The sequence below is a fragment of the Pleomorphomonas diazotrophica genome, assembly GCF_002844595.1.
Lineage (GTDB): Bacteria > Pseudomonadota > Alphaproteobacteria > Rhizobiales > Pleomorphomonadaceae > Pleomorphomonas > Pleomorphomonas diazotrophica.
In genome coordinates this window covers 1-57,671 of sequence record NZ_PJNW01000011.1, presented here as the reverse complement: position 1 = coordinate 57,671, position 57,671 = coordinate 1, and the positions used below count along the sequence as shown (strand labels likewise).

Genomic DNA, 57,671 nt, shown 5'->3' with positions numbered 1-57,671 from the left:
CCGATTACTCGGCTGCGCTCGCGGCGCCCTTCAGCGTCTCGATTTCGGCCACGGCCTCGTCGTAGCGGCTCTGCAGGGCATCGAGCTCGGCCTGATGGGCCTCGTCGAGCTTGGCAGCGTCGATACCGGCGAGGTTCTGCAGCGTACGCCAGAAGCGGCGGCGCTCCTCGACCAGGCGAACGATCTGGGCCGGCACCGGGAAGCGGATCAGCTTGCCCTTCTTGACTTCCCAGATGAACGGGATCTTGCCGACCCGCTCTTCTTCGCTGAGGTCGATGAACTCATCGATCGACACGGCATTGTTGACGTCATCGGCAAGCGGCTTGCCGGTGAACTGCTTCTTGAAGCGGCCTTCCTGGTGGGCGAAGTGGGCCGGGGTGAGCGGCACTTCCTTCGTCTGCTCGTTGCCGTCGGCGTCCTTGTAGGTCAGGACGAGGGTCGTCCAATCCTGCTCGACGTCGGGGTTGCCGTCCAGCGAGAAGCGCTCCTTCAGCACCGAGCCACCGTCCGGATTGTGGACGTAGACCGGGCTGACACGGCTCTCGACGGCGAGGCGGGCATGCTCGCTCGACACGTCGTCACCGATGCCCTGCTCGCCCTGGCAGGGCGTGTAGACGTCGATGATGGCCGGCGACGTCGTCCGCGACAGGGCGGAGAGGACGTTCTTCAGGAAGTGACCCTGGATGGACGTGGCGGTCTGCACCACCATCACCGCCGGGTGGAAGGCGGCGATCAGGCCGAGTTCCTTGCGGTTGTCGGTCTTGCCGGCATGCGCCGCGCCATAGCGGGCGAGGTCGGAGTCCTGACCCACCAGCGAGGAGGTCGAAGCCTGGCCACCGGTGTTGGAGTAGACGCCGGTGTTGACCACGATCACCTTGATCGGCGTCTTGGTCGAGAGCAACCGCGACAGCGCGCCGAAGCCGATGTCGTAGGTGGCACCGTCGCCGCCGATCGAGAACACGGTCGGCAGGCGGCCGAGCTCGGTCTCGGTGAACTGCTCCCAGCCGAAGGTGCGGAACATCTTGTCGTGGATGGCCGGGTCATACTTGTCGTCGAGCTCCAGCTCGGCAACGCGCATGGCCTTGAAGTTCACCAGAACGTCGGCGGCGATACCCTCGTAGATGCCCTTGGCGAGCGCGGGGGCATCCTGGAACAGGCTGTTGACCCACGGATCGCGGTAGGGGTTGTAGGGGAAGGTCGAGGAGTACACGCTGGAACAGCCGGTCGAGTTGGCAATCACCGCGGCGGCCGGACCTTCGCCCGTCGGACCGCTCTCCAGAAGGAATAGGTGGTGATTGATGGCCTCGAGCGACGACGTCAGACGGGCGACGCGAGCCTCGTCGGTGAGCGTCGACAGCTTGGCTTCGACCTTGGCGACCAGCGCTTCCACTTCGGCGATATGCTCCTTGCGGGCACGGCCCTGGAGAGCGTTGTTCGCCGCCATGATCAGGCGCAGCGCCGTCACTTCGCCACAGCCGCGGCAACCGCCGTGACCACCGGTCATGGCATAGTAGTTGTCACGGTCGAGGACGAGGCGCTTGGCGTTGGCACCGGTCAGCTGATCGGTGAAGCGCGACGGCGTGTTGGCCGTCTTGGTCAGGAACTCGAAGCGAGCCTGCAGCGTCTCGAGGAGCGCGTCGTCCTGCTCGGTCTGAACCAGGGCGTCGGAACCGCAGACGGTGGTGCATTCGAGACAGCCCGAGCACTTCCACGGGTCGAGGCCGACCGAGTAGAGGGCGCCCGAACCGGGGGCCTTCTTTTCGGCCTGGTCGAAGAACAGGCGGGTACGCGCCACCGGGAAGTTGGCGAGAACCGTCGTCATCTTGCCGAAGTCGAGGGCGAGCGACGCATCGCCGGCGGCGATGCCCGGGGCCACCTGAGCGAAGATCTCATGGAAGGCGCGAGCCTTCGGCTGAGCCTTGTAGACTTCGCGGATGGCGCTGGCGATGACCGGCGCCTTGGCGACGATCTCGGCGCGGCGGGCTTCCGACACGTCGATCTGGCGGGCGGCGGTGGCGACGAGATCGTCGATCTCGTGCACCGTCGACGGCATGGCGGCGTCGGGGCAGACCAGCGTGCATTCGAGACAGGCCGTGCACTTCTCGGCGTCGAACACCGGCACCTGCCGGCGGAACAGGCCCTTGTCCTTCATGGCGGCGGAACCGGCCGGCATGAACATGCCGGTGCCCGGCAGAACCGGCGACTCGCCGATGGTGCCGTCCCTGAACGGACCGGCCAGCACGTCCTCGTAATACTCGTTGTCGAAGATGCCAGCCGGCGAGTTGGTGTCGAGGCTGCAGATCGACGCCGAGATCGCCACCGAACGAGCCTGGGTCACCGGGGCATTGGCCTCGGCAGCCTTGAAGGTTTCGTCGTTGTAGGGGACTTCATGGGTCGCTTCGGCACCCTCGGCGATCACCGCCATGTTGCCGGCGACGACGGCGTCGCCCTTGGCGCCGAACTTCTTGGAGATCTGCTGACGCACCTTCTCCAGGATGGCGGCGCGGTCGGCACCGGCCGTGATGCGCTTCTCGTGGCCACACAGGGCACCGATGAAGGCGATGCCCATCATGCGGGTGGCGAGTTCCGGCGAGGGCGCGTTCTTGCTGGCGACGGCGAAGGCATCGACCACCAGGAACTTGATCTCGCGGTCGCGGATCGTCTTGCGGGCCGAGGCCGGCATGTCGAGCCACGCCTCAAGCGGCGACTTCGAAGTCTGCAGGATGAACGTGCCACCCTTGGCCAAACCGCGCAGCGGGTTGGAATGCGCGAAGACCTTGTGGTCCGGCGAGATGACGATCTCGACGTCCTCGATCTCGGCATTGGTGATCTTCACCGGCTCCGGCGACAGGGTGATGTAGTAGTTGGTGGGCGCGCCGGACTTCTCCGAGCCGTACTTGGGAGCGGCCTTGGAGTAGAGGCCAAGGGCGCCGGCCAGGATATCGGTCAGGAGCTTGCCGGTGGCGATGGTGCCGTAGCCGCCCACCGAGTGGAAGCGCACGCGGAAGGCATCTTCCGGGAGGAGGCGCGGATTCTCGCCCGTCTCCAGAGCCATGAACTCGGTCTGCGGATAGGCAGCCTTGAGCTTGGCCTGGACCTCGCTCATGCGAGCATTCGGGTTCTTGGAGAAGAACTGCGAACCGAGATAGACGAACGGGTTGTTGCGGGCCGCTTCCATGTTGTCGAAGGCCGCAACAATGTGGCGCGACTGCAGGTCATGACCACCGAGGCCGAAGATGGCCGTGGTGACCTTGGGCAGCTTGTCGATGGCAGGAATGCCCTCGTGGCGACCGCCGTCGGCATTCTCGCGGGCCTTGAACAGGGCCTGGGTGACGAAACCGGTCAGCGCGGTGTCGTCCGAGCGCTCGAGCACCGTGACAGCCTTCTTGCCGGCGATGGCGGCGATCAGCTCGGCGGCCGGGAAGGGCTGCAGCAGCTTGATGGCGATGGAGCCGACCTTGCGGCCCTTCGAGCGGAGATAGTCGACCACGGCTTCGACGTCGTCGGTGACCGAGCCGAGGCCGATCATCACGTAGTCAGCGTCGTCGGTCTTGTAGCACTGCACCGGCGAGTACTGACGGCCGGTAAGAGCGGCGTACTCGTCCATCGCCTGCTTGACGAACTTCGGCACGTCCACGACGAAGTGGGTGCGATGGTCGGCAGCGCCGGACTGGAAGTCGGGCTGGTTCTGCACGCCGCCGGTCAGGCCGGGGTTGTGGATGTCGACCAGCGCCGGAACGAGCTGACGGGTGCCCTTCTCCCAGGCGTTCAGCCACTGGCGCTTGAACTGGGCCTTGAACTCGGCCGGGACCCACTTGGCAGCGGCCTCGATCAGCTTGCCCTCGTTGTCCGCTTCGATGGCGGCCTCATTGGCGTCGAGATAGGCCTTGAGCGCGGTGGCGTCGGCGGCGACGAAGGCGTCCTTCTTGCGGACAAGCCACTGGCGCAGCTGATAGGCGCGGCCCTTGGCGCCGAACAGGATTTCCTGGGCGACGGTCGGGCACTTGATGCGGCCGGTGGGATCGCCGAGGAATTCCTTCAGCAGCGCCGGCTCCGGCATCTTGGCTTCCGACAGCATGTGCGACGTCGCGAAGCCGTCCATGGCATTGGCGACCGGCACCAGCGACAGCGCCGACACCTTGTAGGAAATGGCGGCGAGGTCGGCCGCTTCCTGCGGGTTGGCACCGAACAGGATGGTGTAGCCGGTGGGCAGCAGCGAATAGACGTCGTCATGGCCGGCCATGACGTTGAGCGAGTGCTTGGACACCACGCGGGCGGCCACCTGCAGCACGAAGCCGCCGGCCTTCTTGCCGACGGTCACATAATGCGACTCGAGGCCGTAGAGGATGCCCTGCGAGGACGAGGCATTGGAGATGAACTTGCCGCCGGTCAGTGCGGCGCCGAGGGCGCCCGACTGGGCCGAATGCTCGCCTTCCGGCTCGTAGAAGAAGGGGTGGCGGCCCCAGACGTTGCAGCCGCCGCCGGCGCGGAAGCTCTCATAGATTTCGGAAATTTCGGTCGAGGGCGTGATCGGGTAGCCGATGACGCCACCGCATACGTGGCCCATGACATGGGCAACGGCGCCGTTGCCGTTGATGACCGTGGGAAGACCTGGATATTTCGCGCTCATTTGCTGCATCCGTCCTGCTGCATCTGGTGATCCTGTCCGCCCCCGTCCGATCAGTCACTGGTCGAGGTTCGGGCAACGATACGCCGATGTTCAGCTGCCGATGGAGTTCTGACCTTGATTTCAGTCAAAACTATACGAAACTTACTTGGGCTTCGGTGTTGTTACCGATGGACCCTTCTGCCGTTATAAAGGCGCTGCAGCGCTTTGTCGTAAGTACTCAACCGGGGACTACGTGGAACTGCGAAGGTTTTACTGCTATGCGTTTTTTGCAGGGCACCTTCCACGCGACAAACCCGCCCATCACCGAGCGATCCAGCCAACCCATTGCCGGTAAAACGGAAAGTTCGCGAGAGCCGACGGTATGTTCGCTCATCGATGACTATGAACGTGCTTTTCCCTCCTTCCCGACCCTTGAGATGAGGACAGTATTCGACAAGAGATTAATCGGTTTATCTATGTGCTATTGTCTGGTAAGAAGCGCCGTCGCCGTGTTGCGGCCAAAAAGTACACTCGATTAGCCAAGTTTGAGCCGAGGAAAATTCGCCTCTAGGGGCGAATTCGAGCTGGCGTTTTTCTGTTCCATAAATCTTCGTTGGTTCTACTCACAGTCTCGATGACTGTACTGCTGGATTTGTCTACTCGATTTGGCAGGATTTGCGTAAATTATCCGGCGTCTCCGTAGCATTGGTTAAGCCTAAGGTCGAATACGAATTGAGGCTTATCTGCACGGGGACATATACAGTTGAGACTGAGTTGCAGTGTCGAAGCTGCCGGTAGGCTCGTCTGGCCGGGCGGGGCGCTTGCTTGGAGTAGGCGAGAATGGGTCTTTCGATCGAGACAATGAAGCCGGGCGACAGCGCTCGCGTCACCGGCCTGGTCGCCGGAGACCGCGGTTACCGGCAACGCCTCCTCGCCATGGGACTGACGCCCGGTGCAGTGTTTGAGGTCCGCCGCAAGGCGCCGCTTGGCGATCCGATCGAGATTTCCGTTCGCAACTTCACCCTGACCCTGCGCAAGTCGGAAGCGGCCATTCTCGAGCTGGAGGCCGTTTGATGGCCGCGGACACCCCCCTCGTCGTCGCCGTCGTCGGCAATCCCAACTGTGGCAAGTCCACCCTGTTCAACGCGCTGACCGGTTCCACCCAAAAGGTCGGCAACTGGCCCGGCGTCACCGTCGAAAAGCGCGTCGGCCGCTTCGTCCTTGATGGTCAGCCGGTGGATGTTGTCGACCTGCCGGGCGTCTATCTGATCGGCAGCGCCGACGCCGGCTCGCAGGATGAGCGCGTGGCGCGCGACTTCGTCATGTCCGGCGAGGCCGACCTCGTCCTCAATATCGTCGACGCCTCCAACCTCGAACGCAACCTCTACCTGACCACCCAGCTCATTGAGCTCGGCGTGCCCATGTTGGTCGTCCTGAACATGATGGACATGGCAAAGGCCGATGGTGTGGAGATCGATATCGATGCGCTGTCGAAGCGACTTGGCTGCCCGGTCGTTCCGACGATCGCAACGCGTGGGCTCGGCCGGCGCGAGCATGCGCACCATTCCGGCCATCATCATGGCCATCATGGTCGTCGCAGCGCCCTCAAGGCGGAGATCGTTGCCGCCGCCCGTGCCGGATTACGGCCGATCGCCCGGCCTGAGCAGGATCCGGCTGTAACCGCCGCCGTCACCGTTTTGGCACCGCTCGTTGCCGATGCTGCCCGCGCCGCGAAGGCCGATCCGGATTGGGTGGCCCTGAAGCTGATCGAAGGCGATACGCTCGCCGAAACAATAGCCGGGCCGAGCCTGGTTGCCGACATTGATCGAGCCCGGGCGGCCATCGAGGCGGCGACCGGCGAGGATGCCGATATCGTCATCGCCGACGGCCGCTATCGCTTCATCGGCGAACTGATGGCTGGCGTCTTCCGGCGCACCCAGCGGCTGTCCGCCTCCCTGTCGCAGATGATCGACCGCGTGGTGCTCAACCGCGTGCTGGGCGTGCCGATCTTCCTGTTCGCCATGTATCTGATGTTCCTGTTCACCATCTCGGTGGGCGGGGCCTTCATAGATTTCTTCGATCAGGCTTTTGGCGCCGTCTTCGTCGACGGTCTCGGCGAGCTGCTCGCCGCCCTCGGTACGCCGCCGATCATCGAAGCGGCTCTGGTCGGCTTCGGCTCGGGCATACAGACGGTGTCGACCTTCGTGCCGATCATCGCCTGTCTGTTCCTGTTCCTGTCCTTCCTCGAGGACTCCGGCTACATGGCCCGGGCCGCCTTCGTCATGGACCGGGCCATGCGGGCCATCGGCCTGCCGGGTAAGTCCTTCGTGCCGCTGATCGTCGGCTTCGGCTGCAACGTGCCGGCCATCATGGCGACCCGCACCCTCGAAAGCCGTCGCGACCGCATCATGACGTCGCTGATGGCGCCCTTCATGTCCTGCGGCGCCCGTCTGCCGGTCTTCGCGCTGTTTGCCGCCGCCTTCTTCCCGGTCAGCGGCCAGAACATCGTCTTCGGCCTCTACATCGTCGGCCTCGCCTTCGCCGTGCTGACCGGTCTCGTCCTGAAGTCGACGCTGCTCGACGGCGAGCCGACCCGCTTCGTCATGGAACTGCCGCCCTACCACATCCCGACCATCCGCTCGGTGGCGGTGCAGGCCTGGCAGCGCCTGCGCGAGTTCATCCTTCGCGCCGGCCAGGTGATCGTGCCGATCGTCATGGTGCTTTCCTTCCTGTCGGCGATCGGCACCGATGGCAGCGTCGACAGGGACAACACCCGTGGCAGCGTGCTGGCGGTGGTGAGCCAGGAACTGGTGCCGGTGTTCGAGCCCATGGGCGTCACCCGCGACAACTGGCCGGCCGCCGTCGGCCTGTTCACGGGCATCTTCGCCAAGGAAGCGGTAATCGGCACGTTGAACGCCCTTTACGAGCAGGTAGGGGTTGAGGGAGCCGCACCTGCCGCCGCACCGGCCGAGGAGGAACTGAGTCTCGGAGACAAGCTTCTCGGCGCGCTCGAGACCATCCCTGAGAACCTCGGCGCGCTGGGCGGCAGCCTCGTCGATCCGCTCGGGCTCGACGTCGGATATGTCGATGATAGCGCCGCCGCCGCCGAACAGTTGGAAGTCAGCGGCTCCGTCTTCGGTGCCATGCAGTCGCATTTCGGCGGCACCGCCGCCGCCTTCGCCTACATGCTGCTGATCCTGCTCTACACGCCCTGCGTCGCCGCGCTCGGCGCCATGCGCCACGAGATCGGTGGCAAGTGGACGGCCTTCGCCACGGTTTGGACGACGGTCGTCGGCTATCTCGCTGCCGTTTCCTTCTATCAGGCGGCAACCTTCGCCGCCCATCCGGCAAGCTCCACCCGCTGGCTGCTGATAACGGCGACCATCTTTGTTGCCGGTATCGCCGTCATGTGGATGGCCGGTCGGGCGCGCGGCCGCTCGTTCGCCGCGCAGCCGGCGGAGTAACGACGATGATGACCCCGTCCACCGTCCGCGACTACATGAGGGAGCGGGGCAATGCCTCGCTTGCCGACGTCGCACTGCATTTCGATGCCGCCGAGGACGCCGTTCGCGCGGTTCTCGACCTCTGGGTCGCCAAGGGCAAGATACGGCCATTGGCAGCCGGCGCCGCCTGCTCCAGGGTCGGCTCCTGCGGCTGCTCCTGCAAGGCCGAGGAGATCTTCGAGTGGGTGGGAGACCTGCGGCTCGCAGGCTGATCAACCCGCCAGATGACAAAAAACCCCGGCTCCGCATCGCAGAGCCGGGGTTTTGTTTTGATCAACGACAGAGCCGTCAGATGGCGGCCTTGATCCAGGCAGCGAGATCGCTCTTCGGGGCGGCGCCGACCTTCATGGCCGCCGGCTCGCCGTCCTTGAAGATGATCAGCGTCGGGATCGAGCGGACGCCATACTTCATGGCCGTATTGCCGTTTTCGTCGACATTGAGCTTGGCAATGGTGATTTTGCCGTCGAGCTCGCCGGCGATCTCATCGAGCGCGGGGGCAATCATGCGGCAGGGGCCGCACCACTCGGCCCAGAAGTCGACGAGGACGGGGGTCGACGAGCCAAGCACGTCGGTGGAGAACGACTGATCGGTGACTTTCTTGGTCGACATGGCGGACCTCGCGAGATGGACGACGCGGCACCGACTCATGGCCGGGCCGCGCCTGTTGCCCGAAAGCTAAGGAGCCTGCCCCGCAGCGTCAAGCGCGGCGGAAGCATGGGGCCGCGACACCGTCGGCCCGGTGGGATCCCGCCGCCTGGTAAAACAAAGGGTTAGGCGAGAGGGCCCTACGGACTTTTGCTCTAGAACGCGTCGTCGGTTTCGTTTTCGTGATCGAGAGGCAGGGCACCGGCGTCCATGTTTCGAAGATAGCCGGCAAGTACCGCGTCCAGCGTGGCCGATGCGACTTCGTCAAACCGGGCGGCCGCCGTCCACAGGATCGCTGCCCGCACCGGCCGGTCCGGCCAAAGGCGGCCAAGCACCGCGCGGTAGAGCGCGAGCTGCAGGATATAGGTCTGCGGCACTGTCTGTGGTGGCCGCGCCGCCGTCTTGTAGTCGACGATCATCACCGCGTTCGGCTCGACCAGCAGCCGATCGACGCTGCCGCTGACGGCGATGGGCCGACCTTTTGGGGTCGTGACGCTGCCGGCAATCGCCGCTTCGGCGCGGGCGGCGGGTGAGAACAGAAGCGTGAGATCCGGGCGGGCCATCAGGGCAACGATGCTATCCGCCAGCGCTGTTCGCTCGCTGTCCGGAAGATCAGGAAGAAGGCGGGCGAGATAGTTGTCGGCTGCCGTGGCGCGGGCGGCTGGCTCGATGTCCGGCAGCAGCTCGAACAGGCGGTGCAGCACGGTACCTCGCGCCGCTGCAACCGGGTCGAAGGCGCGTGCCGACGCTCCGGCTTCACCCGTCGCACCGGCGCGTGAGGGCGCAACGCTGGCAGGCTCGGAAGCGACGTCAGTCACTTTGCGGGTCAGCCAGTCGGGCAACGGCGCCGGTTCGCCGACGGCCTGACGGGTCGATCGAGGTGGGGCAGGCGGATCTTCGTCGCTTGCGCGCCAGCGCCATGCGACGACGGTGCCCTCGGCATCCTTCACCGTTTCGGCGTCGCTGCCGAGCGCCGCCTCGACGAGGCCGTGCCAGCGGCGGTCGACACCCTCGTCGGCCCCCTTGATGCCGGCGACGATCAATCGGTCGCGAGCCCGCGTCAGCCCGACGTAGAGCAGGCGCCGGTACTCCTCCTCCTGCGCGGCGATGAAGGCCGCCGCCGCCGCCTCGACGGGGGCCGGGCGGAAGGCGCCGCTCTGCCGCCAGACGATCGGCGGATTGGGGCCGTCGCTGACGGCCAGCACGTCCGGCAGGTTCTTCTCGCTCGCCGGCTTGTCGCCGGGGTCGATCAGGAACACCACCGGTGCCTCCAGTCCTTTCGAGCCGTGCACCGTCATGACGCGCACCTCGTCGCGCTCGGCATCGAGTTCGCGGCGGATCCGTTCGCCGCCTCGGGCGAGACGATCGACAAAGCCGTTGAGCCCGGCCGTCTCCTCGCCCTCATAGGCCAGCGCCAGGGTCAGCAACTCCTCTATGACTTCGTCGGCCTCGCGGCCGAAGCGGGCGCGATAAGCGGCTCGCCCGCCGTCAGGTCCGACGAGCTTCGACAGGAAAGCGAAAGGCTCGCCCCGATCGGCGCGGCTCATCCAGAGCGCGACGGCGGCGCGCAGCGTCTCGGCGTCGACATCCCCTTGAGCCGCCTGCTGCCGGACGGCGTCCCAGAGAAGGCCCTGACGGCCATGGGCAAGGCGGAACAGCGCCTCCTCCGAGAGGCCGACGAGCGGTGACTTCGCGACGGTGGCGAGCATCAGGTCGTCCTCGGGCAGCAGCGCCACTCGGGCGGCCGCCAGCAGGTCCTGGGTGACGATATGCCCGACGACGTCGAGCCGGTCGGCGCCGGCCACGGCCACGCCGCGTTGCTTCAGGGCCCGGTTGACCGCTTCCACGAAGGCGCCGCGCTTGCGGACGAGCACCAGGATGTCACCGGGCCGGATCGCTTCGCCGGTGGCGTCGAGGCGGGCGCCGGAGCGCAGCCAGCCCGACACCTCGTCGGCTATGCGGCCGGCAAGGCGCACGGCCGGACTGGCGGTGGCGGCGGTGTCGACCGGGTCCTCCCAGTTGCCGGGCGGCGGCGCCGGCAGCTTTTCGACGGCCGGCCACAGCTCGACGAGGCCGGGCTCGCGGCCGCGCATCGTCTCATGAACGGTGGGGCCGGCATCCGTGGAAAGGCCGGCGTGGGCCTCGGGGTTGCGAAACACGGCGTCGACGGCGCCGACCACCGCCGCCGTCGAGCGGAAGGACAGGGTGAGGCGAAGATCATGGACTGGCAGCCCGGCCTCGGCGAGACGGCGCCCGAGCGTCTGGCGCGTCAGGCCGAACAGGTGTGGCGCCGCTCCCTGGAAGGAATAGATCGACTGCTTCTCGTCGCCGACCGCGAACACGGTGCGTGGGCGGCCGTTGCGCGCTCCTTCGCCGGCAGAGAATTCGCCGGTCAGGGCCTCGACGATCTGCCACTGACGCGGCGATGTGTCCTGCGCCTCGTCGACCAGCACATGGTCGAGGCCTTCGTCGAGCTTGTATTGGACCCATTCGGTGGCGTCCGAACGCGACAGGAGAGCGGCGGCCCGCTCGATCAGGTCGTCGAAGTCCAGGAGGCCGAGCCGTGCCTTCTTGGCTTCGATGAGCCCGATCAGCCGGTCGGCAAGACGAAGCAGGGCCGCGCTGCGCGTGCCCCAGAGCGTTGCCGACAGCGCGCGTTCCAAGCCGACAAGCCGCTGCGCCTCCCGCTCGAAACGTTCGCCCGCTTCCGGCAGCGCGTCGAGAATATCCTTGGTGAAGGGCCGTTTGCGCGCCTCGCCTTTCGCCGTCAGGAACAGGCCGCGCCAGAGCGGGCGTCGCGCCTCGGGGTCGATTGTGGCCAGTGCGGTGCGGAAGCCGTCGGCGAGCGTCGCCATGGATTTGGATTTCGAGCCGTCCATGGCATCGATAAGCCGGCTTAGGAACGGGCCGGAAAAGTCGGGCGATGCCGACATGTCCCGGACAAGGCTTTCTCGGCTGGCACCCGCCGGCGCGCCCAGCGCCTGCGGCAAGGCGACAAGCGCCTCATCGACTGAAGCGTTGCCGGCGAAGAAGGCCGCGAGGTCGTCGCGCGCGGCGACGACGGCGGAGAGCGCCCGATCGAGCGCTTCGTCGCCGGCAATGGCCACCAGTTCGGAGAGGGCCCGTCCTTCCGGACTGTCGGGATGGGCGGCGCAGGCCGACAACAGTTCGGCCCTGGCTTCGGCATAGAGGTCGGCGGCACGGGCGTCATCGAGCACGCGGAAGCGGCCGTCGAGACCGGCTTCGAGCGGAAAGCGCTGCAACAAGGCTTCGGCAAAGGCATGGATCGTCTGGATCTTCAAGCCGCCCGGCGTTTCGATGGCGCGGGCGAACAGCCGCCGAGCCGGCGCCAGCCGGTCGGGCCGCACCGGCTTCCCTTCGAGGTCGGACAGAACATGGGTCAGTTCGTCGTCGGTGAGGCCGGCCCAGCGGCCGAGTTCGTCGAAGATGCGGCCCGACATTTCGGCCGCCGCCGCCTTGGTGAAGGTGAGGCAGAGAATGCGACCGGGATCGACGCCGTCGAGCAGCAGGCGGATCACCCGTCGCGTCAGCACCCAGGTCTTGCCGGACCCAGCATTGGCCGACACGAAGGCGGAGGCCGCAGGGTCGGTGGCGAGAAGCTGCGTCTGACGGGTGGCGGCCGGAATCTTCATTCCTCGCCTCCGTCGTCCGCGACGCTCCACTCGCTCACCCGTGCGAGATGGTCGTAGTCGCCACGGTCGGTGGTGCGGAACGGCCGGGCGCGCGACAGGTAGCCGCGCTTGGGATCGGCATAGGCACGCGCCAGGCCGCGCAGGCGCATTTCCGCCTCGGCGATCGTTTCCTCCAGCGTCACCGGATCGCCGCCGCGCGGCGCATGACCCGTGTAGCTCTCGATCTCGTCGCGCCCCTCAAGGCCGCGCAACACCACATGCACCAGTTCGGCCGCCTCGCGCGGGCCCGACAGGCGCGTGAAGCCTCCATGGCGGGCGATCACCGCCTCAAGCGGCAACTGCGGCGTCAGCTGGGCGGCAATCTGTGCCGCGGTCGGCGCCCGGCCGGTCTTGAAGTCGATGATGGTGACGCGGCCGTCCTCTTTCACGTCGACCCGGTCGGCGCGGCCTGTCAGCGTGAAGCTGTCGGTCACCGGGAGGCTACCCTCGATTTCCGGATAGCGAGCCAGCGGCGCGCGCTTGGCCTCGAACTCCAGCACGATGAAGCGGGCGAGGGCCTGAAATCGCGGCCACCAGAGCGCATGCACCTCCGGATGGGCGGCAAGCGTCTCGGAAAAGCGCTGACGGCCGAACTCGATCAGCGCCGCAACGGCTACCTCATCCCAGGGCCCCGTCCAGTGCTCCGCGAAGTCGGCGAGGATGCCGTGGACAAGCGTGCCGCGCGTGCCGAAGTCCGGCGTCTCGCCGAAGCCGTCGAGCGGCCTGAGCTTCAGGATGCGCTTGGCGTAGATGGCGTAGGGGTCGCGGATCAGCGTTTCGATGTCGGTGACCGGCAGCATATGCGGCCGTGCCGCCAAGGGCGGCTCCGGGTTGGGCCTAGCGGCGCGCGGCAGCGGCTGCCGGTCATCGAGCCGGCGCGCCCAGTCGAGAAAGCGGCCGCCGCGCGCCTCCATCGCCTCGGTTCGCGCCGGGCCGATCAGGCTGGTCAGGCGTTGGAGAAAACGGGTCGGCACGGTCGGTGCGCCGCCGCGCCGGGCCGAGCGGATCAGCACGGTGTCCGGCGCGCCGAGGGCGGCGGCGAAATCGTGCGCCGACAGGCCGATGCGGGTCTCCGGCGGGCTGAGGCCGAGGCCGGCGCGCATCGGTCGCGACAGCCAGGCGCCAGTGTCGGTGACCGGTGGAAAGACGCCCTCATCGAGACCGACCAGTACCAGCCGGTCGGTGGGCAGCAGGCGCGCCTCGATCGGGCCGGTGGCCATGACGCGGGCCTGGCGGCTCGGCGTCAGCACCAGGACGTTGCCGATCAGCGCCCGCAGAACCGGAGCGAAGTCGGCGCCGGTGAGTGCCAGACCGGCGTCGGGCGTCTGGAGGTGCTCATCGACGATCGACAGAAGCTGCCGCTCCGCCCGGGTCGGATCGTCATGGTCGTCCGCGGCGCGGCGGGTGACGTGGTCCAAGGTCTCACGCAGCGCGCCGAGAAAGTCGGTCAACGTCGGCGTCGGCTTAGCTGCCGCCGCAACGAGCGGCGCCATGGCCTCGCCGAAGGCGGCGGCAAGAGCGAGGGCATCCGCGACGAGTGCGGTGTCATCCCTCGCCTCGGTTTTTTCCGCCAGTGTCTGCAGCGCCTTGGTGATCGCCGCGACACCGCCGGCAAGGCGTGGGCCGCGCAGCACCTTGCGGGAGATCAGCCGGCCGGCCGGCCGGACCCGCGATGGGGGCCAGCCGAAACGCGCCTCCGGATGGCCGAGGATGGCGGCTACCTTCACCGGCGGGAAGTCTTCGGCCGCCGCTTCGACGAGAAGCAGGGCGAGCTGGCCATAGGGCGTTTGCGGCAGCGGCTGGCCGGCCGTGTCCTCCACATCGATGCCGAAACGGTCGAGCTCGGCCACGACGCGGCGGATGATGGTGCGATCGGGCGTGACGAGGATCGACCGCGCCTCGGGGTTCTCAAGGCATTGGCGGAGCGCGATGGCGGCGGCGAGCGCCTCTTCGGCTTCGTTGGCGGCCACCGTCAGGCAAACGTGGGCAAGCGCCGCCTCCGTTACCGCGGCATCGGCATCCAGGGTGGCAGCATGTTCGGGCCAGCGGTCGGTGACGGCCGCCGGCACCAGGGCTCGCCGCACAATGTCGACACGGGCTGCCAGAGCCGGCTTCGGCGCACCCAGTTCCCCGATATCCTGACGTTCGATGCCAAGCCGCTCGACGAGCCGGTTCATGGTGTGCTCGGGATGGGCGCAATCGAACACGCTGGCGGCTACCGTGTCGGCCGGCGCGCCGACATCGAGACCCGGCAGCACCAGCGCACCCTCGGGAAGCGCCAGCACGGCGGCCATCAGGTCGGCCGTGCTCGGTACCGAACCGGTCGAACCGGCGATGATCACCGGACCGGGCGGCGGCCGGGTCTGCCAGCGGGCTATGGTCGCCTCCACCATGGCGCGGTGAAAGGCGCCAGCGCCGATCTGCCCGCGTTCGGCGATGGCGGCGGGCAGGGTCTCGGTGGCGATCCGGAGAAAGTTTAGCGACAGCTGCCACCAGGCCGCATAGTCGTCCGGCACCAGCGTGTCGAGTTTGTCCCAGTCGACACCCTCCAGTTCGGCCTGATCGAGGAGCGCCAGAAGGTCGGCCGAGAGATTGAGTGCCTCGGCCGGTGAGCCCGGCACGGCCACCGGCTGACCTGAAGGAGTCAGCAACTGATCGCTCGCCACGCGTTCGCGCCAGCGGGCGACGAGGCGCGCCAGCATCAGCCGCCGTTCGGCGGCGGCGATGACCGGCGGCAGATGCAGCGCCTCCGGCGCCAGGAGATCGTCCTCGGCCTCCAGCACGTCGGATATGGAAAGCACGCGCGGCAGCATTGTCGAACCGCCGCCGACGGCCTCGCGAAACGCCTGCCTGAGCGCCACCCCGGCGCGGCGGGTCGGCAGGTAGATGCTGACATCGGCAAGGTCGAGGGGGTGATGGCGATAACTGCGCCCGGCAATCAGATGGCCGTCGAGCAGAGCTTCGGCCAGCGTGGCGAGGAAGGGCGCACCGGGATGGATGGTGAAGACGCGCCCGGCCATGGCCTACTCCGCCGATGTCAGGATCGTCCGTTCCGCCTGCCGGATCGCCTCGGGCGTGCCGACGTGAAGCCAGGTGCCCTCGAGCCGCAGGCCATGCAGGCGGCCTTCGCCGATCAACTCGTCGAAGATGCGGTTGAGCGAGAAGGGACCGAGCGGTCGGCCGGCAAAAAGATCGGGCTTGAGAATGGCGGCACCGGCGTAGACGAAGGGAGCGACGGTGCGTTCGCGCCGCCGGGTCAGGCGGCCGTCGCCGGCCATGTCGAAATCGCCAACGCCCGAATAGCCGACCGAGCCGACGATGGGGGCGAGCAGCAGCAGGCCGTCCATGCGGTCGCCGTCCCAGGCGTGCGCCAGCGCCGGCAGGTTGGCGGACACGCCTTCGATCCAGATGGAATCGGAGTTGAGATGATAGAAGGGCTCGCTGCCGAGATGCGGTAGCGCCTTGACGACGCCACCGCCGGTGTCGAGCAGCAGATCGCGCTCATCGGAGACGATGACGGAAAGGTCACGCCGTTTGCCGACATGCACCTCGACGAGATCGGCGAGATAGTGAACGTTGACCACCGCCGTCTCGACGCCAGCCTCGGCCAGGCGATCGAACACCCGGTCGATCAGGCTGCGGCCGAGCACTTCCACCAGCGGCTTCGGCGTGGTCGCCGTGATCGGGCGCATGCGCTTGCCGCGTCCGGCGGCGAGCACCATGGCCCGGCGAGGGTGGAAGGCGGAGGGGGAGGCAGCATAGGTCATCTTGGAACGGTCGGGCTCTCGGCAATCGAAAAAGGCTGGGTTCAGGACTGGGCTGTGAGGCCGAGCCGTTCATACCAGAGCCTGACGCCGGCGAGAACCTTGTCGTCCAGCGCTTTCTCGAAGTTGCGGCGGACGCGCGGCAGGAAGCGAAGATGATGGGTTCGGCCGGTCAACTTCGCATAGCGCACGAAGCGCCCGAGAATCTTGGCATTGCGCTGGGCACCGAGGATGACGACGGCTTCCCGGAAGCCTGCCTCGTCGAACGGTCCCGCCACCTCGCGCCGGCGTTGGCAATAGGCCTCCATCATCGCTGTGGCGAGATCGTCGGCAATGTCGATCCGCGCATCGGTGACGAGCGAGGCAAGGTCATAGGCGGCGGGGCCGCGCAGCGCATCCTGGTAATCAATGAGGCCGATCGGGTCGCCGTCGGTCTGCCAGAGAATGTTGGGCGAGTGGTAGTCCTTCAGCACCCAGGCCGAGCGATCCCAGTCGAAGCGGGCGAGCAGCCCGTTCCAAAGGGCCAGCCAATCGGCCGCCTCGGATGTGCTGAGTGGCCGGCCGGCGACGTCAGGCGCATACCAGCTCGCAAAAAGCTCCACCTCAGTCAGCAGTGCCCGACGATCATAGGCGGGCAGCGCGAAGGTGCGGCCGTCGTCGGCCGTCGCAACATCTGGCCAGGCGATCGCCGCCATGTCGGCAAGACGGCACGCGGCGGCGAGGTAGCGCTGGGGGTCGGCGACGCCGCCAGGCGCTACGCCGAGGGAGCCAAGATCTTCGGTCAGCAACAGCCGGCGCGGCTCGTCGGCCGCGATGAGGCGCGGGGTGCGGAAGCCGTGACGGCGGAGCGTGTCGCCGATGGCAAGAAAGGCGTCGAGGTTGTCGGTGGCGTGCACCAGCGCCTCATAGGGAAGACCGTCGGCATGAACCGGCAGCGCGCCGAACGCCGGCCAGTGCATGAGGATGGCGGTACCGTCCGATCCGGTTGCCCGCTCGAAACGGCGGGTCGAAGCGTCGCCCTGCACGTGGACGCGACCAGCGTCGGCCAATCCCGCCCGCTCCAGGAGAGCGCGAATCGCAAAAGTCTCTTCGAGCCGTTCCGCCCAGCCGCCGCCACGCGCCTCCAGCGAGAACCGGCGACCGTTCAGGTCGTCACCCTCGGAAATGACGATGTCGAGTCGCTCGGCTGGCAGCTCATCGCCCGCCCGGTCGGGCCACTCGATCAGCGCAAGCCCCTCGCCGACCGCCTCGGAGAAGCCGATTTCCACGAGCTCGTCGGGGTCGGCGAGGCGGTAGAGATCGAAATGATGGACGGGAAAGCGGGCGGTCTCGTAGCTCTGCAGCAGCGTGAAGGTGGGGCTGGGTACCTCGAGCTGCGGATCGCCGGCGAGGCGCCGGACGACGGCACGCGCCAGCGCGCTTTTCCCCATGCCCAGGTCGCCGTGAAGGGCAATGACATCGCCCGGCCGGGTGATGGCGGCAATATCGTCGGCGAGACGAAGCGTGCCGGTCTCGTCGGCAACCTTGATGGTTCGGCGGAAGGACAGGCTCATTGCAGGCCTGCTCACTCGGCCGCTTCGGCCATGCGGGGATTGATCGGTAGCCGGCAAACCACCCGCGTGCCGACACCGATCTCCGATGTGATGTCGACGCTGCCCTTATGCAGCTCGATGAAGCTCTTGACGATGGAAAGACCGAGACCGGGACCACGTCGGCGAGCGCCATTGGTGCGGCTCTCGAAGCGCTCGAACACGGCCTGGAGATACTCGTCGGGAATGCCGCGCCCGTGATCCTCGACGGTGAACGAAATCTCCTCCGGGGTCCGCCGGCAGGAGAGCGACACCACGCCGCCGTCGTCGGAGAAGGCGATGGCGTTGGACAGGAGGTTGTAGAGCACCTGGCGGATGCGCTTCTCATCGGCGACGAAGGAGCCGATGTCGTCGGGCACGTCGAGCTTCAGGTCGATATGCGCCTCGGCGATGCGATCGCGAAGCCCGGTGGTCGCCGCCCCGACGGTGCGTGGAATATCTACCTCGCCGAGATCGAGTTCCATGATGCCGGCATCGACGGTGGCGAGGTCCAGGATGTCGTTGATGATGGCGAGCAGCGCCGTCGACGAATCCATGATGTAGCCGGTGTATTCCCGCTGCTTGATGTTGAGCGGGCCGGCGTTGTCGTCGGCGAGCAGTTGGGCGAAGCCGATGATGTTGGTCAGCGGCGACCGCAGCTCATAGGAGACGTGCTGGATGAAGGCGTTCTTCAGCTGGTCGGCTTCTTCGAGCGCCTCGTTCTTCTCGGTGAGCGCCCGCTCGACATTCACGGAATCGGTGACGTTGACGAAGGTGATCAAGGTCGCACCGTCCGGCAGCGGCACGGTGGTGAAATCGATGACGCCGCCGTCGCGGCGATCGAGCCGGCCGGTGAGGCGATTGCGGCTATCGGCGAGACCGGCGACGGCGAGGCGTACCTGATCCCATGCTTCGCGGTTGCCGTGGGCGGCCATGCAGTGGCCCACCACTTCGTTGATATGCGGCCGGCTGGCCAGCATCTCGTCGGAGAGTTTCCAGAGGCTTACGAAAGCCGGATTGTAAAGCCGCAGCCGCCCGTCGGATCCGAACACCGCAACGCCTTCGGAGAGGTGATCGAGCGTCTCGCCCTGCACGCGTGTCAGCGCGTTGTAGCGGCTCTTGAGCTCGATCTGCTCGGTGACATTCTCGTAGACATAGGTGACGCCGCCCTGCGGATGCGGGTTGGCGATGACACGCAACGTCTGACCCGTCGGCAGGTGCCACCAGCTCTCGCGGGCCTCCATCGCTTGATAGGCCGAAAGCTGCTCGCGCTTCCAGGTGCGGAAATCGGCCTGCTCGGGCAGCTTGCGGGAAACGCGCAACTGATCGAGCACTGCCGCATCGTCCGGCCCGGTTTCCAGGAAGGCCGTGTCGAGGTCGAACAGCGAACGGTAGGCGGCATTGTAGAACTTGAGCCGCTTGTCGGCGCCGAAGATGGCGACGGCGGTGGCGAGCTGGTCGAGCGTGCGGGCGTGGCTGTCGATGGTGCGACGCAGCTCCACCTGGGCCTGTTCCAGTTCGGATACGTCGGTGGCGATGCCGGCGCTGCCCGAGGTCGTCTCGACATCGACGACGTCGAACACCCGGCGGGCGCCGCCTACCACTAGCGACAGGCGCTTCTCGAACACCGGCGCGGCCTGCCGACTGTCGGTGATCGCCTTGCGGGCGGCGGTGTCGAGGAACTCGACGCCGACGGCCACCGCCTGGGTGGCGCTCGCCACTTCGACGGCGCGCGCATAGGCGGCGTTGACCCAGACGAGCCGGCCGGCCTTGTCGCGCGTCCAGGCCGGCATCGGCACCTTGTCGATCAGGCTCTCGAAGGTTTCCACCAGCGTCCGCTGCCGCTCGAAGCGCTCGGCGAGTTCGGCATATTGCTGCCGCTCGCGGGTGAGGTTGCGGAAGCGAATGAAGCAACGCGAGCCGTTGACCCGTCCGGCGGCCTCGATATGGACGCCGCTCGTGGTGGTCAGCACATCCAGGAAGGCCTCACCCTCGGCGCGCAGGGCGCGAGTGCGTGCTTCCAGAAGCTGGGCCGACGCCGGCTCCAGCCATTGGCCGAAGGCCAGGAAGCCAACCTGGCTGCGCGGCACGCCTGAGGCCTCCGGCAGCGAACCCATCACCTTCGGCGCCTCGTCGCGAGCACCCCAGATGACGGTGCGCTGATCGTCGGCATTGAGGGCGGCTTCGGTGCGGTCGGCGGCGAGCTTCAGATCGGCATTCTCGCGCAGCAGGCGTTCGCGATCCTCCTCCGCCATGCGGCGCGCCCGGATCAGGGCGGCGGCCGAGACCACGGCGATGCAGATGGCCGAGACGAAGGCGGACAAGGCGGCCACCTGGAGCGGCTCGAAGTAGATCGAGCCGTCAGAGCCGAACTTGATGGCCTGGGCCAGCGCCGGGCCGGCGGCAACCGGCGACAGGACGGTCGAGAGCAGGGCTATCTTGCCGACGTGCCCCGCAAACGGCAATCGTGTCCGGCCCAACCCCGGCATGCACTTGTCCCCTTTTTGGCCGCGTTACCGAAGGCGCCTCTCCTCAGTGGAGTGGTTCGCCCCGAACCGGCGTGTGCCCCGCCGCCGATCCGAATCACCTCAAAATACCGCCTTTCAGGGGGGGCAAAAAGAGTCGACGCGGTCTCCGTTGGGCCATGTGCGGCAAGGACGTTCAGCCGCCTATCGCGTTCATGGAACGTTCAAGGATTTGGCGACTCCGATCATCGCGGACAAGGAGTCGACAACTGGCTGCAGGGGGTAGCCAGAGGGTTGACCGGACTCGCGTTATGCGGTTCTGCGGCCGCTCTTTTCGCGACGGCTCGCAAGTGCCGGCAATCTTCCCCGCAAAAATCCGCATATGTGGAACATCTGTGGATAAGGCTTTGCCGGCAAGAAAAACCCGCCCGCGCTTGGGTGGACGCGCGGACGGGCGAAAAGGCATTCCGATTGGTCTCCGCCGGCCACAGCGCGGCGGAAAACCTGGGGAAGGGCCGGTCAGTAGCGGTACATGGCCGACTTGAACGGACCCTGAGGCTTGACGCCGATATAGTCGGCCTGCTCGGCCGTCAGCTTGGAAAGCTTGGCACCGAGCTTGGCGAGGTGCAGCTCGGCCACCTTCTCATCGAGATGCTTGGGCAGCACGTGCACCTTCTTCTCGTACTTGTCGCCGCGGGTCCACAGCTCGATCTGCGCCAGCGTCTGGTTGGAGAAGGAGGCGCTCATCACGAAGCTCGGATGGCCGGTGGCATTGCCGAGGTTGACGAGGCGGCCTTCCGACAGGAGGACGATCTTCTTGCCGTCCGGGAACTCGACGAGGTCGACCTGCGGCTTGACGTTCTTCCACTTGAAGTTCCGGAGCGCCGACACCTGGATCTCGTTGTCGAAGTGGCCGATGTTGCAAACGATGGCCATGTTCTTCAGCTGACGCATGTGGTCGACGGTGACCACGTCCTTGTTGCCGGTGCAGGTGACGATGATGTCGGCCCGGTGGGCGTCATCTTCCAGCGTGACGACCTCGAAGCCGTCCATGGCCGCCTGCAAGGCGCAGATCGGGTCGACTTCAGTGACCAGCACGCGGGCGCCGGCGCCGGCCAGCGACTGGGCCGAGCCCTTGCCGACGTCGCCATAGCCGCAGACGATCGCCACCTTGCCGGCCATCATCACGTCGGTGCCGCGACGAATGGCGTCGACCAGGCTCTCACGGCAGCCGTACTTGTTGTCGAACTTCGACTTGGTGACGCTGTCGTTGACGTTGAAGGCCGGCCACGGCAGCTCGCCGCGCGCTTCCAGCTGATAGAGGCGCATGACGCCGGTGGTCGTCTCCTCGGAAACGCCGCGGATGCTGGCCTTGGCGCGCGAGTAGAAGGTCGGGTCCTTGGCAAGACGCGCCTTGATGGTGGCGTAGAGCTCTTCCTCTTCCTCGGACTTGGGATCCTTGAGCACGGAAGGATCCGTCTCGGCCTTGGCGCCGAGCATCACCAAGAGCGTGGCGTCGCCGCCGTCGTCGAGGATCATGTTGGCGGTCTCGCCGTTGCCCCAGTCGAGGATGCGATCGGTGTAGGTCCAGTAGTCCTTGAGGCTCTCGCCCTTCACGGCGAACACCGGGATGCCGGCGGCGGCGATGGCGGCGGCGGCGTGGTCCTGGGTCGAGAAGATGTTGCAGGAGGCCCAGCGCACGTCGGCGCCGAGCGCCTTCAGCGTCTCGATCAGCACGGCGGTCTGGATGGTCATGTGCAGCGAGCCGGCGATGCGGGCGCCCTTGAGCGGCTGGGCGGCGGCATACTCGGCACGCACCGACATCAGACCGGGCATCTCGATCTCGGCCATGTCGAGTTCGGTGCGGCCCCAGGCGGCGAGCGAGATGTCCTTGACGACGTATTCCTTGGCGACCATCGGCGGATCTCCGGGTGTGGGTGAGGATAGGCTGTTGGCCAAACGAGAGGGGCGGCATCGGGCCGCCGGTCAGCGCCTTATAGGAGATGTCGGCCTTTGGTGCAATCACGATATAAAGAGATCCTTATATCATGATGAAGCCGATCGACTCATTCGAGGGCCGAGGCGAAACCATCTGGCGGGTTGCCAAACACCAACGTGTAAAATCCTGCATAGATGTCGGTGCTGCGCGCCTTGCCACGGGAGGTTGGAAAGGCCATGGTTTCCGCCACTGTCGAAAGGCCCGCCCGGCCGGGCCGGATCTGACCACTGCGAAAGTGCAGCCGTTTCTGCCCAAGCAGGGCTCGGCGTTGCCGGTCAGGTCTGCTAAGGTCGATCGGCTGCGGACGGACCGCTATCCACCAAAGGGAGGCGAAGGTGGGTCAGACAAAGCCTGTTTTGGAGGTGATCGAGGCGCCGCTCGAGCGCACGTTTCGCGTCTACTCGCACGACTACCCCTTCGCCTACTCCGGTTGGCACCATCATCCGGAATATGAGCTGCACCTGATCCGCCGCAGCACCGGCCAGTTCTACGTCGGCACCTACGCCGGCGAGTTCGGCCCGGGCAATCTCGTCATGACCGGCCCCAACCTGCCGCACATGTGGGTGTCGGACGGCGCCGATCGCGACATCGACGGTCGTATCCGCGACCGCGATCTGGTGCTTCAGATGGGCGCCGGCTTCGCCGAACGCTGCATGGCCGAGTTTTCCGATTGCGCCGGCCTCTCAGCCCTGTTGGACGCGACGCGGTCGGGCATCGAATTCTCGCCCTCCGCCGCGACCGAGGCCGCCGGCCTGATGGAGGCGTTGCTTCGCGCGGACGGGTTCGAGCGCATTGCCCTGTTCTTTAAGCTGATGCGGGTGCTGGAACAGGATGGCGATCGTCGGTCGCTGTCGCTGAAGGGTCTTGAACATCAGTGCGCCCAGCCACGCCGGCTTGAGCGGATGCTTGCCTATATCGCCGCCAACTTCAACCGGCCGGGTCTTACCTGCCGCGAGGTGGCGGCCACGGAAGGCATGGCTCTCGCCGCCTTTTCGCGCCTGTTCGAGCGGCACCTGCGCTGCTCCTGCGCCGAGTACATCAACCATCTCAGGATCTACAAGGCCTGCCAGCTCCTGTCGGAAACCGAGGACATGGTAACCTCGATCGCCATGGACGTCGGCTACGAGACGCTGTCGACCTTCAATCGCAACTTCCTGCGGCTGATCGGCCGCACGCCCTCGGCCTTCCGCGCCGAACGGCGGGCAGGTCCGCGCGGCCGGGCTCGCGCTGCCGCCTGATATCGCTACCCGCTAAAGCCTTCGACCGTCCTCGCCGAACAGGTGAACCGCCGAGAGGTCCGGCTTGAGGCCGATGATGTCGCCGGGGTTGAGCTCGACGCGCTCGCGCAGCACGGCGACCAGCGTCTGGCCACCGCAGCGGGCCAGCACCTGCGTTTCGGCGCCGGTCGGCTCGATGACCACCACCTCGGCGCGGAAGCCGGTCTCATCGAGCGTCAGATGCTCCGGGCGGATGCCGTAGGTCGTCGCGCCGGCTGCCGCCGTAGCGGGCAGCGGCAAGACGACGCCGTCCCCGGTGACGAAACCACCCTGTCCCGCCCGTCCTGTCAGAAGATTCATGGCCGGCGAGCCGATGAAGGTGGCGACGAACAGGTTGGCGGGCCGGTCGTAGAGTTCCAGCGGCCGGCCGATCTGCTCGACCACGCCGCCCTTCATCACCACGATGCGATCGGCCATGGTCATGGCCTCGATCTGATCGTGGGTGACATAGACGGTGGTGGTACCGAGGCGCCGGTGCAGGTCCTTGATCTCGGCGCGCATCTGCACGCGCAGCTTGGCGTCGAGATTGCTGAGCGGTTCGTCGAACAGGAACACCTGCGGGCTGCGCACGATGGCTCGGCCCATCGCCACGCGCTGGCGCTGGCCGCCCGAAAGCTGCTTGGGCAACCGGTCGAGATAGGGCTCGAGCGCCAGGATGGCGGCCGCCTCCCGGACGCGGGCGTCGATGGTGGCGCGGCTTTCACCCTTCAGCTTCAGCGCAAAGCCCATATTCTGAGCCACCGTCATGTGCGGATAGAGCGCGTAATTCTGGAACACCATGGCGATGTCCCGCTCCTTCGGCGGCACGTCGTTGACGACGCGGTCGCCGATGCGGATGTCGCCGTCGGAGATTTCCTCAAGGCCGGCGATCATCCGGAGCAGCGTCGACTTGCCGCAGCCGGAAGGGCCGACCAGCGTCACGAACTCGCCGTCAGCAATGTCGATGTCGATGCCATGGATGACCTTGTGACTGCCGTAGAACTTGGCGACGTTGTCGATGGAAACGTTGGCCATGATGTTCCTCCCCTGATCCAGTCCTAGAGCCCCAGCCGCCAGACGCGGGCGCTTGTCACGCGTTCCTCTGGGGCATGAAGGCGAATGGCGGTGATGGCGGCCGGATCGGCGAGCCGCTTGGTGCCCACGTAGCGGCCGTCGTCGGCGAACACCTCGATCGACCCTCGGTCGAGGAAGATTCGGATCGAACGCACCCGAGCGCCGGTTGCGAGATAATGCGGCGATGGTGCCCCGCCATGTGCGTCTTCGTGGACAATGGCAAGGCCGCCCTCATCCGAGGTGATGGCGAGCTTCAGCGTCGGATGCGTCAGGGTAAGCTCGAAGAACGTGCTGGCATCGTCGAACTCGACGATGATCTCAGCCATGCCGTCATCCAGGCCGACTGTCTCGCCGACGGCAAGGCGGCGATCGTCGACAAGTGTCTGCCGCAGCGTGGTGGCCGCCTCGATCGGCGGCGTCTGCAATGCGCCGTCCCGGAGGAGCAGCCGGCGCGGCAACGTCATGGCGGTCGGCCAGTCGGCCGTCTTGACGATATCCGTCCAGTTGGCGAGCCAGGCGATGCCGACCGGACCGCCCCGATCGACAAAGGCCTGGAAGCCATAGGCATCGGTGCCGAAGTCGAGCTCCTGCCGGAAGTCCGGTGTGAAGGTCCGGCCGTCGAAGCGTCCGACGATGCCGAAGGTGAGGTTGCGCCGTCGCGTCGAGGGATCGCGGCTCATCAGAAGGCCGACGATCAACAGCCAGTGCGTATCCGGGTCATCCGCCGGGCCGTCGAGCGGCAGCATGGCCGGACACTCTCCGACGGTGCGGCCATATTCGCGCTCCCGATGAACGAGGCCGACGAAGCGCCAGCCGGTGGCGCCGGTCGGGTCGTCGGTCTCATGCAGCATGACGACGCCGCCCTCGGCATCGCGGCCGCCGAGCAGCATCTTGAGGCGTCCGTCGGGACCACGAAAGACATAGGGGTCGCGGTTGTCGTCACCGAGGCCAAGCCCTTCCGGCCGACCCGCAAGCACCACCTCAGGCGTATCGGCCGTGAAGCCGTCCGTGCAGCGCACCGCGCATTGCACCTCCATCTCCGGCTGCCGGCCGTCGATATGATCGGTGAAGAAGGCGCGGAAGCCGGCCTCGCCCGGCACGGCGATGGCCGAGCCGGAAAAGATGCCACCAGCACCGTTCGCCGCGAAAACCGCCTCGCCCGGTTCGAGGAAGATAGGCTGGTGGCGCCAGTGAATGAGGTCGTCGGAAACGGCGTGGCCCCAATGCATGGCGTGCCAGCGCAGACGATGGGGATAATGCTGGTAGAAGAGGTGAGCGCGCCCGTCGAACCGACCGAAGCCGTTGGGGTCGTTCATCCAGCCGCAAGGCGGCCGGAAGTGATAGCTGCCGGCAAGCTCCGGTGGGGTCGGCGCCGGACCGGCATGGAGCACGCGGATGCCTGCGTTGAGCACGGTTGCCGGGTCATAGGCATAGACGGTCGACAGCACGGTGGTCGCGGCATCGAAGCTGAGCCGGTCGACCGGCGCGGCCAGGACGACGCGATGCCGCTCGAAGGCGTCGCTGCGCCGCGCGGTTACCTCGCCGGCGCCGTGCAGGGCAACGACGGCCGGTTCTGTGCCCCTCGGCATCAGGAACAGTTCGAGGGTTTCACCGGCCGCCACAGGGGCAAAGGAGATCGTTTCCCGGCTCGGCTGGCGGGCTGGAGGAGATGCTTGAGACATGATCAACCTTTGACTGCCGAGCCGACGAAGGAGCTGATGAACCAGCGCTGGAAGGCGAGATAGAACACGAGGATCGGGATCATCATCAGAACCGAGGCGGCCATGGCGCGATCCCAGTAGATACTGTCCTGACCGAAGAAGGTGGCGATGGCGACGGAGATCGGCCGGGCATAGTCGGTCTGGGTGATCAGGATCGGCCAGAGATACTGATTCCAGGTCTCGATGCCCATCAGGATGGAGACGGTGGCGAGCGCCGGCAGGCTCAATGGCATGAAGATCGACCACCAGGTGCGGAAGATCGACGCCCCGTCGATGGACGCCGCCTCGTAGAGCTCCTTCGGCAGCTGCGCGAAGAACTGATAGAACAGGAAGGTATAGAGCGGGCTCGCCACGAAGGGCAGGATCTGTGCGGTGAAGGTGTCCGACAGGCCGGCCCGCGACACGATGATCAGCAGCGGCATGATGATGCTCTCCTGCGGGATCACGTAGAGCGCGATGATCAGCGACAGGATCACCGCCCGGCCCGGCAGGCTGCCCCAGGCCAGGATGAAGCCGGCCATCGAGTTGATGACGAGGCCGAGGCTCACGGTGGAGCCCAGGATGAACAGCGAGTTGCCGAGATAGCGGCCGAAGGCCAATTCACCGGCGAAGTTGCCGACCTCGCGGAAGTTACTGAGGGTGGGGTTGTCCACCCAGAAGGCCCGGAACGAGCCCATGTCGGCGAGGATCTGGAAGCGGTCGTCCTTCAGCGAGGCGATGAACAGCATGAATAGCGGCGAGATCACCACCAGCGCGATGACGAAGACCGATATCGACTGGACGACGCGGTAGCCGTTCACCGACATCGTCGGCTTTCGGGAAAAGAGGGCGAGATCAGACATCGAAGCGCCTCATGAGCCTGCGCTGGACGAGCGCGATGACCAGGACGATCAGGAACAGGATCACCGACACCGCCGAGGCGTAGCCAAGCTTCTGCTCCTCGAAGCCGGCGCGCACCATGTAATGGACGACGGTCTCGGTCGATGATTTCGGTCCGCCCTGCGTCAGGATGGCCACCTGCGTGTAGAGCTTGAAGGCCTGGATGGTGGTGATGACCAGCACGAAGACGTGGGTCGGCCGGAGGCCGGGCATGGTGACATGCCAGAAGCGTCCCCAAGCACCGGCGCCGTCGATGCGGGCGGCATCGTAGAGCTCGTCGGGAATGCCCTGCATGCCCGCGAGATAGATGATCATCTGGAAGCCGTAGGCCTGCCAGGCCGACAGCAGCACGATCGAGACCATCGCCCAGTTGGGATCGCCCAGCCAGTCGATCGGCTGGATATGGCCGCCCGACAGCGATACCACGATATGGTTGAGCGGGCCTGTCGGATACTGGAACAGCGTGCCCCAGATGACGCAGACCACCACCATCGAAGTGATGGCCGGCAGGAAGAACATGCCGCGGAACACGTTCCGGAACGGGATCTTCTGGTTGAGGATCAACGCCGTCACGAAGGCCAGCCCGCACTGCACCGGCAGCACCCACAGCGTGAAGCGGGTGACGTTCCAGAGCGACGTCCAGAACAAATCGTCGGAGAGGATGCGCAGGAAGTTGTTGAGCCCGACGAAGCGTACCGGCGTCGGCCGGGGCACCAGCGGCTGGTTGGTCATCGCCGTCCAAAAGGACAAGAGGAAGGGCGTGATCAGGAAGGCGGTCATCAGCACCACCGCCGGCGCCAGCATGCCGATTTCCTGAAGGAAGCGCGGCCAGCCGACGCGGGCGATGATGGAACGGCGACGCCGCTTCGGAACGGATGTGAGTGCGGTCATGGGCCCCTCGCCGGGCGATGGGTGGCAGGAGAGCGGCGCGCGCCCGGGGGAGGACGAACGCGCGCCGGCAGGCCGTGCCGGGGGGGGTGCAGATCGGCGCCCCCCGGCGGTTCCACAGCGGGCCTCCCGTCACCAATGGGGTGGAGGGCCCGCGATGCGGACATCAGTTGCCGTCGAACGGCGGATAACCGTCGTTGTCGGCGATGTCCTCGTCGATCTTTTCAGCGGCGGCCGTCAGTGCCTTCTGGGCATCCTCGCCGTTGAAGATCTGGTCGACGGCCTGCATGAAGGCCGAGGTGATCGTCGGATAGGCCGGATGCGGCGGGCGCGGCACGGCGACCTTCGACGCCTGCTCGAAGGCGACGGCCATCGGGCCGCCCTCGGCATAGAGCGGCGACTGGGCGGCGAAGCTCTTGAGGCCGGGATAGGCGCTCTGGCTCACCGCGAAGTCGCGATAGTCCTTGTCCTTCAGGAGGAAGCTCAGGAACTTGCCGGCGATGTCGGGATGCTCGGACTGGGTGGTGATCGCCCAGATCCAGGTGCCGTCCGGACTGGCGCTCTTGTCGCCGAACTTCGGCAGCGGCATGACCACCACGTCGTCCTTCAACTTGGCAGCGGCCTCGGCGTAGAACCAGTGACCGCCCCAAGCAAGCGCCGCCGGCTCGCCGTCGGCGTAGAACTGGTTGGTACCCGACGACATCGGCACCACCCAGCCGTTCTTTACCCAGGTCTGCATCATGGTCAGCGCGTCGACGCAAGGCTGGCTGTCGAGCGTGCCGGTGGCCGTCCAGGTCGTGCGGTCGATCAGATCGCAACCGAAGGAGTTGAGGATGGGCTGGTACGCGTAGGTCACCCATTCGGTCTTGATGCCATAGCCACGGAAGGTATCGATCGGCCACTTGACGCCATCCACCTTGGCCAGCTTGGCGAGATAGTCCTCGAACTCGGCACGCGTCCATGCGTCGTCCACCGACTTCGGAATGCGGGCGCCGATCTTCTCGAGATATTTCTTGTTTCCGTAGAGCACCACCGAGCTGTCGGTGAGGCCGATGGCGTAGAGGTCCTTGTCGATCGGATAGGTGCCCTGAGCGACATTGGACGCCGTCATGTCGTCCAGGAGGTCCTGGTCGATGTAGCTCTTGATCGGCTTGAGGTAGCCCGACCAGACGTAGTTGGCGAGGAAGGGCGCGTCGAGCTCGATGATGTCCGGCAGTTGCTTGGACATGACCGCCGACGAGAACTTCTCGTTATAGGCGTCGTGGGGTGCGTAGATCAGCTCGATGTCGACGTCCGGATTGGCCGCCTCGAAGCGCTCGGCGACCTTGCCGTAGAGCGCCACCCAGCCCGGATCGCCCTGATGCATCATGCGCACCACGGTCTTGGCATCGGCGGCCGTGGCGAGCGCCATCAGCGCCGTGGTGGCGACAAGAGTGCTAAGTAAACGATTACCCATTTTGAAAATCTCCTCCACTCCTCGGTTTCCTCACCAGCTCAGACGGAAGCTCGCTCCACGAGCTGGAATGGGAGCAGTTTCAGCCCCCTCTCCGGCGGCTCGGCCGCCTGAAGTATTTCCGCCGCCAGTCGGCCCATGGCCCGATGGGGCAGGGCCATGGTGGTCAGCGGCGGATCGAGTCGCGTGGCAATGTCGACCTGATTGTCGAACCCCGCCACGGCGACGTCGTCGGGAATTCCGGCTCCGACCTTGCGGAGCGCGGCATAGGCCTCCATGGCAACGCGATCGTTACCGCAGAGGATGGCATCCGGCCGGTCGGGACCGGCCATCAGATCGGTGACATGCTGCTGCACCAGACTGCGGGCGCGGTCGGCATAGGCGGCGCGCTTCACCGCCGGCAGCACGGCAACGGGGGCTAGCCCTGCCTCATCCAGTGCGGCGCGCAAGCCGCGTTCGCGCAGCTCGCCGGCCAGAAGGCCGGGCAGGTTGATGAAGGCGATTCGGCGCCGGCCGGCATCGATCAGATGGCTGGCGATGGCATGTCCGGCCGCCTCCTCGTCGGGCACTAGCGAGGTCACCCGCCCAGCGGAGTCGCGGCAATTGATCATCACCCCGATGCGGTCGGCGACCTCTGGCGGCAGGACGACTTCCTTGTGGTACATCGCCGCGTAGCCGATGGCGCGCGGCCGGAAGCGACTGACGTCGTCATAGACCTTGATGATGTCGCGATCGCCGCCGATGGTGGTGAAGAACACCGACAGGTCGGCCTTGCGGGCGGAGTTGTCGAGGCCGCGGATGATTTCGGTGGCGAAGGGCGAGGTGAGCAGCTCGTCGCCAATGATGGCGATCAGCGGCATCCAGCCCTGCCGCATGCTGCGGGCAGCGAAATTGGTGACGTAGCCGAGTTCCTCGGCGATCTTGCGGATGCGGTCGCGCGTTTCGTCGGCCATGCGGGCCGAGCCGCCATGCAGCGCACCGGAGACGGTCTTGACCGACACCCCGGCGATGCTTGCGATATCCTGCAGCGAAACGGCCACGAACAGCTCCTCCCAAGACGGTCGATATCTGCTGTCGACGGTTTCCTCCAACCGCCTACAGCTCGTCATTGAGTTATCGATTACCCAATGCCACCCGAGCCGATCCTTGTCAAGAGATTAAGCATGTCGGGCCGATCGCCCACCTTTCACTCCCTCCAGAGGAAGGCGGCACCTCTGACGCCGGAGCTGTCGCCGTGCCTGGCCTTGCGGATGGGCGTCGCCACGCTGTCGGAGAAGACGAGGCGACTGCCCTCGCCCTGCCAGAGGTTGGTGCGGGCCGAGAGGAGCTTGGGAACGTCGTCGTAGAGCTCGTCGACGTTGCTCATGCCGCCGCCGAGCACGAACACGTCGGGGTCGACGAGGTCGATGATCAGTGCCAGCGACCGGGCGAGACGATCGACATAGCGGCCGTAGACGTCCCTGGCCGTGGCGTCGCCCGCCCGCTTGAGCTCGATTACCTCCGACGCCTTGCGGGCAACGCCGGTCGTGGTCTTGTAGTCGAGCTCGAAGCCGGTGCCCGAGCAGAACATCTCAAGGCAGCCGTGCCGGCCGCACCAGCATTGGGGGCCGGGATACTCGCCTTCCCTGGGCCAGGGCAGCGAATAGTGGCCGATCTCACCGGCGAGGCCCTGAAAGCCGGCGTGGCTCCTGCCGCGGATGGCGATGCCGCCGCCATGGCCGGTGCCCAGGATGATGCCGACCACCACCTCGAGCCCGGCGCCGGCGCCATCGACCGCCTCGGAGACGGCAAGGCAGTTGCCGTCGTTGGCAAGCCGCACCGGCCGGCCCAAGGCCGCCTCGAGATCGCGGCCGAGCGGCTTCCCGTTCAGCCAGACGGTGTTGGAGTTGCGGATGAGGCCGGTCAGCGGGTTGGGACTGCCGGGCAGGCCGATGCCGACGCTGCCCTGCTGCCCGGTCACCGTCTCCACGTGTTCCACCAGATCGACCACCGCCCGGATCGAGGCGTCATAGTCCTCGCGCGGCGTCGGGATGCGATGACGGCAAAGCTCGACGCCATGGCCATCGAGCCCGATCACCTCCATCTTCGTCCCACCCCAGTCGATCCCGATGTACATTCCAGCCGTCTCCTCACGGGTGTCTTGTATCAGAGCGCCTTGCCGTCGGCACCGAAGCGATGGAGGTGGCCCTCCTGCGGTATCAGCACGACGTCGTCGCCTGCCGCCACCGGCATATCGCCGACAGTGCGCGCCGTGAGGCGGCTCGTATCGGCCATTTCGACATGGATGAAGGTATCGCTGCCCAGATGCTCGGCGGAGACCACCCGACCCCACCAGCCATCGCCATCGCGGCTGACGACGAGATGCTCGGGGCGGACGCCGATGGTGTCGGCGCCGGCCCTTTGGGCCAGATTGCCGGTGATGAAGTTCATCTGCGGCGAGCCGATGAAGCCAGCGACGAACAGGTTGGCCGGTGAACGGTAAAGGTCGAGCGGCGCTCCCACCTGCTCGAGGCTGCCGCCGTTCAGCACGGCGATCTTGTCGGCCATGGTCATGGCCTCGGTCTGGTCATGTGTCACATAAATGGTCGTCGTGCCGAGCCGTTGCTGCAACTCGCGAATCTCGACGCGCATCTGCACGCGCAGCTTGGCGTCAAGATTGGAAAGCGGCTCGTCGAACAGGAAGACCTTGGGATCGCGAACGATGGCGCGCCCCATGGCGACGCGCTGGCGCTGGCCACCCGACAGGGCCACCGGCTTGCGGCCGAGCTGGCGCGTCAGGTCGAGAATGGTCGCCGCCTTGCCGACGCGGTCTTCGATTTCCGCCTTGGGCCGGCCGGACAGTTTCAGGGCGAAGCCCATGTTGGCGGCCACGTTCATGTGCGGATAGAGCGCGTAGTTCTGGAACACCATGGCGATGTCCCGGTCCTTGGGTGCGAGGTCGTTGACCACCTTGTCGTCAATGCGGATTTCGCCGCTGCGGATGGTTTCGAGGCCGGCGATGCACCGCAACAGCGTGGATTTGCCGCAGCCAGACGGGCCGACGAGAGCCACGAACTCACCGTCGGCGATGTCGATCGTAATGTCGTGCAATACCTCGAGCGCCCCGTAGGCCTTGCGCAAATTTCTGATTTCGACGGTGGCCATGCGAACCTCCCAGACGCTGGCTTGACAACAAAGCAAAGTGATTTAATCTAATTGCCGTTGGTTTGGGAAGCCGAATTTTAGAGGAGCGGCTTCCGCGCCTTCTGGGAGGAAAACGATGAAGAAATCTTTGCTGGCGGCACTTGCCGCCGCGACGGCGCTCGGCTGTCTGCCCGCTGCCGCCGAGGATCTCATTACCAGCGACCGTGTCGGCCCGTCCGATGCCCCCAAAAAGATGGTGTTCCGCATGACGGGTGACGGCCCGTCGAGCACCGATCCGACCTGGGCGGCCGGTTACAGCAAGCTCTACACCGACTTCATCAACAACCACCCCGGCTGGCAGCTCGAGCTGCAGATGATGACCGGCGACATCAGCCAGGAACAGGCGCGCATGCTGGAGCAGGCCAAGGCCGGCCACGCGCCGGACTGCGCCGCCGTCGACAGCTTCGTGCTGCCGCTGTTCAAGCAGGCCGGCGTCTTGAAGTCGCTGTCGCCCTATTTCACCAAGGAAGAAATCGACCAGCTCTTCCCCTTCGTACGTGATGGCGTCACCGGCAAGGACGGTCAGGTCTATGCCTGGTGGTGGTCGACCGATCTGCGCGTGCTCTACCGCAACACGGAAATCGTACCGAACGAGCCGGCGACCTGGGACGACACCAAGGCGGCCGGTCTCCAGTCGGTCGAGGCCGGCATGGAAGGCATCCTGTTCAACGGCAGCCGCTACGAGGGCACGGCCTTCGACTGGCTTGGCAACTTCTGGGGCCAGGGCGGCAAGCTGGTCGACGATGCCGGCAAGCCGATCTTCGCCGACGCCGCCAACCGCGATAAGTTCATCAAGGCCGTGAACTATTACCGCGACCTCGTCGAGTCAGGCGCTGCCCCCAAGCGTGTCACCACCATCGGCAGCTATGATGACCTCAACGCCGCTGCTGTGGCCGGCACGACCGCCTTGTTCGTCGGTGGCAACTGGCAATATCGCCAGTTGCAGAACTCGATGGATCCGGACGAGTTTGCCAAGTGGAGCTTCTCGATGCTGCCCGGCATCACCGCCGACCAGCGGTCGACCGGCACCGGCGGCTGGACGGTGGCTGCCTTCTCCTCGGAACCTGAGAAGGTCGAGATGTGCGCGGCGCTGGCCCGCGAGATCTACATGGGTCCGGCCAACGCGCTCCAGGAACAGCTGCCGACCCGCGCCGACCTCTACGACAAGTACGACGTGTTCAAAAGCGAAGCCAACCAGACCTTCGCCAAGGCATTGAAGGTCGGTCAGGCCCGCCCGGGCGTGTTGATCTATCCGGAAATCTCCAACCAGATCCAGATCATGATGGGCAAGGTGCTGACCGGTGCCGCAGCCACCGACGCCGCGGTCGATGACGCCTACAAGGCGGCACTCGACGCCTATGCCCGGCTCTGAAGCCTTGCCGTCCGCCGTTCCTCCAGGCGGACGGCGTCCGGCAGGATGGTGACTCCCTAAGGCTCCGGAGTCACTCCGCCGCGGGCGGCCGCCCAGCTTGGCGGCCGCTTTCGCTTCGTCGATCACCAATGCCGAGGTGCCCATGTCCGCACGCGCCGTAAGCTCGAGATTGCCCTTCATCGGGGCTGCAGGCCGGCACAACCGCGTTCCGTCGCCCTATCCCTGGCTCATGCCCGTGATCCTGGTGATGGGGCTGTTCTACCTCTATCCAGTGATCGACGTTTTTCGTTACGCGTTTACCGACCTGACGCTCCTGGGTGGCGAAGGCCACTATACGCTTTCGACCTTTGCCAATGTTCTGACCCGTCCCGAGCTCGTCCAGATCGTCTGGGTGACCTTCATCTTCACCGCCGGTTCGGTGGTCGGCCAGCAGCTCATCGGTCTTGCCATGGCGCTGGTCGTCGTGCGCGCGGAAAAGCGGCATTTGTTCGGAACGACGATCCTCAGAACCACGGCACTGATCGCCTGGGTCGTGCCCGGCATCGCCGGTGGCATCATCTGGAAGATGTTGTTCAACGAGGCGCCCTTCGGTGGCCTCAACTCGCTGCTGCGTGTTCTTGGCATGGCGCCGGTTCAGTGGCTGTCGGATCCCGACGTGGTCATGTGGTCGGTCGTGCTCTCCAACATTTGGCGCGGCACCGCCTTCTCGATGGTGGTGATGTACGCGGCGCTGAAGGCGATCGATCCCTCGCTTTACGAGGCGGCCGAGGTGGATGGCGCCAATGGGCGGCAAAAGCTGTTCTTCGTGACGCTGCCGCAGCTCCGGCCGGCCATTCTGGTCAACATGATCCTGATCACCATCCAGACGCTCAACACCTTCGACGCCATCATCTCGCTGACCGGCGGCGGTCCCGGCCGGGCGACCGAGGTGCTGTCGCTCTACACCTTCAACGTGGTGTTCAGGAATTATGACCTCGCGGCCGGCAGCGTGCTGTCCATCCTGATGCTCGTCATCAGTCTTGGCTTGGCGCTCGTCTACGCTTCCTTCCTGCCGAAGGATGAAAAGGCATGAAACTCAGCTCTCGCGACCGTCTCGGCGACATCCTGAGCTACGCCTTCATGGCGGTGATGTTCGTCTTCTTTTCCTGGCCGCTGATCTGGCTGCTTTCCATGGCGCTGCGCACCCGCAAGGAGGTGTTCCTCGGCGTCTACAGGCTGATCCCCAAGTTCCCGACGCTCGAGAACTTCACGATGGTGCTGACGTCGAGCCAGTTTCCCGTCTACCTGATCAACGCGCTGAAGCTCTCCTGCCTGTCCGCCGTCGGCTGTCTGATCATCGCGGCGCCCGCCGCCTACGCCTTTTCCCGTTTCGATTTCAAGGGCAAGGGCGCCTGGATGCTCGGCATCCTCGCCTTTCAGATGATCTCGCCGCTGGTCATCATGGTGCCGCTCTACCGCTATATGAGCCGTCTCGGCCTGATCGACAGCCATTTCGGCACCGTCATGGTCTACATCGCCCTCGGCGTGCCCATGGTCACCTGGCTGCTCAAGGGCTACATGGACGGCATTCCAAAAAGCCTGGACGAGGCAGCCCTCATCGACGGTTGCAACCGCCTCTCGGTCTTCATTCGCATCATCCTGCCGCTGTCGACGCCGGGCGTGGCCTCGGCCTTCATCATCACGGTGATCGCCGGTTGGTCGCAGTTCCTGGTGCCCTTCCTGTTGATCACCAAGGACTCGCTGGTGCCGATCGGCGTCGGCATCTTCCAGTATGCCGGCACGCAGAATGCCAGCACCATTCAGGTGCTGGCCGCCGCCTGCCTGATCTCGGTCGTGCCGGCCATCATCGCCTTCCTCGCCCTGCAGCGGCTCATCCTCAGCGCCATGACGGCTGGTGCCGTCAAGGGATAGCCGTGCACGCCTCGTTTCCGGTTGAAATGGATGTCTCCCATGTCGCTTACCCTTGCCCAACGCCTCGACCGCCTGAAAGTCCGTGTCGCCGAACTGGAGTCCTGGAAGGTGCGCGCGACGGCGCCGCTCTCCGTCATCGTCTTCGAGGGCGCCCCGATCGAAATCGGTTCCCCCTGGCCGCTGAAGGATGGGCTCGTTCATTTCTCGCTGGAGGGCTGCGTTCCCGCCGATTGGCCGCTTTCCGAGACCTGCCTCAGCCTTGACCTCGGCGGCGAAAGCCTGATCGCCATCGCCTGCGACGGCGGCGAGCCGGTGTCCTACGGTCTCGACCCCTATCACCAGAGCTTTCCGCTCTCGGGTCGCAATTTCAAGGTGACCACGGAAACCGTCGCCCGCCTGCCTTTCGGCGAGCCGGTCCGCCGGCCGCATGTCAACCGCGCCGAGCTCAGGCTGTCGGAGCCGTCCGTCGAGGCGCTGTGGCTGCTCGTCACCCAGGTCATCGAGGCGGTGAGCGTGCTCGACGGCCACGACGTGGTGCCGCACTTGATCGCCGCCTCCGAGGATACGTTGCGCGGTCTCGACTGGCCGTCATCGACCGCCGACTACATCGCGCGCACGGCCGGCAGCGAGGGCCAGCAGAAGATCTGGCAGTTGCCGGACATGATCGAGGCACCTGCCGGCCTCAATCAGGCCGAACGGGCGACGGTTGTCGCCGCCTACGATGCCCTGATCGCCCGTCTTGAGGCGTTGCAGCAGCGCTTCCCGCCGGAAGGCGAGATCGGCCTCACCGGCCACGCCCACATCGACCTCGCCTGGCTGTGGCCCTATGGCGAGACGCGGCGCAAGACCCGCCGCACCTTCTCGACGGCGGTGTCCATGATGGAAGCGTCGAAGGATTTTCGCTTCAATCAGTCGACGGCGCATTATTACGCCCAAGTGGCCGAGGACGATCCGGCACTTTTTGAGAAGATCGCCGAACGCGTCCGCTCCGGCCAATGGGAAACGCTGGGCGGCAGCTGGGTCGAGCCGGACACCAACATGCCCACCGGTGAAAGCCTGACGCGCCAGTATCTCTATGGTCAGCGCTTCTTTCAGAAGACCTTCGGCATCCGCCACGACATCTGCTGGCAGCCGGATTGCTTCGGTTTCACCGGCGCCCTGCCGCAGCTCCTGAAACAGGCAGGCATCCGCAGCTTCTTCACCATCAAGGTCAACTGGTCCGAGACCAACCACATCCCGTCCGACCTGTTCTGGTGGGAAGGCCTCGATGGCAGCCGGGTGCTGGCCCATACGTTCGACAACCCCATGCAGGGCTACAACGGCTTCGTTCGCCCGGATTGCCACGTGCCGACCTGGCGGAATTTCCGCGAGAAGGCGCTGCATCCGGAAACGTTGCTCTGCGTCGGCTATGGCGACGGCGGCGGCGGTCCGACGCCGGAGATGGTGACACGCGAAAAGCAGCTCCGCGTCTTCCCGACGCTGCCCAAGGCGCGCTGGACCTGCGTCAAGGACTTCTTCGATCGTGCCCATGGCACGGCAAAGGATAAGAAGCTGTCGGTCTGGCAGGGCGAGATCTACCTCGAACTGCATCGCGGCACGCTGACCAGCCAGAGCATCGTCAAGCGCCTGCACCGCAAGGCCGAGCGCGCGCTGATCACCGCGGAGACTGCGGCATCGCTCGCCCATCTCCTGGGCGCGCCAAAGCCCGAGAGCCTCGAACCGGCCTGGCGCACCGTGCTGAAGAACGAGTTCCACGACATTCTTCCGGGGTCATCGATCCACGAGGTCTACGAGGACGCCGCTGAGGAACTGGGCGGTGTGATCGACACCGGCCTCAAGACACAGGCGGCGGCGCTCGACGCCATCGCCGAAGCCTTGCCCAAGGCAGCCGGTGAGCGGCTGCTCGTCGTCAACCCGTCGCTCGACGTCCGGCCAATCCGCCTGACGCTGGAGAACGGCGCGATCGTCTCCTCTGCCGAGACGCTGCCTCCGCTCGCGGTTGCCGTTGTCGAGGCAGAAGCCCTCAAGCCGGCGGGATCGCTCTCGGTCAGCCGCACGCATCTTGAAAACGACATCCTGCGGGTGACGATCGCCGCCGATGGCTCCATCGCTTCGATCCTGCACAAGCCCACCGGTCGCGAGGCGCTCGACGGCTACGGCAACCGCCTGATGGCCTATCCGGTCGACAAGCCGCGCAACTGGGACGCCTGGGACATCGAGGGCGACTATGCCGAGCGGGGCGAGGAGATCACGGATCTCCAAAGTCTTGAGGTGGTTGAAGAGGGGCCGAACCGCGTTGCCATCCGCCTGGTCCGCCGCTTCCGTTCGTCGGCCATCACCCAGGTGCTGAGCCTTGCCGCCGGTGCCCGCCGCGTCGACATCAAGACGACGCTCGATTGGCACGATCGCCGCGTGTTCCTGAGGACGCTCACCGCCGTGAATGCCAGGAGCCGCAACGCCACGGCCGAATGTGCCTATGGCGTCGTCACCCGTCCGACCCACACCAACACGTCCTGGGATGCCGCGATGTTCGAGGCGGCCGCCCATCGCTTCCTCGATCTCTCCGAACCGGACTTCGGCCTAGCCCTCCTCAACGACGCCAAATACGGCCACAGCGTCCGCGACAACGTCCTCGGTCTCAGCCTGCTGCGCTCGCCGGTCTACCCCGATCCCCTCGCCGACGAGGGCGAGCAGACGTTCACCTACGCGCTGATGCCGCATGCCGGTCCCTGGCACGACGGCGGCGTGCGCGAGGAGGCCGATGACCTCAATCAGCCGCTGCTCGCCCGGTCGGTGACCGGTCTGGCGGCTGGCGTCTACCAACCGGTCGTGACCGAGGGCATCCCGGCGGCGCTATCCGTCCTGAAGCCCACCGAAGAGGGCGACGGTTTGATCCTGCGTGTCTGGGAGCCGGCCGGACGGCGAGGCGACTTCGGTTTGTCGGTTGGAGATGGCTGGGCCGTCGGCGAACCGGTCACCATCCTTGAGGAACCGATGGACAACCCGGCGCGTGGTCTCCGGCCGTTCGAGGTGAAGAGCTGGCGGCTTTGCAAGGCGTGAGACCCCGAGCTAATCTCTCCCCGTCCGCTGGCACTCCGGCGGACGGGGAGGAAGCGCCGTTGATCTTTGTCGGGTCGAACGCCGAACAGGCCGCCGCGAAGAACCGCCAGTTGGTGCTGGCGACGATTCACCGTGGCGCGCCCATCTCGCGCACCGAGCTTGCCGAACGCTGCGGCCTGACCAAGCAGGCCATCGCCCGGATCGTCGATCGTCTGGTCGACGAGGGACTGGTCATGGAGGCGCGCCGACGGCACGGTCTGCGGGGGCAGCCGGCCATCGAACTGGAGATCGATCCAGAGGGCATGTTCTCCGTCGGCGCCAACATCGACCGCGACCATCTCACGGTGGTGGTGGTTGACGCCACTGGCACGGTGCGCGGCCGCGTTCATCACGAGAAGAGCTTCATTCTGCCCGACGAGTTCATGGCGCTGTTCTCCGATGCGCTGTCGACTTTTCGTCGCCGCAAGCTGGTGGACGAGGGGCGCCTCGCCGGTGTCGGCCTTGCCATTCCCGACTGGCTTGGCGAGATCGACGTCATCGGCCGCCCGGAGGCTTACGCTGCCTGGACCGATTTCGACCTGCGCGGCGCCGTCGAGACGGTGACGCCGCATCCCGTTTTCATCGACAACGACGCCAATGCCGCCGCCCTCGGCGAGATCGACTACGGCCTTGGCACGGAGATCGGCAGCTTCTTCTACATTCTGGCCAACGCCTGCGTCGGCGGCGCACTGGTCATCGACGGCGTGCGGCACAAGGGGGCGGGCGGTATCAACGGCGAGATCGGCTGCCTGCCGGTGCGCGAGATCGATGCGAACGGGAGCGGGCGCATCCGCCAGCTTGGCGAACTGTTCTCGATGTTCCTGCTCTATGATCACCTCCGCGCCCACGGCATCGTCGTTCACACCCCGACCGAGCTTGCAGCTCTGGACGGGCAAGGCCGCGCCTTGGTGTCCGACTGGATCGGACGAGCTGCCGGCTGGCTGGCCGAGGCGGTGTCGCACATCGCCCTGATCGCTGATCCCGAGGCGGTGCTGATCGGTGGGCGCATGCCGGTGCGCCTGATCGATGAGCTGATCGTCCAGACTCAGAAGGAATGCCTGCGCGCCGGCCTGCCGCAGGTGACGCTGCATCGCGCCGTTTGTTCCGAAGATGCGGCTGCCCTGGGTGCGGCGGCCATGCCGCTTGCCCACCGCCTGGGCCTGCCGTCGGCCGATGCCGGACAGCTCAAGCGGGTGCCGCTCAGGACCGATCACGCCCGCGCTTCGGCGCCCTCGGTGTGAGCCGGCGTCTCGCGGAGCCGCCTCGGATCCGGCAGCAGGAACTCGACGACCGGCAGCAGTGCCGCGCCGAGAGCGACGCCGGCTGCCGGCAGTTTTGAGCGGCGTAGGGGCGGCATCCATGAGGTGGTCGTCGGTCGGCCGCCGATCGCCACCGGCGCCGCCATGATTTCCGCCACCACCGCGTCGATGGCGGCGTCCGGCAGGTCGCCGCCGATGACGATGAGACCTGGGACCACTACGCCGGAGATCGCCACCACGGCGTCGAGCAGATGATCGGCCGCCTCGCGCGCCCATTCGGCGATCGCCGCCTCCCGGTCGATACACGCGGCGATGGCCGCGTCGAGCCGGTCCGGCGACAGGCCGTCAGCGAGCGGCGCGCGATCCTGTCCGGTGCGCATGGCGCCGATGCCGCCTGCAAAGCCGTGCATGCCATGGAAAGGCCGGCCGCCGATCGACAGCCCGGCCCGAACGCCCGAGCGGGTGACGAGGATGCTGACGAAGCCGCCGTCCCGGTCACCGGCGCCGATCAATCGTTCGGCAGTGGCGGCAGTGGCGCTATCGGCATTGGCCAGCACGGTCAGCGGCGCGAAGGCCTCCCGCACCGCGTCTATTCCGACCCCATCATCTGGCGACAGGGCAACGCCGATGCCCAGCACTTCCGCCTCGGTCGGTTTCCGTGCGAGGAGCGCCCTGCCGGTTGCGATCAACTCGTCTGGGGGCACGTCGCGCTGCTCAGCGATGACGCCGCCGGCCGCGTCGACCAGCACGGCCGTCGCCGCTCGCCGGGCAAGCCTCAGGCCAAGGGCCACGCAGCCCTCGGGCCGCATCATGAACTCGGTAACGGGATAGCGGCTCGCTCCGGACTGGCGACGCGAGGTGACGAGGCCTCGTCCCTCGAGCCGTTTCAATATGCCGGTGATCGCCGGTTCGGTCAGTCCGAGGCGCTGGGACAGGTCGCGGCGGGTGAGGGCGCCGAAGACGCGCAGGAGCTCAAGCACGATGCGGGAGTTGTGATCGGCGATATCGCCATGATTGATCCCCGGGCCATCCTTGATCGACGACGGCGCCCGCCGGAGGCGCGTCGTCGTCGACCGAAGAGTTCCCGTCATCGCCCGTGTCCCCGTCACGCTTCTCCACCCGTCCGAAAGGCTGCTTCCGGGTGAACATCCTAGCGATATAACGATGCCGGCCGAAAGCAAAGCTCCACCTCGGGGCCGGCTCATGTCATCAGGTACTTCACGGTGCGTTGGCCGTGCCGGCCCCGCCATGCCGGGGCCGGCTGCCTGTCGTCAGGCGAGATCGAAGCGATCGGCGTTCATCACCTTGGTCCAGGCCTTGGCGAAATCGCGCACGAACTTCTCGCCGGCGTCGTCCTGGGCATAGACCTCGGCAAGTGCCCTGAGCTGGGAGTTGGCGCCGAACACCAGATCGACGCGGGTGGCGGTCCACTTCACCGCCCCGGTCGCCCGGTCGCGCCCCTCGAACAGCGCCTCGTCCCCTTCCGAGACGGGCCGCCACTCGACGCCCATGTCAACGAGGTTGGCGAAGAAGTCGTTGCTGAGCACGCCGGGCCGATCGGTGAAGACGCCATGCTGCGTACCGCCCCAGTTGGCGCCCAGCACGCGCAGCCCGCCGACGAGGACGGTCATTTCCGGCGCCGTCAGCGTCAGGAGCTGAGCGCGGTCGATCATCAGTTCCTCGGTCGCCACCGGACGGCCGGCTTTGACATAATTGCGGAAGGCGTCGGCATAAGGCTCCATCACGACAAAGGATGGAACGTCCGTCTGCTCCTGCGTCGCGTCGGTACGCCCCGGCGTGAACGGCACATCCACTGTGAAGCCGGCTTTCCGCGCCGCCTCCTCGACGGCGGCCGTGCCCGCAAGGACGATCAGGTCGGCGAGCGAGATCGGCCGGGGCGCGTTGGTGTTGAAGGCCAGCCGAACTCCCTCCAGCACCGACAGCACGCGGGCGAGCCGCGCCGGTTCGTTCACCTCCCAGTCCTTCTGCGGCGCGAGGCGGATGCGGGCGCCATTGGCGCCGCCGCGCTTGTCCGACCCTCGGAAGGTCGAGGCCGACGCCCATGCGGTCGACACCAGTTCGGAGATGGTGAGGCCCGAGGCGAGCACCTTCGTCTTGAGGACGGCGACATCGCCGGCATCGACCAGCGGGTGGTCGACCGGCGGTACCGGATCCTGCCAGACGAGGTCCTCCGCAGGGACTTCCGGCCCGAGATACCGCACCTTCGGCCCCATGTCGCGATGGGTCAGCTTGAACCAGGCGCGGGCAAAGGCGTCGGCGAAGGCCTCGGGGTCGTCGCGGAAGCGCCGGGCGATTGGCCCGTAGATCGGGTCGAAGCGCAGCGACAGGTCGGCGGTGGTCATCATCGGCCGATGCTTGCGCATGGGATCGTGGGCGTCGGCAACGAGATCTTCTTCGGCAACGTCCTTGGCAAGCCACTGATAGGCGCCGGCCGGGCTTCTCACCAGTTCCCACTCGTAGCCGAACAGGGTGTTGAGATAGCCCATGTCCCACTTGGTGGGGTTCTTCTTCCAGGCGCCCTCGATGCCGCTGCTCGTAGTGTGCACGCCCCGGCCGGAGCCGAAGGCATTGCTCCAGCCGAGCCCCATCGCCTCCAGCGGCGACGCCTCAGGCTCGGGGCCGACCAGCGTCGGATCGCCGGCGCCGTGGCATTTGCCGAAGGTATGGCCGCCGGCGACCAGCGCCACCGTTTCCTCGTCGTTCATCGCCATGCGGGCGAAGGTCTCGCGCACGTCGCGACCCGAGGCGACCGGGTCGGGATTGCCGTTCGGCCCCTCGGGATTGACGTAGATGAGGCCCATCTGCACGGCTGCCAGCGGGTTCTCGAGGTCGCGCTCGCCGCTATAGCGCTTGTCGCCCAGCCATTCGGTCTCGGCGCCCCAGTAGACATCCTCTTCCGGCTCCCAGATGTCGGCGCGGCCGCCGCCGAAGCCGAAGGTCCTGAAGCCCATCGACTCCAGGGCGCAGTTGCCGGCCAGGATCATCAGGTCGGCCCAGGACAGGCTGTTGCCGTATTTGCGCTTGATCGGCCAGAGCAACCGCCTGGCCTTGTCGAGATTGACATTGTCGGGCCAGCTGTTGAGCGGAGCAAAGCGCTGGTTGCCGGTGCCGCCGCCGCCCCGGCCGTCCATCAGCCGATAGGTACCGGCGCTGTGCCAGGCCATGCGGATGAACAGCGGGCCGTAGTGGCCCCAGTCGGCCGGCCACCAGTCCTGGCTGTCGGTCATCAACGCATAGAGGTCGGCTTTCACCGCCTTGAGATCCAGCCTCTTGAAGGCTTCGGCATAGTCGAAGCCCGGTTCCATCGGGTCCGACAGGCTGGAATGCTGGTGAAGGATCCGGAGATTGAGTTGGTTCGGCCACCAGTCTCGATTTGACCTGCCGGCCGAAATCGCATTGGGGCTGACCCCGTGCATGACCGGACACTTTCCGGTCCCTTGATGATCGACCTTGTCCATGCCGCCCTCCCGTGTATCGCGCCGCGCCAACGCTTCGCAGGACTGCCGCTCCAGCGCCTTCGCAACCCTGCCGATCATAAGCGTGGCGCCTCCATTCACCAATCCGCTTTGAGGAGGGGAGGACTGCCGAGCTCGGTGCTCTTCGTCTTGATGCCCAAGGGTTGCAACGGCACACGCACTGGATAAGCGCCGCCGTTTCGGCCATAGAGAAGTTGGCCGGCTTTACGCCGGTTTTGATCGAAGAGGCGTCTCGTTGGTCTGGACCGAGCATCTGGCGCTGGTCTACCTGCTGATCGAGTGGTCGATCCGGCTCGTCATGCTGGTTGTCGTCCCGCTGCGCCGTCCGCCGGAGGCGGCTCGCAGTTGGTTGCTTCTTGTCTTCTTCCTGCCTTTGCCGGCCCTCGTCCTCTACCGCCTGATCGGTCGGCCTCGCTTTCCCGCCTGGCGGCAGCAACGCTTCGCGGAGGCAGCCACGATCCGACGCCGCATGGCTGCGTCCCTGCCTCGACCTGAGGGAGCGGTGCCCGGCATTGCCGACCTCGCTGAGCGGCTCGGCGAGTTTCCGGTGACCGGCGCCTCCGGCCTCGCGCTGCTCGGCGACTACGATCAATCGATCGACCGGCTCGTCGCCGACATCGACGCAGCCGAAGCCAGCGTTCATCTCTTGACCTACATCTTTGCCGATGACGCCACCGGCAGAAAGGTGATCGCCGCTCTTGGCCGGGCCGCCCGTCGCGGTGCCGATGTTCGGGTGCTGATCGATGCCGTCGGCTCGCGCCCCTGGGCGCGGAGGACGCTTGCCCTGCTTGCCGCCGAAGGCGTGCAGTGCCGGCTGGCGCTGCCGGTCCGCTGGTGGACGACGGTGCGGCGGGCACGCGCCGATCTGCGCAATCATCGCAAGATCGCGGCCATCGACGGCCGCCTCGCCTACGTCGGTTCGCAGAACATCGTCGATCGGAACTTTCGGCGCGGCATCATCAACGACGAACTGGTCGCCCGCATAGAAGGCCCGGCTGCCGCAGCCGTCGCTGCGGTCTTCGCCAGTGACTGGTACCTCGAAACGCGCGAAATCCTTCCAGTGCCGGTGATGCCGGAGTTGGCCGTGGCCCCTGCCCAGATCATGCCGAGCGGCCCGGATTATGGGGTGCCGGGCTTCGAGCGCCTGCTGGTCGCCCTCATCCACGCCGCCGAGACGCAGGTGACGCTGGTCAGCCCCTATCTCATCCCCGACGAAGCGGTGCTCGCCGCCCTTCAGACGGCGGCTTATCGCGGCGTCACCATCGACCTCGTCGTATCCCGCGTGGTCGACCAAAGGCTGGTTCGCCTCGCCCAGCGTTCCTTCTACGATGAGCTGATGTCGATGGGCGTGCGCATCCATCGCTATCGCGCCCATCTCCTGCACGCCAAGCACGTCTCCATCGACGGGCGGATCGGCGTCGTCGGCTCGGGAAACGCCGACCTCAGGTCCTTCATGCTCAACGCCGAGGTGAGCATGCTGCTCTACGACCCGGCCCACGTCGCCGAGCTGGTCGCCCGGCAGGCCGAATGCATGGCGCTGAGCGACCGCCTGGATCTCTATGAATGGCGGTCCCGGCCGATGGCGATGAGCCTGGCAGAGAATCTGGCGCGGCTCGTCAGTCCATTGCTTTGACCGGCTAGAACCGGTAGCTGGCGAGGCCGAACGGGCGGCCAAGAGCATCGCCGTCTGGCATGGCTCGTTCGAGGGCATCGACCGGCGTCGCGGCCTTTCCATCCGGCAAGGCGAGCGAGAAAGGCCCACGTCGTCCGGCCGATTCCGACAGGCGCACCACGTAGCCCTCGCCATCTTCCGACGGCTTCAAGGCGTGCAGACGTACCTGCTGGCCGGAAAGGCCGATCGGAGCGATATCGTAGTCGGCGTCGCTGTTGGCGCTGACGAAGGTTGGTGGCGTTGCGAGAAGATCGGCCTCGGCTTGCACCGCCTCGCTCCACCAGCGGCCATCATGCGGCAGAATGGCATAGGTGAAGCGGTGGTGGCCTTCATCGGCCAGCATGTCGGGGTACATCGGTCCGCGAATGAGGCTCAGCGTCAACACGTTGCCCTTGGCCGAGAAGCCATATTTGTCGGCCGATAGCAGCGCCGCGCCCCAGTCGGTCTCGGACAGCGAGGCGAAGCGGTGGCCGCAAGCCTCGAACTGGGCGCGCTGCCACGTTGTGTTGTCGTGGGTCGGCCGGCGGGTGACGCCGATCGCCTGGTCGAACACCGCCTCTTCCGCAAGCACCGTTACCGGAAAGGCGGCGCGCAAATAGGTGCGGCGATCGTGCCAATCGAGATCGGTCACCACCTCGAGGCGCGGGCTGTTGGCCCAGAGACGCAACCGCTGGCGGATAGTGCTGGCCGAATGCCGGCGGATGATCTCGATTTCGGCGAGATGCGGCCCCTCCGCCGTCACTTTGCAGCTTTCGACCGACAGCCATTCCTCTTCGCCGAGTTCGAACCCCGCCTCGATGTCCCAGGCGTCATACTGGCGCGGCAGATCGTTGCGGTAGAGCATCAGCCGGTTGCCCGGCCCGTCGAGCAGCTCGCGGCCACACCGCTTGTCGATGAGGCTGGCAAGGCGGCCGAACTCGTCCAGAGTTGCCCGGACGAAGTCATTCTCCATCACCTTGCCGTCCGTCGTGACGGTTCGTGAACCTCCAGTTCCGACAAAGGCGAGCGACAGCGGCGCAACCGGGCGATCGGCGGTGGCGACATAGCCGCTCTCGACCCGTTGAGGCTTGAGCGCCGTCGGTAGCGGATCCCGGCTTTCGAGTTGCAGGGCCGTCTTGGCCGATCCCGAAATGTTGGCCACCAGCACGCCCTGGCGCGACCCCGTGCGCCGTGAGGCGATCTCCGCCAGACGCTTGTGCCCGATACTGGCGGCATGGTCGACAACGCCGGATAGCTCCTTCTCGGTCTGCTCATAGACCTCGCGGACCGAGGAGCCCGGCAGAATATCGTGGAACTGGTTGCGCAACAGCAGCGTCCAGTCACCGGCGAGATCGGGCATCTCTGGTGATCCACCATCGAGCGCGTCGATCACCGACAGCGCCTCGGCGGCGACAAGACTGGTTTCGGCACGCCGGTTGAGCTGCTTGACCCGCGCCTGCGTGGTCAGCGTGGCGCGATGATATTCGAGGTAGAGTTCGCCCCGCCACGTCGGCAATGCCGCGTTTTCCAAGCTCTTGGCCAGGTTGAGCACGTGCGGCTCCAGCGCGCCATGGCTGACGGTCGGGATCGCCGGCATGGCGTTGAGGAGCGGCAGCGATTCGATCTGGTCCGGATCCGGCCCGCCGCCGCCATCGCCCCAGCCGTAGGAGGCGATCACCGTGTCGGACAGATCCTTGCCGCCGTGGTTGCGCCAGACCTCCAGAAGGGCAGGCGGCGAGATGGTCATGTTGTAGCCTTCGTGCGCTGAAGCGTCGAACGTGTGCACGAACACCCGCGATCCGTCGTTGCCTTGCCAGTGGAACAGGTTGTCGGTGAGACGGTTGGTTTCGTTCCACGTCACCTTGATGGTCACCAGCGCCTCAATGCCGGCATGGCGCATGATCTGCGGCATGGCGCCGGTAAAGCCGAAGGTGTCCGGCAGCCAGGCCACCTGGCTGATGTGCCCGAAATGCCTGAGGAAATAGCTCTGCCCCATCACGAACTGGCGCAGGAAGGCCTCGGCGGAGGGCATGTTCGTATCGCACTCAATCAGCATGCCGCCGATTGGCTCCCACCGACCCTCGGCGACCCAGCGGCGGACCTCCTCGAACAGGGCGGGATCTTCCTCTTCGACATGGGCATAGAAGATCGAGGACGATTGCAGGAAGCGGAAATCCGGGTGGCGCTTCATGAGCGAGTTGACGCTCGAAAAGGTGCGCGCGATCTTGCGGACGGTTTCCGGCTGCGGCCATAGCCAGGCGTAATCGATGTGGGCGTGGCCGCTCACCAGCACATTGCCTTGCTTGGGATAGGCGACGCGCAACTCGGCAACGAGCTCGTCGAAACGGCGGCTTGCCTCCACCACCGAAGCGATGGCTTCGTCCGAAAGCAACGCCGGCTCGGATGACGGTTCGAAACTGCGTTCCCAGATATCGCGTGCCCAGGCGCGATCGGCGAGGCGCGGCCCGATCTCGGCGGTCACCGTCGGCAGGCGCAGGCCGGAGACGACGACAGAGGCCGCTTCGAACAGCGATCGTGCCAGCTCCTTGTCGGCAACGGCGTCTGCAGTCGCCTTCAGCGTCGACAGTTGGCGGCGCAAGTGGCGAACTTCCGGATAATACTCGTAGACCTCGGCCATGCCCAGGCGCGGCTCACGATTGGGAATGCCGAACAGCGTACGGGCGGCCGCCTCCACGACAATGCGGAAGGGAATGCCGCGCGGCGCATCGAACCGGCGATGGCGTGGATTGGCGGAAAAGCTGTCGAGCAGCGCTCCGTCGCTGCCGATGAGGCGCACCAGAGACTCTCCGCCGAAGTCGAAGCGGAGTTCGGCGCCCGGCCCCTCAGGCAACGTCACCGGCTCATCGAGCTCGAAGCGATGGAGTCCATGGCGGTCACCCCAGCCCTCGCCGATGGCGACCTGCCGCCGCGCCCCATCGGGCCCGGTCTCCAGGAATGGACCCAGATGCCGTCGAGCCTTCAGCTCGAACGCCTCCAGCTCATCCACCCAGGTACCGATATGGTGGGAAAGCTGTTCCAGGCTTCTCTGGCGGTCGCGGTAGGGGCGCATGTCTGATTTCCAGTCGGTGGGATTAAACGACTGTCCTTTGGGAGGCGGTCGAAGAGGGAAGGCTGTCGGGACGCTTCAGGCCGTGGCGCCCCATCGGGTCGAGCAGGTGAGCATGATGGTGTCGGGTTTGTCGTCCCCGGCCTCGTGTCGCTCGATGAGCTCCACCACGGCATTGATGAAGGCGACGTGGTCGAGGCTGAGCGTGGTGAGGTCGTTGCAATCCCAGGCAGCCATGGCAATGCCATCCTGGCCGACGACGGCGACGTCGTCCGGCACCGACCTGCCCAGCACGCGTTTCACGGCGTCCCGGGCGCCGATCGCCATCACGTCATTGCCGCAGATGATGGCGTCGGTCTTGAAGCGATGGACCAGCGGCACGGCTTCCTTGAAGCCGCTGTCGTAGGAGTAGGTACCGGTGGCGTCCGCGACGAAGGCGAGGCCGCGCCGTGCGAGGGCGTCGGCAAACCACTTGCGGCGCAGCTTGTCGATCCAGCTCGAGCTCGTGCCGGAGAGATAGGTGAAACGGCTCTTGCCGTTTGTCACCAACCTGTCAACGATCTCGTCGGCCGCCGCCGAACCGTCGATGCGAATGGCCGACACCTCTTCGTTTTCCAGCGGTTCGAACGAAACGATGATCGGCCTGGTGGTCGGGAAAATGTCGACGGCGTCGCGCAATGACACCATGTCGGAAAAGACTACGACATGGTCGACCTGATAGGTTGCAGCGAGCCGCATCAGCTGCAATCGGTCGCTATGGTCGCCGCAACATAGGATGATGGGCAGCAGCTGCCGCGCTTGCAGAGCATGGACGAGCAGTTGTTGCTCTTCGGCCTCGCAAGGGTTGCCGATGGCATTGACAACCACGGCGACGAGGCGCGATCTCTGATTGTTGAGCGAGCGGGCGATGGCGTTCGGCTGGTAGCCGTGCTTGCGGGCCGCCGCCAGAATGCGGCTGCGCGTCTCCTCGCCGATTCGGGCATCCGGCGAGAAGGCCCTGGAAATGGTTGCCGACGAAACCCCGACCAGTTCGGCGAGTTCCTTCGACGTAATGCGTTTCCTGCTCATCGCTCCATCTGCCCCCCAGCCGCGCCGATGTGAACGGGGGTACCGTCTGCCCGCGCCGACGCCTTGATGGCATCCCAAAGTCGGGCAAATCTCAATCCCATCTCCACCGAGCCGGTGTTCTCCATGCTGCCGGCACGGATGGCAAGAAAGCTTTTGAGCGGATTGTCGAGGATCTCGGCCGTTTCGCGCGGTTGCGTTACGCTGTCCAAAACAAGCTCGCGCCAGCCGCCCCAGGCATCGATGCGGACGATCGCCTTGGTGAAGAACAGCGAAATGAACGAGGCGCAACCCTTCGGTCCTTCGCCGGCAGCCGTCAGCGTCGCCAGTGCGCCATTGGCGAGGCGAGCGGAAACGGCGGTGACGATGTCGACCGGGGCGCCGCGGTTGTCCATATAGGCGCCGACACTGGCAAAATCCGAGTTTGCGAGAAGACAGACAGTGTTCATCAGGTGGGCGCCGGTGTCGAACATGAAGCCGCCGCCGGAAATCTCGGGCGTCTGCTTCCAGTGGCCGGCGTAGTTGCTGGACCAGCTTTCCCAGATCATGCCGGAAATGGCGACGAGTTCGCCGAACTCCCCGTTAAGCGACCGCCGGCGCGTGTCGAGAACCAGAGGCGACAGACCACCCTGGAACGCCGTTACGATGGTCCCCTTGCCCCGTTTTTGCGCCGCGATCAGCGCCTCCGCTTCGGGAACGGTGGTCACCATCGGCTTTTCAAGGAAGAGATCGATGCCGCGCTCGGCAACGGCGATGGCCTGCTCGGCATGGAAGGCGTGTGGCGTCGAGACATAGACGATGTCGAGTCCATCGCCGCAGTCGGCCAGCATCTCGCGATAGTCGGCAAAGCATTGCGGGCGTGCGGCGCCAGCGCCGGCGCAAATACTGGCGAGTCTGTCGAGTGAAGAAGGCGACGTATCACTGAGCGCCACGAACTCCACCTCGGGCATCGCCACCCAGCTTGCCGCATATTCGGCGGCCTTTAACCCGGCGCCGATCACTCCCAGCCTCAGCCGCGTGACCATCTGTGCAACTCCCTTCCTCTCTTGTGTAAACGTGTACACATAAGGAATTTCCGTGACAAGCCGAATTTTATCAGGATATTTCAGGATGTTGTAGGCTGCATGCGACGAAAGGATGGGGGTGCTTGTCGGTGTTGCGAAAACGTGTACACTCTGACGGCCGGCGCTGGAGGGCGCCGGGCATCCAACATGGGAGGATTGTCCGTTGAAGAAGACGGTCTTTGGTGGCCTTTGCGCCATCCTGCTCGGCTGCACGTCAACGTTCGTGCAGGCCGAGACGCTTCGTCTGGCCAACCACGGCCAAGCCGGCATCGACGCGATGAAGTCGACAGTCGAGCGCATCGAGAAGAAGCTCGGCGTCACGATCGAGGTGGTCGAGTACCCCGCGCCGGACAAGGACTATCTTTCCAAGCTTCTGACCGAGCTCGGTGCCGGCAACGCGCCAGACCTGTTCTCGATGCCATCGACGGCTGCGGTCGCCGACATGGTCGAGGCCGGCTATCTCGCGCCCATCACTAGCGAGATCAACGCCTGGGAGGGCTACAAGAACTTCTACGACGTCGCCAAGAAGCTGGCGGTCAGCCCCGACGGCGAGACCTACGTCATGCCCTACATGCTGGGCATCCAGGAGATCTATTATCGCAAGGACGTGCTGGAAAAGGCCGGCATTTCCACCGAGCAGCCCAAGACCTGGGACGACCTGCTCGCCCGTGCCGAGGAGATCAAGACGAAGACGGGTGCTTACGGTCTTCTCTTCCCGGCCGGCGTCAGCTGGGGTTCGGGCGCCTTCGACGAGGGTTTCCAGCATCTGATCGTCGGCTCGAAGACGCCGCAGATCGTCACCGAGGACGGCAAGCTCGACCTCAATGGCGAGGGCGTGAGAGATGTGTTCGACGTCTACAAGACGCTGATCGACAAGGACCTGATGCCCGTGCAGCCGCTGCTCGGTCCGGAACCCTGGGTCATTCCCAAATACGAGCAGTTTCCGGCCGGCAAGCTGGTCGCCACTACCTGCGGCTCCTGGTGCTACATCTTCGACTGGGGTCGCGAGAGCAAGAACCCCATTCCGGACGTGACCAAGGTGGTCGGCACCTGGACTGTTCCTGGTCAGACCGGCGGCCAGTTCGTGCTCGCCAACCTCGCCGCACCCTGGGCGGTCAACGCCAAGTCGGCCAACGTCGAGCTGGCCAAGAAGGCGCTGCTCGAGATCGGTTCGGTCGAGACGCAGGTCTCCTACGCCGCCCGCATCGGCAACATTCCCTCAAGCAAGGATGCCGCCGGCGATCCCGAGTTCCAGAAGCTCACCGAACTCGTGCCGATTCACGCCGCAGCTGAAAACGGCACCTTCCTGAAGCAGGCGGCCGGCTTCGGCACCGTGGCGGAAGGTGTTGCCCGCGCCACCGACGCTCTGCTTCGCAAGGAAGTCGATGCCGCCGGCGCCCAGAAGATCCTTGTAGACTATGTCAAGGAAACGCTCGGCGACGACATGGTGAAGTGACCTCGCCTCATTGAGCAAGGAGACGCGGGGTTTCCTCCGCGTCTCCTCGGTCTTTCGATCAGCCAAGTGAGACCCATGGCCAAAACGCTCCAGGAACGGCGCGCCGAACGGCAGCTGATGATCGTGCTCCTGCCGTCACTGCTGCTGCTTGTCGCCTTCGTCATCTATCCGGCCATCTACTCGGTCTATCTGTCGTTCACCAACGAGGCACTGACCGGAGCCGCCGCGCGTGCGCCCCGTCTCATTGGCTCGCGCAACTACATGCGTCTCTTTGGCGATGCGAAGTTCTGGAACGCCCTGTTCGTCACCTTCGTCTTCGTGTTGGGGTCGGCCATCATCGGCCAGTTCGTGCTCGGCCTCGTCTCGGCCCTGGCTTTGCGCCGCCGCCTCGTTTTTCGCAGCCTGTTCTCATCGATCATCCTCTTGCCGAACGCGGCGCCGGAAGTGGTCGCCGGTTTCATGTGGATTTCCATGCTGGCCGGCGGCGATCACGCCACGCTGAGCCGCATCGTCTCCTTCTTCGGCCTGCCGACCGCCGATTGGCTGCAGGTCTTCCCGCTCACCATGATCATCGTCGTCAATACCTGGCGCGGCATCGCCACGGCGATGATCCTGCTCACTGCCGGTCTCAGCACCATTCCACAGGAAATCTACGAGGCTGCCCGCATGGATGGCGCCACGCCGGCGCAGATGTTCCGCCGCATCACCGTACCGCTGATGATGCCGACCATCCTGCTCTACATGCTGATCTCGACGGTCTCGACGATCGCCGTGTTCGGCCTCGTCTATGCGCTGACTCGCGGTGGCCCCGGCGGCGCCACCGAACTCATCAGCATCTACATCTACAATCAGTCGTTTACCGCCTACCAGCTCGGCTATGGCGCGGCGGTAGCGGTGATCACTCTCCTGGTTTCGCTGGTGCTCGGCATCGCCTATGTCCGCGCCGCCAAGGTGGAGATCTGACATGTCCGTGGCTCCTCCCGGCGAATCTGCCAACCGCGGCCGCGCCGACCTGATGGCCTATGCCAGCCTGTCGCTGATCTCCATCTTCTGCGCCATTCCCTTCTTCTGGCTGCTGATCGCTTCCTTCGACGGCAATGCCCAGCTCTTTCTCCGTTGGCCTGAGACGTGGACCTTTGCCAACTATCTGCGCGTCTTCACCAAGGAAGATGGCGCCAAGTGGCTGTTCAACTCGCTGTTCGTCGTCGGCTCCGCCACCGTCCTGGTGATGGTGCTGTCCGGCCTCGGCGGCTACGCCCTGTCGCGCACCCGGGCTTGGTGGAAGCTGCCTTTCCTCTACGCCATCCTGCTCATCAGGGTCCTGCCATCGACGGCGCTGATCGTGCCGCTCTACAAGTTCCTGTTGACGCTGAACAACGCCGAAGGCGCCCTGCTGCGCCCGATCTTCGGCGGCGCAACGCGCGACATCATGCGCTGGACCGGCTTCATCGACGGCTATCTCGGCCTGATCCTGGTGCTCGCCACCATGCAGCTGCCGCTGTCGCTGTGGATCATGAAAACCTTCTTCGACGGCCTGCCGCGCGATTACGAGGAAGCCGCCCTGATGGACGGCGCCACCATGATCCAGCGCATCCGCCGCGTGCTGGTACCGCTGGCCTTGCCCGGCCTCGCGGCGTCCGGCCTTTTCGCCTTCATGTCGGCCTGGGGCGATTTCCTGCTGCCGCTGATCCTGTTGTCGTCGCCGGAACTGCAGACGCTGCCGCTCGGTCTCTTCCGCGCTTTTTTGCGCATCAACGAGATCGACTACGGCCTGCTGACCGCACTTGCCTTCATCTATCTGGTTCCCGCAGTCGTCGCCTTCGGCTTCGCGCGCCGCTTCCTCGTCCAGACCTTCTCGGGCGGCGTGAAGGGGTGAGACCAAACAAGAGTTCGAGCCAATGATCCACCTCAACAATGTCCGCAAGTTCTACGGCGCGCTGGAAGTCATCAAGGGCGTCGACGTGACGGTTGACGATGGCGAGTTCGCCGTCTTCGTCGGCCCGTCGGGCTGCGGCAAGTCGACCTTGCTCCGGATGATCGCTGGCCTCGAAGGCATCGACAGCGGCGACCTTGTGCTCAACGGCAAGCGCATCAACGACGTGCCGCCCGACAAGCGCGGCATCGCCATGGTCTTCCAGTCCTATGCCCTCTATCCGCACATGACGGTTGCCGAGAACATCGGCTTCTCGCTGAGCCTGAAGAAAGTTGCGCCAAAGGAGATCCGCCGGCAGGTCGAGGAAGTGGCTGAGATCCTACAGTTACGCGAGTTGCTCGATCGGCGGCCCGGCGCGCTCTCCGGCGGCCAGCGCCAGCGCGTCGCCATCGGGCGCGCCATCATCAAGAAGCCGTCGCTGATCCTGTTCGACGAGCCGCTGTCCAATCTCGACAGCGCGTTGCGGGTGCAGATGCGCGCCGAATTGCAGCGGCTTCACCGCGAACTGTCGGCCACCGTCGTCTACGTGACGCACGACCAGGTGGAAGCCATGACCATGGCCGACAAGATCGTCGTGCTCAACCAGGGCACCGTCGCCCAGGCTGGTCCGCCGATGGAGCTCTACCATCGCCCGAACAACGAATTCGTCGCCACCTTCATCGGTTCGCCGAAGATGAACATTCTGCCCGTCACCATGACCCGCGAGGGCTCGGAGAGCGTCCATCTCGTCGGTCCGCTTGGCATGGCCCTGACGCTGGTCGACGCCGATGCCTCGCTTCCAGAGGGCACCGCACGGCTGGGCGTGCGGCCCGAGCATCTCAAGGTCGTTGCCCCAGACGCCGCTCATTTCGCTGCCGAAGTGGCGATCGTCGAGCGGCTGGGTGTCGAGACCTATCTCACCGTCGGATCGATCGACCAACCGATCGTCGTCCGCGTCGAGGGTGACGTCACCTTCCGGCCGGGCGACCGGGTGCCGCTCGCCGCCGATACCGCCGCCTGCCACATCTTCAGCGCCGACGGGCGGATTCTCCGCTCCGCCAACGCTGCCTGACGCGAAGAGGAACGCATGTCCATCAAGGTAACCATCTGGAACGAGGGCCGTCACGAGCAGGTCCACAAGGCGGTGAGCGACATCTACCCCGACCGCATCGACGGCGCGATTGCCACGGGCATCGCCCATGCCGATTTCGAGATCCGCCGCGGTACGCTCGACGACCCTGATGAGGGGCTGCCGCAGAGCCTCCTCGAGGATACTGACGTGTTGCTCTGGTGGGGCCACATGGCCCACGACGACGTCAGCGACGGCCTGATCGACCGCGTGCAGCAGCGCGTGTTGAAAGGCATGGGGCTCGTCGTGCTGCACTCGGGCCATCACTCCAAGCTGTTCAAGCGGCTGATGGGCACCAACTGCAATCTCTCCTGGCGCGAAATGCCGGAGGGCGACCTTGAGCGCGTCTGGGTGGTCAACCCGTCGCACCCGATCGCCGAGGGCCTGCCGCCCTATTTCGAGGTGGCAGCTTCCGAGATGTATGGCGAACCCTTCGACATTCCCCAGCCCGACGAGATCGTCTTCATGTCCTGGTACTCCGGCGGCGAGGTGTTCCGCTCCGGCTGCACCTTCCAGCGCGGCCGCGGTCGCATCTTCTATTTCAGCCCCGGCCACGAGACCTTCCCGATCTACCACGACCCGATGGTGCACAAGGTCATCGGAAACGGCATCCGCTGGGTGAAGCAGACCCATACCGACGGCCGCATCCTCGAAAACTGGCACCGCGCCGAACCGCTGCATCCGAGGCCGGCGGCAAGGGGATGATATCCTCGATCTGGTCCGCCGGCTCCGGCTGGCTTGACACCGGCACCCGACAGCCTGCTTGAGGCCGGCGACGTCGTCAGCACCCTGCAGCATCGCCAAGGCGTCAAGATCGTCTTCCGATACAGTTTCGTCGATCGCAACCAGAAGGAAGCGCTCGGAAAGAGCGAATATGGACGGGAGCCTGTTGAACTTGGAACGCGCCCGCTCCGCGGGTAAGCCGTGGCGGGTTTGCTTCATCATGGATAGATTGGTACCCGGATGTGGTTGACACTGTGCCGTAATTGAAAGTACCATTAGCTATTAGTCGTAGAGGGGCGGAGCTTGGCCGTTTTTGTTCGGGCTTCGCCACCGGGGCTTGTCTGTCGAGGCAATAAAATCGGGGATTTATTGTAGTGTTTTCAAGTTGAGTTTGTGTTGCTTGTGGATTTGCTTTCTTTGGTTCGGTTTCTTGCTGGTTTACGCTGTTGTTTTTGAAGTTCGTCTCCGCGAGAAAATGGCGCGATAATTGCTTTGATTTTTTGTAGTGGTCGGAATGGCCCGGTTGGGGTTTCATTCTGGATCAAAGGGCGCGCAGTTCGCAAAAAGGGGCCTTATGGAAAGTTCGTTGTCCCAAGAGGCTGCTGACGTGTCTGGGGCTGCTTTGGACCGACCCATGGGGGGGGAGCGGTGGTTCGCCGCCATGACCCAGCCGCAGCGAGAGGGGGTCGCGGTCGACAACCTTCGCCGTCAGGGCTTTCATACCTTCTCTCCCCTTGAAAAGGTGGTGCGCCGCCACGCGCGCAAGACGGTTGCAACGACGGCCCCCGTTTTTCGTGGCTATGTTTTCGTGCGGATGGATCCGGTGCTGGCGCGCTGGCGCTCCATCAATGGAACGCTGGGCGTTCGGTCGCTGGTGACCAATGGCAATGCGCCTTTGCCGATCAGGCGGGGCGTTGTGGAAACCCTGGTCGCTTCGACCAATGCCGACGGCATTCTGGAGTTCATCGATCCGTTGCAGGCCGGAATGAAAGTGCGCCTCAGGGCGGGGGCGCTGGCCGACGAGCTCGGGGTGATCGAGCGCCTCGACGGCGGTGGACGGCTGGTATTGTTGATGAGTTTGATGAGCGGCCAGGTACGCGCGCGTGTCTCTCGCGACATGGTCCTGAAGGTGGTCTGACCATCAGGCCGAAACGTTGATAGCCTCCGTTCGAGGCGTAGGAGAACGATCCTGCGGCTGCTCGTATGTGGCGTTGATGAGTTTGGTCCGTGGTGAGGCGATTCACCCGGAGTGCGGTAGCTTTTGTCTAGAAGGACTGGCGTCCGCTAAGTGGCTTTGTCGAACGTTTGAAGCTGGTTTGAGAATTTGAAGCGAAGAGTTTCGGAGTATCGATTTTGAAGATCGTGATGATAGGTTCTGGCTACGTTGGTCTGGTGTCTGGGACGTGTTTTGCCGATTTCGGCCATGACGTCGTCTGCATGGACAAGGCGGCTGAGAAGATCGAGGCGCTGAAGCGCGGCGAGATTCCGATCTACGAGCCCGGTCTCGATGCGCTGGTGGAGAGCAACGTCCGGTCGGGCCGGCTGACGTTCACCACCGATCTCGCCGGTCCGGTGGCCGAGGCCGACGTGGTGTTCATCGCCGTCGGCACGCCGTCGCGGCGCGGCGACGGCCATGCCGACCTCTCCTATGTCTATGCCGCGGCCCGCGAGATCGCCGCGGCGGTCAAGGGCTTCACCGTGGTGGTCACCAAGTCGACCGTGCCGGTCGGCACCGGCGACGAGGTCGAGCGCATCATCCGCGAGACC

Annotated in this window: 37 protein-coding genes and 1 pseudogene; 17 read left to right on the top strand and 21 right to left on the bottom strand. The window is 65.6% G+C overall.

What is annotated here, in order from left to right; all coding sequences use genetic code 11:
• Positions 1-4 precede the first annotated feature (4 nt).
• Positions 5-4,630, bottom strand: a complete 4,626-nt coding sequence (locus tag CXZ10_RS13615; RefSeq protein WP_101289896.1) for a 2-oxoacid:acceptor oxidoreductase family protein — start codon at positions 4,628-4,630, stop codon at positions 5-7.
• 819 nt (positions 4,631-5,449) lie between these two features.
• On the opposite strand from CXZ10_RS13615, the gene CXZ10_RS13610 reads away from it, so the two are divergent.
• Genes CXZ10_RS13610 through CXZ10_RS13600 form a run of 3 tightly spaced genes read left to right on the top strand, consistent with a single transcriptional unit; the run spans position 5,450 to position 8,324 of the window.
• Entirely contained in the window at positions 5,450-5,683 is a 234-nt protein-coding gene (locus CXZ10_RS13610; RefSeq protein ID WP_101289895.1) for a FeoA family protein, read from the top strand.
• The gene (gene feoB, locus CXZ10_RS13605) at positions 5,683-8,073 is read left to right on the top strand and encodes a Fe(2+) transporter permease subunit FeoB (protein ID WP_101289894.1); all 2,391 of its coding nucleotides are present in this window, start codon (positions 5,683-5,685) and stop codon (positions 8,071-8,073) included. The genes CXZ10_RS13610 and feoB overlap by 1 nt, the downstream gene beginning before the upstream one ends.
• Positions 8,074-8,078: 5 nt before the next feature.
• Positions 8,079-8,324 (top strand): FeoC-like transcriptional regulator, encoded by a 246-nt coding sequence (locus tag CXZ10_RS13600; RefSeq protein ID WP_210199932.1) that lies wholly within the window; start codon positions 8,079-8,081, stop codon positions 8,322-8,324.
• A 76-nt stretch (positions 8,325-8,400) separates the two neighbouring features.
• Here the strand turns inward: CXZ10_RS13600 and trxA are convergent, their stop codons facing one another.
• The 7 genes from trxA to ahcY form a co-directional block, all read right to left on the bottom strand.
• Positions 8,401-8,721 (bottom strand): thioredoxin TrxA, encoded by a 321-nt coding sequence (gene trxA, locus CXZ10_RS13595; RefSeq protein WP_101289893.1) that lies wholly within the window; start codon positions 8,719-8,721, stop codon positions 8,401-8,403.
• 191 nt (positions 8,722-8,912) lie between these two features.
• Positions 8,913-12,410: a double-strand break repair helicase AddA gene (addA, locus tag CXZ10_RS13590; protein ID WP_101289892.1), complete on the bottom strand. Its 3,498-nt coding sequence runs from the start codon at positions 12,408-12,410 to the stop codon at positions 8,913-8,915.
• Positions 12,407-15,469 (bottom strand): double-strand break repair protein AddB, encoded by a 3,063-nt coding sequence (gene addB, locus CXZ10_RS13585; RefSeq protein WP_101289891.1) that lies wholly within the window; start codon positions 15,467-15,469, stop codon positions 12,407-12,409. Before addB ends, addA begins: the two co-directional genes overlap by 4 nt.
• A 3-nt stretch (positions 15,470-15,472) precedes the next feature.
• Entirely contained in the window at positions 15,473-16,216 is a 744-nt protein-coding gene (locus CXZ10_RS13580) for a nucleotidyltransferase family protein (RefSeq protein WP_101289890.1), read from the bottom strand.
• Positions 16,217-16,257: 41 nt separating this feature from the next.
• The gene (gene tsaE / locus CXZ10_RS13575; RefSeq protein ID WP_149744466.1) at positions 16,258-17,781 is read right to left on the bottom strand and encodes a tRNA (adenosine(37)-N6)-threonylcarbamoyltransferase complex ATPase subunit type 1 TsaE; all 1,524 of its coding nucleotides are present in this window, start codon (positions 17,779-17,781) and stop codon (positions 16,258-16,260) included.
• Positions 17,778-20,270, bottom strand: a complete 2,493-nt coding sequence (locus CXZ10_RS13570; protein ID WP_101289888.1) for a PAS domain-containing sensor histidine kinase — start codon at positions 20,268-20,270, stop codon at positions 17,778-17,780. Before CXZ10_RS13570 ends, tsaE begins: the two co-directional genes overlap by 4 nt.
• A gap of 495 nt (positions 20,271-20,765) precedes the next feature.
• Entirely contained in the window at positions 20,766-22,163 is a 1,398-nt protein-coding gene (gene ahcY, locus CXZ10_RS13565; protein WP_101289887.1) for an adenosylhomocysteinase, read from the bottom strand.
• Between the two features lie 417 nt (positions 22,164-22,580).
• On the opposite strand from ahcY, the gene CXZ10_RS13560 reads away from it, so the two are divergent.
• Positions 22,581-23,483, top strand: a complete 903-nt coding sequence (locus CXZ10_RS13560) for an AraC family transcriptional regulator (protein WP_101289886.1) — start codon at positions 22,581-22,583, stop codon at positions 23,481-23,483.
• Positions 23,484-23,495: 12 nt separating this feature from the next.
• Here CXZ10_RS13560 and CXZ10_RS13555 read toward each other — a convergent pair whose 3' ends face one another.
• The 8 genes from CXZ10_RS13555 to CXZ10_RS13520 form a co-directional block, all read right to left on the bottom strand.
• Positions 23,496-24,536 carry an ABC transporter ATP-binding protein gene (locus CXZ10_RS13555; RefSeq protein WP_101289885.1) on the bottom strand — a complete coding sequence of 347 codons (1,041 nt, stop codon included), beginning with the start codon at positions 24,534-24,536 and terminating at the stop codon, positions 23,496-23,498.
• A 23-nt stretch (positions 24,537-24,559) separates the two neighbouring features.
• The gene (locus tag CXZ10_RS13550; RefSeq protein WP_101290115.1) at positions 24,560-26,257 is read right to left on the bottom strand and encodes a GH32 C-terminal domain-containing protein; all 1,698 of its coding nucleotides are present in this window, start codon (positions 26,255-26,257) and stop codon (positions 24,560-24,562) included.
• A 2-nt stretch (positions 26,258-26,259) separates the two neighbouring features.
• Positions 26,260-27,138 carry a carbohydrate ABC transporter permease gene (locus tag CXZ10_RS13545; protein ID WP_101289884.1) on the bottom strand — a complete coding sequence of 293 codons (879 nt, stop codon included), beginning with the start codon at positions 27,136-27,138 and terminating at the stop codon, positions 26,260-26,262.
• A complete protein-coding gene (locus tag CXZ10_RS13540; RefSeq protein ID WP_101289883.1) occupies positions 27,131-28,066 on the bottom strand; it encodes a carbohydrate ABC transporter permease in 936 nt (311 codons plus the stop codon). The genes CXZ10_RS13545 and CXZ10_RS13540 overlap by 8 nt, the downstream gene beginning before the upstream one ends.
• A gap of 163 nt (positions 28,067-28,229) precedes the next feature.
• Positions 28,230-29,519: an ABC transporter substrate-binding protein gene (locus tag CXZ10_RS13535; protein WP_180335991.1), complete on the bottom strand. Its 1,290-nt coding sequence runs from the start codon at positions 29,517-29,519 to the stop codon at positions 28,230-28,232.
• Between the two features lie 38 nt (positions 29,520-29,557).
• Positions 29,558-30,556, bottom strand: coding sequence for a LacI family DNA-binding transcriptional regulator (locus CXZ10_RS13530; RefSeq protein ID WP_101290113.1), 999 nt, complete (start codon positions 30,554-30,556; stop codon positions 29,558-29,560).
• Positions 30,557-30,702: 146 nt separating this feature from the next.
• Positions 30,703-31,632 carry an ROK family protein gene (locus CXZ10_RS13525; RefSeq protein ID WP_101289882.1) on the bottom strand — a complete coding sequence of 310 codons (930 nt, stop codon included), beginning with the start codon at positions 31,630-31,632 and terminating at the stop codon, positions 30,703-30,705.
• Between the two features lie 29 nt (positions 31,633-31,661).
• Positions 31,662-32,660, bottom strand: a complete 999-nt coding sequence (locus CXZ10_RS13520) for an ABC transporter ATP-binding protein (protein ID WP_101289881.1) — start codon at positions 32,658-32,660, stop codon at positions 31,662-31,664.
• Between the two features lie 115 nt (positions 32,661-32,775).
• Here CXZ10_RS13520 and CXZ10_RS13515 point away from each other — a divergent pair, with 115 nt between their 5' ends.
• From CXZ10_RS13515 to CXZ10_RS13495, 5 genes are all read left to right on the top strand, one after another.
• Positions 32,776-34,071, top strand: a complete 1,296-nt coding sequence (locus CXZ10_RS13515) for a type 2 periplasmic-binding domain-containing protein (RefSeq protein ID WP_101289880.1) — start codon at positions 32,776-32,778, stop codon at positions 34,069-34,071.
• Between the two features lie 229 nt (positions 34,072-34,300).
• Positions 34,301-35,143: a carbohydrate ABC transporter permease gene (locus CXZ10_RS13510; protein WP_244617175.1), complete on the top strand. Its 843-nt coding sequence runs from the start codon at positions 34,301-34,303 to the stop codon at positions 35,141-35,143.
• On the top strand, positions 35,140-35,982 hold the full coding sequence (locus CXZ10_RS13505) for a carbohydrate ABC transporter permease (protein ID WP_101289879.1): 843 nt from the start codon (positions 35,140-35,142) through the stop codon (positions 35,980-35,982). Before CXZ10_RS13510 ends, CXZ10_RS13505 begins: the two co-directional genes overlap by 4 nt.
• Before the next feature lie 39 nt (positions 35,983-36,021).
• Complete coding sequence (locus CXZ10_RS13500) at positions 36,022-39,042, top strand: alpha-mannosidase (protein WP_101289878.1); 3,021 nt, start codon at positions 36,022-36,024, stop codon at positions 39,040-39,042.
• Positions 39,043-39,101: 59 nt separating this feature from the next.
• Entirely contained in the window at positions 39,102-40,322 is a 1,221-nt protein-coding gene (locus CXZ10_RS13495) for an ROK family transcriptional regulator (RefSeq protein WP_101289877.1), read from the top strand.
• Here the strand turns inward: CXZ10_RS13495 and CXZ10_RS13490 are convergent.
• Both CXZ10_RS13490 and katG read right to left on the bottom strand, forming a co-directional pair.
• A complete protein-coding gene (locus CXZ10_RS13490) occupies positions 40,292-41,431 on the bottom strand; it encodes an ROK family transcriptional regulator (protein WP_180335990.1) in 1,140 nt (379 codons plus the stop codon). The two genes, CXZ10_RS13495 and CXZ10_RS13490, sit on opposite strands and share 31 nt — an antisense overlap.
• Before the next feature lie 180 nt (positions 41,432-41,611).
• Complete coding sequence (katG, locus tag CXZ10_RS13485) at positions 41,612-43,819, bottom strand: catalase/peroxidase HPI (RefSeq protein WP_101290111.1); 2,208 nt, start codon at positions 43,817-43,819, stop codon at positions 41,612-41,614.
• Positions 43,820-44,072: 253 nt separating this feature from the next.
• On the opposite strand from katG, the gene CXZ10_RS13480 reads away from it, so the two are divergent.
• Positions 44,073-45,470, top strand: a complete 1,398-nt coding sequence (locus CXZ10_RS13480) for a phospholipase D-like domain-containing protein (protein WP_101289875.1) — start codon at positions 44,073-44,075, stop codon at positions 45,468-45,470.
• Positions 45,471-45,474: 4 nt separating this feature from the next.
• Here the strand turns inward: CXZ10_RS13480 and CXZ10_RS13475 are convergent, their stop codons facing one another.
• The 3 genes from CXZ10_RS13475 to CXZ10_RS13465 all read right to left on the bottom strand — a co-directional run bounded on the left by CXZ10_RS13475 (position 45,475) and on the right by CXZ10_RS13465 (position 50,645).
• Positions 45,475-48,558, bottom strand: coding sequence for an alpha-mannosidase (locus tag CXZ10_RS13475; protein ID WP_101289874.1), 3,084 nt, complete (start codon positions 48,556-48,558; stop codon positions 45,475-45,477).
• Positions 48,559-48,633: 75 nt separating this feature from the next.
• Positions 48,634-49,623 (bottom strand): LacI family DNA-binding transcriptional regulator, encoded by a 990-nt coding sequence (locus CXZ10_RS13470; RefSeq protein WP_101289873.1) that lies wholly within the window; start codon positions 49,621-49,623, stop codon positions 48,634-48,636.
• A complete protein-coding gene (locus CXZ10_RS13465) occupies positions 49,620-50,645 on the bottom strand; it encodes a Gfo/Idh/MocA family protein (RefSeq protein WP_101289872.1) in 1,026 nt (341 codons plus the stop codon). Before CXZ10_RS13465 ends, CXZ10_RS13470 begins: the two co-directional genes overlap by 4 nt.
• A 202-nt stretch (positions 50,646-50,847) precedes the next feature.
• Between CXZ10_RS13465 and CXZ10_RS13460 the strand changes: the two genes are divergently transcribed.
• From CXZ10_RS13460 to CXZ10_RS13430, 7 genes and pseudogenes are all read left to right on the top strand, one after another.
• Positions 50,848-52,140, top strand: a complete 1,293-nt coding sequence (locus CXZ10_RS13460; protein ID WP_101289871.1) for an ABC transporter substrate-binding protein — start codon at positions 50,848-50,850, stop codon at positions 52,138-52,140.
• 75 nt (positions 52,141-52,215) lie between these two features.
• Positions 52,216-53,103, top strand: coding sequence for a carbohydrate ABC transporter permease (locus CXZ10_RS13455; protein ID WP_101289870.1), 888 nt, complete (start codon positions 52,216-52,218; stop codon positions 53,101-53,103).
• A gap of 1 nt (position 53,104) precedes the next feature.
• Positions 53,105-54,016 (top strand): carbohydrate ABC transporter permease, encoded by a 912-nt coding sequence (locus CXZ10_RS13450; protein ID WP_101289869.1) that lies wholly within the window; start codon positions 53,105-53,107, stop codon positions 54,014-54,016.
• Positions 54,017-54,038: 22 nt separating this feature from the next.
• Positions 54,039-55,124: an ABC transporter ATP-binding protein gene (locus CXZ10_RS13445; protein ID WP_101289868.1), complete on the top strand. Its 1,086-nt coding sequence runs from the start codon at positions 54,039-54,041 to the stop codon at positions 55,122-55,124.
• Positions 55,125-55,139: 15 nt separating this feature from the next.
• Positions 55,140-55,886: a ThuA domain-containing protein gene (locus tag CXZ10_RS13440; RefSeq protein ID WP_101289867.1), complete on the top strand. Its 747-nt coding sequence runs from the start codon at positions 55,140-55,142 to the stop codon at positions 55,884-55,886.
• Positions 55,887-56,418: 532 nt separating this feature from the next.
• Positions 56,419-57,042: a transcription termination/antitermination protein NusG gene (nusG, locus tag CXZ10_RS13435; protein WP_101289866.1), complete on the top strand. Its 624-nt coding sequence runs from the start codon at positions 56,419-56,421 to the stop codon at positions 57,040-57,042.
• Positions 57,043-57,257: 215 nt separating this feature from the next.
• Positions 57,258-57,671, top strand: a pseudogene (locus CXZ10_RS13430) (UDP-glucose/GDP-mannose dehydrogenase family protein); the annotation flags it as partial.

Bases quoted from the DNA above. Each gene is read 5' to 3' on its own strand.
- CXZ10_RS13500 (WP_101289878.1), top strand. From the start codon at position 36,022: ATGTCGCTTACCCTTGCCCAACGCCTCGACCGCCTGAAAGTCCGTGTC.
- CXZ10_RS13465 (WP_101289872.1), bottom strand. From the start codon at position 50,645: ATGGTCACGCGGCTGAGGCTGGGAGTGATCGGCGCCGGGTTAAAGGCC.
- trxA (WP_101289893.1), bottom strand. From the start codon at position 8,721: ATGTCGACCAAGAAAGTCACCGATCAGTCGTTCTCCACCGACGTGCTT.
- CXZ10_RS13445 (WP_101289868.1), top strand. From the start codon at position 54,039: ATGATCCACCTCAACAATGTCCGCAAGTTCTACGGCGCGCTGGAAGTC.
- CXZ10_RS13450 (WP_101289869.1), top strand. From the start codon at position 53,105: ATGTCCGTGGCTCCTCCCGGCGAATCTGCCAACCGCGGCCGCGCCGAC.
- ahcY (WP_101289887.1), bottom strand. From the start codon at position 22,163: ATGGTCGCCAAGGAATACGTCGTCAAGGACATCTCGCTCGCCGCCTGG.
- katG (WP_101290111.1), bottom strand. From the start codon at position 43,819: ATGGACAAGGTCGATCATCAAGGGACCGGAAAGTGTCCGGTCATGCAC.
- CXZ10_RS13455 (WP_101289870.1), top strand. From the start codon at position 52,216: ATGGCCAAAACGCTCCAGGAACGGCGCGCCGAACGGCAGCTGATGATC.
- CXZ10_RS13580 (WP_101289890.1), bottom strand. From the start codon at position 16,216: ATGACCTATGCTGCCTCCCCCTCCGCCTTCCACCCTCGCCGGGCCATG.
- CXZ10_RS13545 (WP_101289884.1), bottom strand. From the start codon at position 27,138: ATGTCTGATCTCGCCCTCTTTTCCCGAAAGCCGACGATGTCGGTGAAC.
- CXZ10_RS13525 (WP_101289882.1), bottom strand. From the start codon at position 31,632: ATGTACATCGGGATCGACTGGGGTGGGACGAAGATGGAGGTGATCGGG.
- feoB (WP_101289894.1), top strand. From the start codon at position 5,683: ATGGCCGCGGACACCCCCCTCGTCGTCGCCGTCGTCGGCAATCCCAAC.
- CXZ10_RS13555 (WP_101289885.1), bottom strand. From the start codon at position 24,536: ATGGCCAACGTTTCCATCGACAACGTCGCCAAGTTCTACGGCAGTCAC.
- addB (WP_101289891.1), bottom strand. From the start codon at position 15,469: ATGGCCGGGCGCGTCTTCACCATCCATCCCGGTGCGCCCTTCCTCGCC.
- CXZ10_RS13540 (WP_101289883.1), bottom strand. From the start codon at position 28,066: ATGACCGCACTCACATCCGTTCCGAAGCGGCGTCGCCGTTCCATCATC.
- CXZ10_RS13550 (WP_101290115.1), bottom strand. From the start codon at position 26,257: ATGTCTCAAGCATCTCCTCCAGCCCGCCAGCCGAGCCGGGAAACGATC.
- addA (WP_101289892.1), bottom strand. From the start codon at position 12,410: ATGAAGATTCCGGCCGCCACCCGTCAGACGCAGCTTCTCGCCACCGAC.
- CXZ10_RS13515 (WP_101289880.1), top strand. From the start codon at position 32,776: ATGAAGAAATCTTTGCTGGCGGCACTTGCCGCCGCGACGGCGCTCGGC.
- CXZ10_RS13600 (WP_210199932.1), top strand. From the start codon at position 8,079: ATGATGACCCCGTCCACCGTCCGCGACTACATGAGGGAGCGGGGCAAT.
- CXZ10_RS13610 (WP_101289895.1), top strand. From the start codon at position 5,450: ATGGGTCTTTCGATCGAGACAATGAAGCCGGGCGACAGCGCTCGCGTC.
- CXZ10_RS13510 (WP_244617175.1), top strand. From the start codon at position 34,301: ATGCCCGTGATCCTGGTGATGGGGCTGTTCTACCTCTATCCAGTGATC.
- CXZ10_RS13570 (WP_101289888.1), bottom strand. From the start codon at position 20,270: ATGCCGGGGTTGGGCCGGACACGATTGCCGTTTGCGGGGCACGTCGGC.
- CXZ10_RS13520 (WP_101289881.1), bottom strand. From the start codon at position 32,660: ATGGCCACCGTCGAAATCAGAAATTTGCGCAAGGCCTACGGGGCGCTC.
- nusG (WP_101289866.1), top strand. From the start codon at position 56,419: ATGGCCCGGTTGGGGTTTCATTCTGGATCAAAGGGCGCGCAGTTCGCA.
- CXZ10_RS13440 (WP_101289867.1), top strand. From the start codon at position 55,140: ATGTCCATCAAGGTAACCATCTGGAACGAGGGCCGTCACGAGCAGGTC.
- CXZ10_RS13615 (WP_101289896.1), bottom strand. From the start codon at position 4,630: ATGAGCGCGAAATATCCAGGTCTTCCCACGGTCATCAACGGCAACGGC.
- CXZ10_RS13470 (WP_101289873.1), bottom strand. From the start codon at position 49,623: ATGAGCAGGAAACGCATTACGTCGAAGGAACTCGCCGAACTGGTCGGG.
- CXZ10_RS13475 (WP_101289874.1), bottom strand. From the start codon at position 48,558: ATGCGCCCCTACCGCGACCGCCAGAGAAGCCTGGAACAGCTTTCCCAC.
- CXZ10_RS13535 (WP_180335991.1), bottom strand. From the start codon at position 29,519: ATGGGTAATCGTTTACTTAGCACTCTTGTCGCCACCACGGCGCTGATG.
- CXZ10_RS13490 (WP_180335990.1), bottom strand. From the start codon at position 41,431: ATGACGGGAACTCTTCGGTCGACGACGACGCGCCTCCGGCGGGCGCCG.
- CXZ10_RS13505 (WP_101289879.1), top strand. From the start codon at position 35,140: ATGAAACTCAGCTCTCGCGACCGTCTCGGCGACATCCTGAGCTACGCC.